The sequence below is a fragment of the Hoeflea sp. BAL378 genome (genome assembly GCF_000759435.1).
Classification (GTDB): domain Bacteria; phylum Pseudomonadota; class Alphaproteobacteria; order Rhizobiales; family Rhizobiaceae; genus Hoeflea.
This window is the reverse complement of sequence record NZ_JRJG01000008.1, coordinates 57,672-104,872: the sequence shown is the minus strand read 5'-3', so window position 1 is coordinate 104,872 and position 47,201 is coordinate 57,672. Positions and strand designations below refer to the sequence as shown.

Below are 47,201 nucleotides of genomic sequence, written 5' to 3'. Positions count from 1 at the left end.
CCGGCCGTTCTGTTTCGGATCCGTGAGGATCGGCGCCGTCAGTTCGACGCCGAAGCCATGCCCTCGACGGTGAAGAACAGCGTCTCGCCGGAGCTGTCGTCCACGCCGTCATTGTCGGTGGCGACATAGGCGGTGCCGTCGGCGTCGATGGCGAGGCCCTCGACCTTGTCGACGACATAGCCGTTGAGCGCCTTGAGATCAGGCAGCAGGTCGCGAACTTCTTCCTTGGCGACCAGCGGCAGTTCGCCGCCGAGCGGCGCCGGAACCAACTCGCTCAGCGCCACGCGGTAGATCTTCTTGACCGCGGCCTTGTCGCCGATCTGGTTGTCGCGCTCGACGATGTAGGCGTAGTCGCCATGGATGGCGATGTCGGACAGGCCGACCCAGGCCCCCTCGGCGGCCGCATCCAGCGGATAGCGCACCGCGCCCCATTCCTCGCTCTCGAGATTGTAGGCGACGAGCTTGACCTCGGTCTTGGCGTCGTCCTTCCACGGGCGCTGCACCGGCATCCACAAGACGTCGCCTGCGCGGGCGATGCCCTCGAAGCCGAAGCGGATCTCCTGGGAGAGCAGTTCGGCCGGAAGGGCGATTTCCTTCTTGATCACGCCCTTGGCGTTGACGTTGTAGAGGGCGTGCGGAACGAGCTTGTCGGTATTGCCTTCCGAGGCGAGCCAGAAGCCGCCCTTGCCGTCGAGCGTCACGCCTTCGATGTCGAGCTTCTGGGCGGGCGCGCCGGCGCGGGTGATGTCCAGCGCCTTGGTGATGCGCGCCGGGGTCTGGGTGGCGTCGATGGTGAAGATCCGCGGTTGGAAGCCGTAGAAGCTGTCATTGATGGCGTAGAGCGTGCCCTTGGCCTCCGGATCAGCCGCCAGTCCCGAAAGCGCGCCCCAGCCGATCAGGCTGTCGGCGCCTGCGGAGGTGATCTGCGGATAGGCGGCGGGAGCTTCCGACTGCTCATAGACCATCACGTGGCTGCGCACGCCGCCATCCTCGATCAGGTCGGCTTCATTGGCCGAGACCATGAGGTTGCGCGAGGGGATCGCCACGATGCCTTCCGGCGCGATGCCCGAGGGCAGGATCTGCTTGAGCACCGGTTCCGCCGGGTTGCTCACGTCATAGACGCCGATGACCGAGGCGCGTTCGGCGCCTACGAAGACGTAAGGCACGCCGTTGAAGGTGCCGGTCTCGATCGATTCCGGCTCGACGCCCTTGGCGTCCGAGCGCTTGTCGGGATAGTGGCCGATTTCGATGACGGCCTGTTCGAACGAAGTGCCCGAATCATAGACCACGGTTCCGTCCTTGTTGAAGATGGTCCAGCCGCGCGAGCCGCCTTCATAATCGCCCTCGTTGGCGATGGCGAAATGATCGTCGTCGATCCACTTCACCGCATCGGGCTCGCGCTTGCGGTCGGCCTGGGTCTCGGTGAAGTTGAGCGCGCCGCGCTCGTCGGTCAGGTCGACATTCTCGAGCGTGACCATGCCGGCGGAGAAATGCGAGAGGACCTTGCCGTCGCGATCGAGCACCACGATGTGGTTGTTCTCCTGGAGCGTGACCACGGTCTCGCCAAGTCCGTTGACGTCGACGAATTCCGGCTCCGGATCTTCCGGCGCGATCTCGGCAAGACCCGTGACATCGGCGAAGCGCAGGCTGGCGCAATCGGCCGTGCCGTCCTTGACGTCGATCAGGGCGACCTGGCCTGCCGGCATCTGCGGCAACTGGCCGTCATTGAGTTCCTCGTCGCGCTCGTTCTCGATGGCGATCACCAGGAACGACCCGTCCTTGGCCTTGGCGATGGAGTCGGGCTGGCCGCCGAGATCGCATTCGGAGGCGATCGACTTGGCGTCGAGGTCGACCGTCACCAGCTTGCCGCCGACGGCGACATAGTTCTCGGAGGTGTTGACGGCGACGAAGGCGGTTTTGCCGATGATCGTTGCCGAGGTCGGCTCGCCGCCCATCTCGATATTGCCCAGCGGCTTGGGCGCCTTGGCGTCAGTGATGTCGATCATGCCGACCACGCCCAGCGGGCTGTCGGTGTAGAGAAGGCGCATGCCGTCTTCCGTGGCGGTGATGATCTCGGCGGAGGTGGTGCGGGCCTGGTCCTCGCCGGCCGCCATGTTGAGCGGCGTGGCGAAGGAGGCGACACGGTTGAAATTCATGTCCGCGGCGTGCGCGGAGCCGGCAATCAATGCAAGAACTGAAGTGAAGCAAAGCAGACGTGACATAGGGCAATCTCCCGGGTTTGATCCCGGGTGATGTGCCACGGCCATGATTGCAGCTTCATGACATTGACATGACGGATTTGTGAAAGCCGCCCGCCATCGGCGCCGAGGGCGGCGCCGATCCTCCGCACCGGGTCGGGACCGCTATGCCGCGGTCTGGCCGGAGAGAGGCTCCGTCGTCGCGAACCCGTGCTGCAGGGCCTGGCGGGACGCCGCGTTCTCCAGGAATTCGGGCTTGCCGAAGAGATAGCCCTGGAAGCCATGGCAGCCGGCGGCGATGGCGCGCAGCCTGTCATCCTCGGTTTCGATGCCTTCCGCGACCACCACCTTGCCGGACCTGCGCGCGATCTCGACCACGGCGTTGACGAACACGTCGGTCACCACATCGGTGCCGAGCGCGCGGATATAGCTCTTGTCGATCTTGATGACGTCGAAGGGCAGCGCCCGCAACTGGTTGAACTCGGAATAGCCCATGCCGAAATCGTCCAGCGCGATGCGGAAGCCGCGGTTCTGCAGCGCCTTGAGATGCGCGGCATTGGTCGCATTGGCGGCGAGCGAGGCGCTTTCGGTGATTTCGATGACGATGCGCTGCGGATCGGTGCCGGTTTCCTCGAGAATCTCGAGCATCCGGTCAAGCAGGTCGGGCGAAGCGATCTGGTTCGCCGACAGATTGACGTTGATGTGCACCGAGGGCAGCTTCGGCATGTCGCGGCAGACCTGGCGCAGCACGTAATAGCCGATCTCGGCGATCATGGAGGAGCGTTCGGCCACCGGAATGAACACGTCCGGCGGAATGACACCCCTGAGCGCATGATGCCAGCGAAGCAGCGCCTCGTAGGCGACCAGTTCGCCCTTGCCGTTGACGATCGGCTGGTAGGCGACATTGAGATGCTTGAGCAGGATCGCCGCCCGCAGCTCGCGCACCAGCGCCCGTTCATTGCGGACATCGCTCATCATGTCCTCTTCGAAGATGGTCGAGCAGGCGCGGCCGCGCTTCTTCGAGGCGTAGAGCGCCATGTCGGCATTGGCGAACAGCGAGCTCCAGGTCTTGCCGTGGGAGGGCGCCAGGGCGATGCCGATCGAGGCCGAGACCGACAGGCGGCTGGATCCGAAGCCGACGCCCTGCCTGAGCCCTTCGACCACCTGCGCACACAGGCCGTGGGCATAGGCCGTCGTGATCGGATCGCTGTGCTCGATCAGCACGCCGAACTCGTCGCCGCCGAGGCGGCCGACCAGCGCATCGCTGAAATGCAGGCGCAACTGCCTTGCGCAGAACATCAGCACCTCGTCGCCGGCCGGGTGGCCATGGGTGTCGTTGACCTGCTTGAAATGGTCGATGTCGACCAGGAACAGGGCGGCATAGTTGCGCGGCGCGCGCGAGCTCAGGGCCTTCTGGGCGTCGGCCAGGAAGGTTTCCCGGTTCCTCACCCCGGTCAGGGCATCGCGTTCGAACTGCGCCAGCACCAGCCCGTGCTTCTTCTTCAGGGCCAGGATCTGGCTGCGCAGGGCCAGGACCGAGGTCACGAGGATGGCAAGGACAGGAACCGTCAGGGCGACCAGGACCATGCCGGCGAAGGCGGTGCGCGCGTCGCCGTCCGGACTGACCAGGCTGCCAACGTAGTTCAGCAGAACCAGAAGGGTGGCAAGGCCCAGAACGATGGCCGTGAACTTGAGCTCGACGCCGGCGCCAGGCAAAGGTCTTTGGATATCTTTCCGCATCGTCAATTCCGTTGCTTGCTAATCATCAGTCCGACAACAATTTCGTGGGGGCGCGGCTCTGGCCGGCCTAAAGACAGGTTCGAAAAAGTCCGCCCTCGACAGGCGGTTGAAAAAAGTCGCCGGAATGCGGGATCAGGGGTCATTTCCCGCAGGGTTTGATCGCATCATGCTGCGGTGCAGAATGCCCGGATCATGTTAATGTTGAATGAATAAGTCTTTGCAATCGCTCAAGAACTCTTGCGCCGGCGCACTTTTCCGGGCGGCCTGCCCGGCGCCGCGCGGCGCAAGCGCCGGATGGAAAGGCTTTCAGCGCGAGCGCCCTGGGCCGGCCACGCCGTAGCTCGCATGGATCGCCTCCATGAACTGGACCGCGCAGGCCTGCCAGGAGAACTCGAGCGCGCGGGCGCGGGCCCTTTCCCGGGGCACGTCGAGACAGGCGAGCGCCGCCTTGCGCAGATCGGAATCGAGGACGCCCGCGCCGCTGTCCCCGAGGATGTCCCTGGGCCCGGTGACGGGATAGGCGGCGATCGGCACGCCCGAGGCGAGAGCCTCGAGCAGCACCAGCCCGAACGTGTCCGTGAGCGAGGGAAACACGAAGACATCCCCCATGGCGTAGAGGGCTGCCAGCTCCGCCCCGGATTTGGCGCCGGTGAAGGTCACCTCCGGATAGCGCGCCCGGAACTCCTCGAGCTTCGGTCCGCCGCCGACCACCAGCTTGGCTCCGGGCAGGTCCATGGCCAGGAACGTCTCGACGTTCTTCTCCACCGCCATCCGCCCGACATGCAGGAACACCGGCCGGGGAAGATCGAACGGCGCGGGGCGATCAGGACGAAACAGCTCCGTGTCGACGCCGCGCGACCAGATGTGCAGGTTGCGGAAGCCCTTTGAGGCAAGCTCCTCCCGCAGGCTCTGGGTGGCGACCAGGCAGCCAAGTCCGGCGTTGTGAAACCAGCGCATGAAGACATAGAGCCAGCTTTCGGGCACCGGATAGCGGGCCGAGACATATTCGGGAAAGCGGGTGTGGTAGCTCGTGGTGAAGCCGTTGCGCCTGAGCGCGGCGCGGCGCGCCAGCAGCCCCAGCGGGCCTTCGGTGGCGATCTGGATGAAATCCGGATTGGAGCGGGCGATGCGGCGCGCCACGCCCCAGGGCGTGGCCAGCGCCAGCCTTATTTCCGGATAGCCCGGCAAGGGCACGGTGCGGTACTCCGCCGGCGAAAGGATGTCGACCTCGACGCCGAGCGGCCCGAGCTCGCGCACCAGGTTCTCGATCGACCGCACCACGCCGTTGATCTGCGGGTGCCAGGCGTCGGTGACAATGAGCAGTTTGGGCATGCACCGGTCCGCCTTCGGCGATTGGGCCTGGTTCCGTCTCGCCTCACCTGATAGCCGCGCGGCGCGACGGGATCAACTGCGCTGTTCGCCGCCCTGCCGCAAAGGCCCTTGCGCGCACAGGCTGCCGCCGGGACCTGCCGCTCAGAGCGCCAGGAGCAGCCTCGCCCCCGCCGCGCGCGAACAGCAGGCCATCATCCGCTTGCCCTCGGCCCTTTCCGCTGACGAGAGGACCTTGTCGCGATGGTCGATGGCGCCCTCGAGCACGCCCACCTCGCAGGAGCCACACAGCCCCTCCTCGCAGTCGCTCGGCACGTCGATGCCCGCGGCGCGGACCGTCTCCAGCAGCGTTCGCCCGGCGGGAACCGTCAGCGTCAGGTCCGAATCCTCGAGCTCCACCTCGAACTCCGCGTCATCTTCATGGGCGCCGCCCTCCAGCCCGGTGCTGAAGGCCTCGCATTTGAATGTGCCGTCGGGCAGGTGCCGGCACAGGGCTTCGAGTTCCTCGAGCAGGCCCTGCGGCCCGCAGGCATGGATCCGCGTGCCGGCGCTCACCCCCTCAAGGAGGGACGCCAGGCTGGCGCGGCTGCCCTCCGCCGAGACATGCAGCACCGTGTTGGCGCCGTGGTCGGCGATCAGCCGGTCGGCGAAGGCCATCGCCGCGCGCGTCCTTCCGCAATAATGGACCTCATAGTCGCGGCCCAGCGCCTTGAGCCGGTCCGCCATGGCGATGATCGGCGTGATGCCGATCCCGCCGGCGACGAGCAGGTGGCGCTCGGCCTCGTCCTCTAGCCGGAAATAGTTCTTCGGTCCCCGCATGCGCAGCATCATGCCCGGCGCCAGATGCTCGTGGACGAAGCGCGAGCCGCCGCGGCCCTGGTCCTCGCGCAGCACCGCGATGGTGTAGCCGGGATCGGCGGGATCGCCGCACAGCGAATATTTGCGCGAGAACTCGCCGAGGATGAGGTCGATATGGGCGCCGGGCGTCCAGGCAGGAAGCTCCATGCCGTCCGGATCCTCGAGCCGGACGAGCTTGATTCCGGTGGCGGCGTCGCTGATGCCGGCGACCCGGACGCTGCGGGCAATCTCCTTGCTCGACGGCGCCCCGACCGGAAACGAGACCGCGCGCCCGGCGATCGAGGGATCGGAGCGTTCCGGGTTCTGCGCCGGTTCCCATTCGACCAGCAGCCGCTCGGGACCGCGAAACGCCAGGTTCGGCAGATAGGTGAACTCCTGATCGGCGACGAGGCGCATGTGCGGCAGCCGCCGGGTCAGTTCCTCAATGAAGATCCGCATCTCCAGCCGGGCGAAATTCTTTCCCATGCACTGGTGGCTGCCATAACCGAAAGTGAGGTGCTCGACCGCGCTGTCGCGGTAGATGTCGAGAAAATCGCCATTCTCGAAATGGCGCGGATCGTGATTGGCCGAGGCGCTGACGATCAAGAGCTTGGCGTCCTTGGGGATCGCCACACCGGCAATCTCGGTGGCGCGCGTCGCCTGCCGCCGCCAGGCGACGACGGAGCCTTCGAGCCGCAGGCATTCTTCCACCGCATTGGGGATGAGCGCCGGGTCCTTGCAGATCCGCGCCCAGACCAGCGGGTTGGACAGCAGCAGCTTGAGCGCGTTGGTGCTGGCGAGCGCCGTGGTTTCATGTCCGGCGACGATGATCGCCATCATCATCGAATGCAGATAGGAGTCCGTGACGATCTCGGGCACCTCGGCGTTCTTGCGGATGGCATGGTGCATCCAGCCGGCACCGTCGGGCTCGGTTCGCATCTTGTCGAGCACCTTTCCGGCATATTGCCAGAACCGCCCGACCGAATCGGCGACCTTGAGTTGCTGCTCCGGCGTCGGCCTGCCCCAGGTGTTGACCGTGTGCGCGACCGAGAATTCCCTGAGCGCGTCCATGTCCTCCTTCGGCACGCCGAGAAAATGCAGCGCCACGGTGAGCGGGATTTCCCACAGCATCGCCTTGACCAGGTCCACCCGCCCGCGGTCGATGAAGGCATCGACCTTCTCGCGGGTGAGCCTGCGGATCATCTCTTCCTTCTCGATGAGGTTCTCCGGCAGGAAATGATCCATCAGCGCCCGCCGCCGCTCCATGTGGGCCGGCTCGTCCTCGTTCACCAGCGTGCGGTTCATGGCGTAGTTGTAGCGCTTGAGCGTCTCAACCGCTTCGGCGCTTGGTGGCACCACGCGCTCGAGCGCGATCGACGGCGAGAAGGTGACATTGTCGCGGAACACCGCCTTGACGTCGTCATAGCGGGTGACGACCCAGTAGCCGAGTTCGGGGCTGTAGAACACCGGCTCCTGCTCGCGCGACCACCGGAGCGCTTCGGCCGGATTGGCGAGATAGCTCGCGGCGAAGGGATCGAACGCGGCGGCCTGCGGCGAAACCGGACAGCCGCCCGCCCCGGCCTGCGCCGAGCACCCCATGGTCTTTTCCTCCGTCATGGCCGCCTCTCCCGTTTCGATCATTTACTAATAGCGCACAATGTGTTCTATATTTGTAATATCGAAGTAGGAGGCCGTCAATCCACGGCGATCCGGGACCATGTCATGAGCACGTTGCAAACACTCTCGCGCGGCCTTCAGGTGCTGGAGCTCGTCGCCCGGTCCGGCTCGGGCCTCGCCATCGCCGAGATCGCCCAGGCGCTCGGCGTTCACCGGGCGATCGCCTACCGGCTGGTGGCGACGCTCGAGGAGCATCTGCTGGTGGTCCGGGACGGCGACGGCCGCATTCGCCTTGGCGGCGGCATAGTCGCGCTAGGCGAAAAATATCAGCCGCAACTGCGCGCCGCCGCCCTGCCCGTCCTGCGCGCGCTGGCCGAGGACAGCGTCGCGACCGCGTTCCTCTGCGTTGCCCAAGGCGACGAGTGCGTCGCCATCGAGGTCGCCGAGCCGGAACTGCCGATGCTGAAGGTCTCCTACCGGGTGGGCACCCGGCATCCCGTGGCCAGCGGAGCCGCGGGCCTGGCCATCGCCATGCAGAGGCCGCCAATGGGCGGGGAACCCGCCGAGCTCGAGCGCGCCCGGCGCGACGGCTACGCCGTGACCCGCGGCCAGTTGCAGGAAGGGGCGATCGGCGTCGCAGCACCGCTGGCCCGGCCCGGCCGGTCCGGATCCGGTCCCGAAGCCTGCATTGGCGTTGTCGCCATGCATGCGCTAGACACCGAAAAGGCGGCCGCCGCGGTTGTCCGCCACCGCGACCGGCTGCTCGCCGCCATCGGCTGACAGGCGCCCGGGACCCACGCGCCCGGAGCCGGCGATGTCCACCGCCTAGGCCCGATTCCTGCCGCCGAGGATGGCTTCGGCCTCGCGCTCGGCCGCCTCCATTCCGCCGCGGACGATGTCCTCCAAGGGGGCGTCCCCGTCTCCCGCCTGCGACAGATCGATCAGGTCGCCCACGGCGATGGCGACGCGGGAGAACGGCAGCGGCACCACCTGCCTGTCCCAGCGCGATGTCAGCGCCAGCGCGTGCGAACTCGCAACCCCGATGGGCGCGATCCTGACGCCATGCAGGGCGCTCAGCTTGAGCGCGCCCGAGCGGATCCGGTGAAACGGGCCGGCGGGACCGTCAAGCGCCAGCGCGATCAGGCGGGCATTGCTCTCCACCTGCTGCACCAGCGCCGGAAACCCCCGTGTCCTCACCTCCGCCGGCAGCAGCACCGGCCGGTATCCGAACCACCGGCTGATCCTGCCGATCACCTGCCCGCGAAAGGAATCCACCGTGATGACCACCGCCTGCCGCCCGCTGGCGAGCGGAAACAGCGGCGTGTACTTGCCGTGCCAGAACACCGCCAGCACCTGGTGCCCCTCGGCGATGGCGCGGTCGAGCCTTTCGAGCTCATGCGTCTGCTTGCGCAGCGTCGCGCTCCAGCACCACAGGATCGCGATCATGAGGCCCGCCACGAGGCGCACGCCCAGGCGGGCGGCGATGCGTCGCAAGGGCTCAGCCATGCCGGACCGCTTCCCTGGCGCAGCCCGGCCGGAAAGCCGCCGGTGCGACGTGGGCGAGAAATATCGAGATGCTTGTCTCCCTGGTGTTGGAGAGCCGGTGGCGTCCCTGCCGGACCTCCGGTCCCGACGCACCCCGCCCTGCCCGCGGAAGGACTCGCGCGGGCATCAGCCACAATCATAGGCACAAATGCGGCTTGGGTTTGGCGGCGCTCGCGGCCCGGTGCACCGGCGCCGTCGGTACGCCCCTCACCTCTCCGCTTTGGGCTTGACGCCGATCTCCTGCTCGAGCGCCAGATGATGCATCAGGTCCGACAGCGAGATCACGCCCACGAGCCGCTTTCCCTGCGCCACCAGCAGCTTGCGGCGGGGCGTGGCCGTCAGGCATTTGAACACGTCGTCGAGCGGCGTCTGCGGCACGACCGTGTTGCCGGCGTCGCTGCGCACCATGATCTCCGAGACCGGCCGCACCGCCCACTCCTGCCGGTCGAGCGAGCGCACGCCGGCGGTGTCGGCATAGCCGAGCAGCACGTCTCCCGCCACCACCGGCACGAAGCTCACGCCATGGCGCAGCATCACATCGTCAACCAGCTCGGCGATCGAGGCACCGGGACCAATGGTGTGGATGCTCCCGCTCATCAGGCGGTTGGCGGTCTTGCCGCGCAGCGCCGTCTTGACGAGCAGGCTCTGGTAGCTGCCATTGGAGGCGTTGAGGATGAAGAAGCCGATCAGGATCTGCCAGAAGCCGCCCACGCCCTGGCCGCTGAACACTGCCAGCGCGCCCGTGAGCATCAGGAACACGCCGAAGGCGGCGCCGATGCGGCTCGAGATCCGTGTGGATTTCAGCAGATCCCCTGTCCAGCCCCAGATCGCCGCCCGGAGCACCCGCCCGCCATCGAGCGGAAACGCCGGGATGAGGTTGAACACCGCCAGCACCAGGTTGATCAGCGCCAGGTAGCCGAACACCGCGCCGGAGAGGTTCACGCCCTCTGCGCCCGCCGTGAGACTTCCGATAGCATAGAACACGCCCGCCAGCAGGACGCTCATCAGCGGACCGGCGATGGCGATCTGGAATTCGGATTTCGGGTCGTGCGGCTCTTCCTCGAGTTCGGCGACGCCGCCGAAGATGAACAGCGTGATGCCGCCGACCTTGAGCCCGTAGGACCGCGCCACCAGCGAATGCGCGAGCTCGTGCAGGATCAGCGAGGCGAACATGCCGAGCATCGCCACGATCCCGAGCGTCGTGTAGAGCGTGCTGGTCCGCCCGGGCAGCGCCTCGGGAAAATAGGCCGTCGACAGGCTCCAGACGATCAGCGCGGCGATCAGCAGCCAGCTGGGATCGACCTTGAGCTTGAAGCCGAAGATCTCGAAGAGTTGGACCGCATTCTTGAACATGACGCCTCCTGCCGCAGGACCTTGCCGGTCCATCATGCCCCATGCGCATGACAAGGGTATTGATCGATGTCATGTCGCCGCGTGCGCCCCGCCGCAGGCGCCGGCGGGCGCGCTATTCCAGCCGGGCGGGAAAGCCGGGCGCGCGCAGGTCGGTGCCCAGCCGGTCCTCGAGCAGCTTGGCGATCATCGGCGACTGGGCCTGTCCGCCATAGGCGGCCTTGGCCTCGACATAGGTCTGTTCCGTCATCGACGCCAGATCCAGCGGCACGCCGAACTCCCGGCCGAATTCCATGGCGAATCCCAGATCCTTGAGCGCCAGGTCGATGTTGAAGGCAATGTCGTAGGAGCCGTTCAGGATCAGCGCGCCCTCGGTCTCATGCACGAAGGAATTGCCCGACGACGCCTTGATCGCCGCCCAGGCCTGGCCGAGATCGAGCCCGCCGCGCTTGGCGAGCATCAGGGCCTCGCCGCAGGCCTTCAAATGGATGAAGGCCAGCATGTTGGTGATCACCTTGATGATCGAGGAATTGCCAAGCGGCCCCATGTGGAAGATCTGGTTTCCCATGGCCTCAAGCGCCGGCAGGTGCAGGTCGAAAAGGTCCCTGTCGCCACCCGCCAGCATGGTGATCTTTCCTTGCGCCGCCAGATGCACGCCGCCGGTCACCGGCAGCTCCATGGTGCGCACACCCTTTTCCCCGGCGATCGCCCCGAGCCGCAGGATCTCGTCCCGGCCGAGCGTCGACATCTCGATCCAGGTGGCGCCGGATCTGGCCGTCGTCAGCACCTCCCTCAAAACCTTTTCCGACACCGCCGGCGACGGCAGGCAGGTGACGACGGCGTCGCATTCGCGCGCAAGCTCCGCCGGTGTCGCGGCCCACACGCCGCCGATGTCGACATGGCGCTTGCCGAGCGAGGAATCGAGGTCGTTGACGGTGACCTCGAAGCCCGCCTTGAGCAGGCTTGCAGCCAGATGGCCGCCGAGATTGCCGAGACCGATGAAACCGTAGCGCATGATGATCTGTCCGGAAGTGAGCGTTGAACGGGTGGCGCAGACGGATCAGCCGTGGCCGATCAGCGCCTTGGTCTCGAGATAGTCGCGCATGCCCCAGTCGGCATATTCGCGGCCATTGCCCGACTGCTTGTAGCCGCCGAAGGGCGCGAACAGGTCCCAGTCGGGATAGTTGATGTGCACCTGGCCGGCGCGCATCCGCCGGGCAATCGCCCTGGCATGGTCGAGATCGCCCGACTGCACATAGGCCGCGAGCCCGTAGACCGTGTCGTTGCCGATCCGCACCGCGTCCTCTTCCGTGTCGTAGGGCATGATCGACAGCACCGGCCCGAAGATCTCCTCCTGGGCGATGCGCATGTCGGGGGTGACGCCGCCGAACACCGTCGGCCGAACGAAGTAGCCGCGCGTCAGCCCCTCGGGCCGGTCGCGCCCGCCGGTGACCAGGATCGCCCCGTCCTGGATGCCCGACGCGATCAGGCCCTGGATCTTGTCGTACTGCGCCTGGCTGATCACCGGACCCAAATTGGTGGCGGGATCGCGCGGGTCGCCGGTCACCATCGCCTCGGCCGCGCGCCTGGCGATCTCGAGCGCCTCGTCGTGGCGGTCGCGCGGCACCAGCATGCGCGTCGGCGCGTCGCAGGACTGGCCGGAATTGCCGAAGCAGCCCTGGACGCCGCTGGTCACCGCGGCGTCGAGATCGGCGTCGGCGAGGATGATGTTGGGCGATTTGCCGCCCAGTTCCTGGGCGACGCGCTTGACCGTGTCGGCGGCGGACTTGGCGACCAGCACGCCCGCGCGGGTCGAACCGGTGAACGAGACGACGTCGATCTCGGGATGGCTCGACAGCACCTGACCCACGCCCGGCCCGTCGCCATTGACGAGGTTGAACACGCCCTTGGGCACGCCGGCCTCGTGAATGATCTCGGCGAAGACGATGCCGCTCAACGGCGCGATTTCGCTCGGCTTCAGCACCATGGTGCAGCCCGCGGCGATCGCCGGCGCCACCTTCGAGGCGATCTGGTTCAGGGGCCAGTTCCACGGCGTGATCAGGCCCGCCACGCCGATGGCCTCGTGCACGATCAGCGTCGTGCCGCGCTTTTCCTCGAAGACGAAATCCTCGAGCGCCTTCATCGTCGCTTCGATGTGGCCGAGCCCGGAGCCGGCCTGGTCCGACAGCGCGAAGCCGTCGGGCGCGCCCATCTCAGTGGTCACCGCCTCGGCGATGTCTGCCATCCGCGACTTGTAGACATCGCGGATGCGGGTCAGCAGTGCCAGCCTCTCGTCAGCGCTCCAGGCGCTGAAACCGGCAAAGGCCGCGCGTGCGGCGGCGATGGCCTTCTCGGCATCCTCCCGGGTTCCGATCGCCACCTGGGCGACGCTCTCCTCGGTGGCGGGATTGATCACATCGATAAGCGTGGCGCCGCCCGAAGGCGCCACCCATTCGCCGTTGATGTAGAACTTTCCGAGATTGCCGTAATCGGCCATGAACGTCTCCCTAGAAGTAGATATTGAAGGCCTTGCGGATCGCAGCGTCTGTGGCCGGATCGACCAGCGGCCTTGTCGACTGGGCCAGGATGCGGTTCTTCCGCTCGATCGCCTTCTGCACCAGGTCCGGCTTGCCGATCTCGGCCCATTCCTTGGGGCTCGTCCGGTCGGCGACTGCCGGATAGACATATTCGGTCTGCATCACGCTCAGCGTCTGCGGATGACCGAGATAGTGGCCGGGGCCGTCCAGGCACACTTCCCGCATCGCGTCGAGGCTAACACTGTCCTCGGTCACGTCAATCCCGCGCACGCACCTGAGCACCTGGCCGAGAAGATCGTCGCCGAGAACCAGCGATTCCATACAGAAGCCCAGCAGCGAGGCATGCATGCCGACCGCCTCGTAGACCATGTTGAGGCCGGACAGCCCCGCCATGGTGTTGGAGATTGCCTGTTCCCAGCCGGCCTGCATGTCGGGCAGCTTGGAATCGGCGATGCCGGCGGCGGCGCCGCCCGGCAGGCCGTAGAAGCGATGCATCTGCGCGCAGCCCGCCGTCAAGAGCGCCTGCTCGCCCGATCCGCCCGACATCGCGCCCGAGCGCAAATCCGAGACGAAGGGCCAGGTGCCGAAGATCGCCGGATGGCCCGGCGCCATGGCGTTGACATAGACGACGCCCGCCAGGCATTCGGCCACGGCCTGGACGATGGCTGTTGCGAGCGGCGCCGGCGCGGTGGCGCCCGCCTGCCCGGCCGAGAGCAGCAACACCGGCATGCCGGCGCGGACGCATTTCTCCATGGTGATGCAGCTCTCCTCGGCGAACTTCATCGGCGGAACCACGAAGCAGTTCGAGTTCGACACGAAGGGACGCGCGCGCCAGGCGGCCTCGCCGCCGGCGATCATGTGGATGAGATCCATGCAGCCCTCGAAATGCGCTGGCTCGGAGAAGCTGGTGCCGACATGCTTGGTGGTGCCGGCGCAGCAGGCATAGATGGTGTTGATGTCCATGTCGAAATTGTCGGTGACATCGCGGCAGACCATGGCGCGCTGGAAGAAATGCACATTGTCGAGCGCGTGCGTGATCCGCGCCGCGTCATAGAGATCCTGCGCGGTGGATTCCCGGTAGGTCCGGTTTTCGACGTCGACCACATGCACCGCGGCGCCCGCCGTGCCGTAATGGACGCGCGTGCCCGAGAGATCGAGATCGAATTTCGGGTCGCGGGCGCAGAGCGTGATGTCCTTGGCGGCGACCGCCAGCATGTCCTCGACCAGCGCGCGCGGAAAGCGAATGCGCCCGTCATCGCCGAGGATCGCCCCGGCGCCGGTCAGGATCTCGACGCCCGAGGCGGGCGCCTGCGACAGGCCGATGGTCTCGAGCGCATCGAGCGCCGCCTCGTGGATGCGCAGCACATTGGCCTGGGTCAGCGGCGAATACTGCCCGCCGCTCATGCCGGGCCGGATCGGCCTCAGGTTCTCGGCCAGCGGCGCGGTGCGGACCGCGACGCGGTTGGCGCGGCCGCCGGAACGGCGGTTCTGCTTTTCCATGACCGGCAGCACGGCGGCCGGATCGAGGGTGGGGTCGAGTGCGGGTTCAGCGGCGATTTCCATCATGGTCTCCATGGGTCCGAAGCAAATTCAATTCACATCCGGACGCGGAGCGCGCCGGGGTCGTAAAGCGGTTTGAGCGAGGCCGTCGCCGGATGGCGCTGGCCTGCGATTTCGATGTGGTAGGTCGAGGCGAGAACGTGTTCGGTGCTCTCGCCGGCGCAGGGCACGTAGCCGAGCCCGATGGCGCCGCCGAGGTGATGGCCGTAATTGCCCGAGGTGACGATCGAGACGATCTCGCCGTCGCGCACCACCGCCTCGTTGTGGAACATGAGCGGCTCGGGATCGGTGAGCTGGAACTGCACCAGCCGGCGGGAGAGCCCCGCTTCGCGCTTGGCGAGCACCGCGTCGCGGCCGAGAAAATCGCCCTTGCCCGTCTTCACCGCGAAGCCGAGGCCGGCTTCGAGCACATGATCCTCGTCGGTGATGTCGTGGCCGAAATGGCGGAAGGCCTTCTCGATCCGGCAGGAATCGAGCGTGTGCAGGCCGCAGAGCCTGAGCCCGTGGTCGGCGCCCGCGTCCATCAGCGCCTCGAACACATGGGCGGTCTGGTCGGTGGAGACATAGAGCTCCCAGCCGAGCTCGCCCACATAGGTGACGCGGTGGGCACGGGCGAGCCCCATGCCGATCTCGATCTCGCGCGCCGTGCCGAAGGGATGCGCGTCGTTGGAGAAATCATTGGGGCTCACCACCTGCATCAGCGATCGCGCATTGGGACCCATGACGCAGAGCACCGATTCCGCGGCCGTCACGTCGGTGATGACCACGAACTCGTCGCCCAGATGCCGCCGGAGCCAGGCGAGGTCGCGCTGCAGCGTGGCGCCGGGCACGACGAGCAGGAAGGCGGTCTCCGACAGCCGGGTGACCGTCAGGTCGCACTCGATGCCGCCGCGGGCATTCAGCATCTGCGTGTAGACGATGCGGCCCGGCTCGACGTCCATGTCGTTGGCGCAGAGCCGCTGCAGATAGGAGAGCGCATCGCGGCCCTCGACCCGGATCTTGCCGAACGAGGTCATGTCGAACAGCCCGACCTTTTCGCGCACCGCCAAATGCTCGCGCTTCTGGTTGTCGAACCAGTTCTGCCGCTTCCAGGAATAGTGGTACTCGCGCTCTTGCCCGTCCTCAGCAAACCAGTTGGCCCGCTCCCAGCCCGCCACCTCGCCGAACACCGCGCCCCGCGCCTTGAGATGTTCGTGGATCGGCGAGCGGCGGATGCCGCGCGCGGTCGCCATCTGCCGGTAAGGGAAGTGGTCGGCATAGAGCAGCCCCAGCGTCTCGGTGACGCGGTTCTTGAGATAATGCCGGTTCTTCTGGAACGGCTGCGCCCGTCTTATGTCGACTTCCCAGAGGTCGAACGGCGGCTCGCCGTCATGGATCCATTGCGCCAGCGCGAAGCCCGCCCCGCCCGACGAGACGATGCCGATCGAATTGTAGCCGGCGGCGACCCAGTAGCCTTTGATCTCGGGGGCTTCGCCGAGATAGTAGCGGTCATCGGGGGTGAAGCTTTCCGGCCCGTTGAAGAAGGTATGGATTCCGGCAGTGCCCAGCAGCGGCAGCCGGTTGACCGCCTTCTCGAGGATCGGCTCGAAATGGTCGAAATCCTCGGGCAGCTGGTCGAAGCAGAAATCCTCGGGGATGCCGCCCATGCCCCAGGGCTTGGCCACCGGCTCGAAGGCGCCGAGCAGCATCTTGCCGGCGTCTTCCTTGTAGTAGGCGCATTCGTCGGGCACGCGCAGCACCGGCAGCCGCTTCAGGCCCTCGATCGCCTCGGTGACGATGTAGAAATGCTCGCAGGCATGCAACGGCAGCGTCACGCCGGACTGCGCCGCGAGATCGCGCCCCCACATGCCGCCGCAATTGATGACGATGTCGGCGGCGATCGAGCCGCTCTCGCCGTTCCTCTCCCAGTCGACGCCGGTGACCTTCCCGTTTGCGCTGGTGATGGCCGTCACCTTGACGCCCTCGATGATGGTCGCCCCGTTCTGCCGCGCGCCCTTGGCGAGCGCCATGGCGATGTTGGCCGGATCGCACTGGCCGTCGAGCGGCAGGTGCACGGCGGCCGTGACGTCGCTCACATTGAGATGGGGATACATGGCCCTCACCTCGTCGGGGCCGATCTCCTGCACATCGATGTCGAAGGCGCGCGCCGTCGAGGCCTGGCGGAAGATCTCCTCCTTGCGCTCTTCCGTGAGCGCCACGGTGATCGAGCCGCACTGGCGCATGCCGGTAGCCACCCCGGTCTCGGCCTCGAGCTTGACGTAGAGATCGGCCGAATATTTGGCGAGCCGCGTCATGTTGGCCGAGCCGCGCAACTGCCCGATCAGGCCCGCGGCATGCCAGGTGGTGCCCGAGGTCAGCTGCTTGCGCTCGAGCAGCACGATGTCGCGCCAGCCGAGCTTGGCCAGGTGATAGGCGACCGAGCAGCCGGAGACCCCGCCGCCGACGATGACGGCGCGGGCATGGGTCGGAACGGATTTGCCTTGCGCCATCACTTCAGCGTGCCTTTCAATGTATGACCGGCCTGCAACAGCCGCTGTGCAAGATGGGCGATATGGGCGGGGCCGACCTCGCAGCAGCCGCCGACGATCGTGGCGCCGGCGTCGATCCAGCGCATCGCGTGATCGGCATAGGCTTCCGGACCCAGATCGGTGCGGGTCTTGAGACCGCTGACGGTGCCGCCGATCTCGAGCGTATCGGCCTTGGTGAAGCCGTTGGCATAGCCGCCATGGGCCAGTCCCGTGCGCTTGAGCACCGCCTGGCCCTGCGTCACCGCCTCTGGCCAGGAACAGTTGATCAGCACCGCCTCCGCCCCCGCCTCGGCAGCCGCAGCGGCCGCGCGCTCGAGATCCTCGCCGGAGCGGAGCTTCGTGCCGTCGGTGTCGTTGACCGACATGCCGCACCAGACCGGCTTGCCCGATTCCACGGCGGCCTGCACCGCTGCCCGGACCTCCTTGACCGAGGACAGCGTCTCGCACAGGAACACGTCGACCGCGCCCTGCTGTTCGGCGACGATCCGGCGGTAGGTCGCAAGGCACTCCTCGAAGGACGGCGCCCATTCCGGATGGTAGCTGCCATAAAGCGGCGAGAGGCAGCCGGCGATGGTGATCTCGCGGTCGCCGCGCGCGGCCTGGGCGATGGCGATGGCCTTGGCCTGCAACGGCTTGAACAGGTCCTCGCTCGCGTCGCGCGCCAGCCGCTCGGGCGTCGCCGAATAGCTGTTGAGCGTGAGCACCAGGGCGCCGGCATCGATATATTCCCGATGCACCGCCTCGACGATCTCGGGTTCATCCATCATCACCTTGGCCGACCAGAGCGGCGACGGCGGCTGCGACGAGCGGTGGATCAGCTCCTGCCCCATGCCACCATCGAGAAGAACGATAGACAGGCTCATGACCTTACCTCCGGCGGGACCAGCACAAGCTTGCCCGGATAGCGTTTTGATTGGAAATCGGCCTGGGCCCGGGCGATCTCGACCAGCGGATAGCTGGCCGACACCATCGGGCGGATCAGGCCCTGGTTGATCAGCGCGACAAGGCGGGCGAAGACGGCGGGCGGCTGGAAGGTGCAGCCGAAAATCGTCAGATCGTTGAGATAGAGGGTGCGCAGGTCGGCCTCGACCATCGGTCCGGCGATGGCGCCGGACACCGCGTAGCGCCCGCCCGGCCGCAGCGCGTCGATGACCGCGCCCCAGCCGGGGCCGCCGACGACGTCGATCACCACGTCGAAGCTGCGCGGCGCAGGGGCTTCATCACGGTCGAGGATGCTGGCCGCACCGGCGTCGCGCACCGCCTGGGCCTTGGACGCCGCGCACTGGCCGGTGACCGTCGCGCCGCGCAATGTCGCCAGTTGCACGGCGGCAAGGCCGACGCCGCCCGACGCGCCGGTGACGAGGACCCGGTCGCCTTCGCCGACGCCGGCGCGCTGCAGCAGGTTCTCCGCGGTTCCGAAGGCGCAGGGCATGGCGGCGATCTCGGCATCCGACAGCGGCGAGGCGGTCACGTCGTAAAGATGGCGCGCCGGGACGCGGCAGAATTGGGCAAAGGCCCCGTCATAGTCCGATCCGAGCGCCACATAGGCGGTCGGCGCGTCCACGGTCGGCTCGGGCTGGTTGGTCGGGCAGATCACGCGCTGTCCGACCGACCAGCCGGATACGTCGGGGCCGATGGTGGCGATCCGGCCGCAGAACTCCGCGCCCTGGATGCGCGGAAAGGCGATGGCGCCGGCGAACCCGCCGTCTTCATGCACATCGCCTTCCGACGTGGCGCCCTTTGCCGCCTTCGCGTACCAGCCGAGCCGCGTGTTGATGTCGGTGTTGTTGACGCCCGCCGCCAGAACCTGGACCAGCACCTCGCCGCTTCGCGGCATGGGCGTGGCCACGTCCTCGCGCCAGTGCAACACCTCCGGCCCTCCATGGGCGGTCAGGACGACTGCGCTCATCCGCTCCGGCACGCTCATGCACGCAGCCGTTCGTTTGCCGGATCCCACAGGGGCTGGTCGGGCTGCACCGTGGCCGCAAACCGCTCGCCGAAGATCTCGACCTCGAGCTTCGTGCCGGGCTCGGTGAGGTCCGAGCGCAGCATGCCGAGCGCGATCGACTTGCCGATGCGGTGGCCGTAGCCGCCCGACGTAGTCTCGCCCACCACCTTGCCGCCGTGCCAGAGCGTCGACATGTAGGGCGCATCGCATTCGCCCGCTTCCACCACGAGCGTGACGAAGCGTTTTGACACGCCCCGCTGGCGCTCGGCCAGCAGCGCCTGCCTGCCCTTGAACGCCGGCTTGTCCCATTTGACGAAGCGCTCGAGCCCGCCCTGCAGCACCGTGTAGTCGGTCGACAGGTCGCCCTTCCAGGCGCGGTAGCCCTTCTCGAGCCGGAGCGAATTGAGCGCGAACATGCCGAAGGGCCTGAGCCCATGTGGCTTGCCCGCCGCCATCACCGCGTCGAACACCGCCGCGGTGTCGGCGACCTTGGTGTGGATCTCCCAGCCGAGTTCGCCGGCGAACGACACCCGCACCAGCTGGCACCATGTGCCCGAAACCTGCGCGGACTGATGCGTGAGCCACGGCTTGCTCAAATCCGCATCCGTCACCGACGCGAGGATCTCGCGCGACTTCGGCCCGGACAGGATCTGGCAGCAGAACTCCTCGGTGACGTCGCGGATGCTGATCGCGGAGCCCTCCGGCAGGTGCTTCACCAGCCATTCGTAATCATGCCACTGCGCCGTGGCTGCCGTGATCAGAAAGAAGAAATCCTCGGCGAGCGCCATGATCGACATCTCGGTGACGATGCGGCCCTTGTCGTCGGCGAAATAGCCAAGGCCGATGCGCCCGGGCTTGGGGACGGCGCCGGTGGTGAGAGACAGAAGCCACTCGCGCGCGCCAGGTCCTTCGACCCGGTAGCGCGAGAAGCCGGGCAGATCGAGAATGCCCGCCGCGTCGCGCACCGCCAGGCACTCCTCGCGCACCGCCGCGAACCAGGCGCCTTCGCGCGCCCAGGTCTGGGTCGCCTCCTCGCTCGTGTCGTCGCCAGGACGCGCATACCAGTTGGCCCGCTCCCAGCCATTGTAGGCGCCGAACTGTCCGCCCAAAGCTTCGATCCGGTCATGCACCGGCGAGAGCTTCTTGTTGCGGCCCGCCGGCCAGGCATGGTGCGGGAAGTGGATCGCGTATTCGTGGCCATAGACTTCCATGCCCTTGGCCACCGTGTAGTCCGGATCGCAAAACGCGGTGAAGCGGCGCGGGTCGCACGACCACATGTCCCATTCGGTCTCGCCCTCCATCACCCATTCGGCCAGCACCTTGCCCGCCCCGCCGCCCTGGCAGATGCCGAAGGTGAAGACGCAGGCCTCGAACGCATTGGGCACGCCCGGCATCGGCCCGATCAGCGGATTGCCGTCGGGGGTGTAGGGAATGGGACCGTTGATGTTCTTGGTCAGCCCCGCGGTTCCGAGCAGCGGCACGCGGGCGCAGGCGTCGTTGATGTACCATTCGAGCCGCTCGAGATCGTCCGGGAACAGCTGGAACGAGAAATCCTCCGGCATCGGATCGTCGGGCGTCGCCCAATGCGCCTTGCAGTTGCGCTCGTAGGGGCCGAGGTTGAAGCCGTTCTTTTCCTGCCTGAGATAGTAGGAACTGTCGACATCGCGCATCAGCGGCAGCTTGTGGCCGACTTCGCGGGTCCAGGCCGCCACCTCCGGCACCTCGTCGAACAGCATGTACTGGTGGCTCATCACCATCATCGGCATGTCGCGGCCGAACCATTTTCCGACCTCGCGGGCGTAGTAGCCTGCGGCGTTGACCACATATTCGCAGCGGATATCGCCCTTCTCGGTCGAGATCACCCATTCGTCACCCTCCCGCCGCGCGCCGGTGGCCGGGCAGAAGCGGTAGATCTTCGCACCCAGGTCGCGCGCGCCCTTGGCAAGCGCCTGGGTCAGCTGCGCCGGATCGATATCGCCGTCATAGGGATCATAGAGCGCGCCGGAAAGCTCGTGCGTCTCGGCGAAGGGATAGCGCGACTTGATCTCGTCGGGCGACAGGATATCGAGATCCATGCCCTGGTAGCGGCCCATACCGACCACCCGCTGGAACTCCTGCAGCCGCTCCTTCGAATGGCCCAGCCGGATCGATCCGGTGACGTGGTAGTTCATCGGATAATCGACCGCCGCGGCGAGCCCGCGATAGAGCTCGGCCGAGTAGCGCTGCATGTTCATGATCGACCAGGACGACGAGAAAGTCGGCACATTGCCCGCCGCATGCCAGGTGGACCCGGCCGTCAGCTCGTTCTTCTCGAGCAGCACGCAATCGGTCCAGCCGGCCTTCGCCAGATGATACAGCGCCGAAACGCCGACCACGCCGCCCCCGATGATGACAACCCGTGCATGCCCTGCGATCTCGCCCACACGTCTCTCCCGCGATCCCGAATTTCGGGCGAGTATCCGGGGGCCGCGATCAATCCGCAATTCCGTCAAAATGCCTTTATTAATCGGAAAATCCGATTAGGTTGCAACCAGGCATTTTTGAGGGAAACGGCATGCAGATCGAGCTTCTCGAAACCTTTCTCGACCTCATGGAAACCAGGAGTTTCAACCGCACCGCCGAACGGCTGGATCTCACCCAGTCGACCGTGTCGGCGCGGGTCAGCACGCTCGAGGCCATGCTGGGGCGCAAGCTGTTCACCCGCAGCCGCGCCGGCACCCAGCCGACGCCGGCAGGCTTCCGGCTGCTCGACCATGCGCGCAGCCTGCGCCACCAGTGGAACGAGGCGCGGCGTTCGGTGCAGACCACCGGCAATTTCGCCCAGTCGATGCGCATCGGCATGCAGCATGACCTGGCCTCCAGCCACATCGCCGACTGGGTGACCGGCTTCCGCAAGGTGCTCCCCGACGCGGCCTTCTACATCGAGCTCGATTTCTCCAACCAGATGAGCATCGACCTGCAGGCCGGCGAAATCGATCTCGCGATCCTGTTCACGCCCAAGAACCTGCCCGACCTGCATTACGAGCATATCGGCGAACTCGCCTACCGGATGATCAGTTCAAGCGCCGACCATCTGAACGACATCGACCCGCAGAGCTACATCTTCACCAATTATTCCCCCGCCTTCGACAAGGCGCACCGGCAGGTGGTGGCGAACCTGGCCGAAGCGCCGCTGTCGAGCGGCCAGAACGTCACCGTCTGCGGCCTGCTCGCGAACCTGGGCGGTACCGCCTACGTGCTGGAGGAATCGGCGCAAGCCTTCGTGGCGGCGGGGACCTTCCGCTATGTCCGCGGCGCGCCGCGCATCCCCCAGACGGTCTATTTCGCCGTCCATCTGCGCAACCGCCACTCCCACATCCACCGCCGCCTGCTCGACAGCGTCCGCAAGCAATTGTCGGGGGCGTGACCTGCAAGCTGGATTGTGCCCGGACGTGATCCCCTGACGCGCTTCAGCCGCGGTCGAGCGCCTCGACGCAAAGCACGGTGGGCAGGTGCCGGGCGATCTCCTGCCAGGTCTCGCCTTCGTCGAGGCTAGCGAACACCGACCCGGAATTGGTGCCGAAATAGATCCCGGCCGGATCGCGCCCGTCGCCGGCCATGGCCTGGCGCAGCACGGTGAAGTAGCAGTTCTGCTGCGGCAGCCCTTGGCGGAGCGCCTCCCAGTGAAGCCCGCCGTCCCGCGACCGCCACACCGCCGCCGCCGCATCGGGCGGGAAGCGGCCGGCCGTGTCGCCGTTGAGCGGCAGCGTCCAGATCGTCTGCGCGTCGCGCGGATGCACCCGGATCGGGAATCCGAAGGTGGACGGCAGGCCCTCGGTGCGGTTGTCCCAGCTCCTGCCGCCATCGGCGGAGCGCCAGACGCCGTGGTGATTCTGCTGGTAGAGCACGTCGCCGTCGCCGGGCGCGCGCATCATGTTGTGCACGCAGTGGCCGATCTCGCCTTCGCGGGGTCCTGCGGGATGGTCGTGCGCGGCGCATTCTTCGGCATTGGACAGCCGGTTGCGCCGCTCCCAGGTCTCGCCGCCGTCCTCGGTGGCGAAGACACCGGCGGCCGAGATGCCGATCCAGAGCTTGTCCTTGTTTTCGGGATGGGCCACGATCGTGTGCAGCACCAGGCCTGCGGCGCCGGGCTGCCAACTGTCGGCCGAGGGATGGTTGTCCAGCCCCGCGTTGCGGTCGAAACTCTTGCCTCCGTCCTCGCTCACCAGCAGGCCCGCGGGCTTGGCCCCGGCATAGAGCCTGTCATGGGCGTAGCCGAGCGACCAGACCTGCGAGAACTGGTCGGCGAAAGGCAGCGGCTCGGCGCTCCAGCCGATCATCGCCGCCACCTCCGGATCGCTTGCCGCCCAGTCGTCCATCTGGCCCTTGGTGAGCCGCACCCGGCTCCAGCTTTCGCCCATGTCGTCGGACGTCCAGATCGCGGCCCCGCTCCAGTCGCCGCCGCCGCCGGCCCAGATCCGGCCGCTCTCCGGATCGCCGATCATGTGGTTGACCGGCCAGCCGTCGCAGAGCGGACCCTTGACGGTCCAGCCGCTGCGGTCGCCGCCGCCGGAGATCAGAAAGGCACCCTTGGTGGTGCCAACGAGAAGGGTCACGCCATCAGGGCTCATGAGATCACCGCTCCGCCAAACGCGCCGAAATTACCACGGGACGCGCAGGCTGGAAAGCAAATCGGCCTTCCATATGTGCGCGGCGCCCGGGCTCAGGCGACCACCACGCCTATTCCGGCGTCGGAGCCTTGCGCCTGCCCCGCTTGATGCCTGCCTGCATAGGACAGGCCGGCGATGACGCCGCGCAGTTCGGCGAGACCGCGCAGCCGGCCGACCAGCGGATAGCCCGGATGGGTGTTGCGCGCCGCGTCGTCGAGAAGCTCATGGCCATGGTCCGGGCGGAACGGGATGTCCCAGTCATCCTCGCCCGCCTCACGGCGTCTCGCCTCTTCCTGCAGGAGTGCCGCGACAAGGTCGACCATGTCGGTATCGCCGTCCAGATGCGCGGCCTCCTCGAAGGACCCGTCGGCCTCCTTGCGCACGTTGCGCAGATGCGCGAAGCGGATCTTGCCGGCAAAACGGCGGGCGATCGCCGGCACATCGTTCTTCGGATTGGCGCCGAGCGAGCCCGCGCAGAGCGTGAGCCCATTGGCCGGGCTGTCGGCGGCATTCAGGATCCAGCCGATGTCGTCGGCGTCCGAGACGATGCGCGGCAAGCCGAGAATGTCGCGCGGCGGATCGTCGGGATGGACGCAGAACCGCATGCCGAGATCCTCGGCGGCCGGCATGATCTCGTCGAGAAACCGCTTGTAATGGCCGCGCAGTGCCGCCCGGTCCATGCCGTCATAGAGCTTGAGCGCCGCCTTGAGACCAGTGGCGTCGTAGCGCTCATAGGCGCCCGGAAGGCCCGCCATCACCGACCGCATCAGCAGGCCGCGATCGTCATCGGAGGACGCCTGGAACCAGCGTTCGGCGGCCGCGACGACCTCCGAGGGATAGTCGTCGCGCGCCTGGTCGCGGCCGACGAGAAACAGCTCCAGCGCGGCCATCTTGGGGGCGGAGAACCGGAGGCAGGTGCCGCCGCGGCCGACGGGGGCCGCGAGATCGGTGCGGGTCCAGTCCAGAAGCGGCATGAAATTGTAGCAGATCGTGTGGATGCCCTCGGCCGCCAGATTGGCCATGGACTGCCGGTAGTTGGCGAACAGGTCCGTGAGATCCCCCTCGCCGCGCTTGATGCGCTCGTGGATCGGCAGGCTTTCGACCACCACCCAGTCGAAGCCCGCGGCGGCAATCGCAGCCTTGCGCTCGGCGATCGCCTGGCGCGGCCACACCTCGCCATAGGGGATCTCGTGCAGCGCGGTCACGATCCCGCTCGCGCCCGTCTGCGCGATCTCGCCGAGCGAGATCCTGTCCAGCGGGCCATACCAGCGCCAGCTTTCCTTCACGTGAGATCCTCCACGGCGCGCCGCGCGCCGACCCGGCACAGAAGCTCATAGGCGCGACCCGCCGGTTCAGACAGTTGCGCCGCCAGCTCCGGGCTGAAGATGTCGCGCACCGACAACAGCGCCCCAACCTTTTCCGTGGGCGTCACCGCCCCGTCGGAAAGCGCCCGCAGTCGGCTTGCCAGCGGATCCCTGACCTCAATCGGCCGGCCGCGCTCATCTGTGCCGCCGACATAGCGCATCCAGGCCGCCACCGCGAGGATCAGGCCCGGGCTCGGGCGCATGGCGGTCAGATTGTCGGCGATGGCGCCGAGGATGCGCTGCGGCAGTTTCTGGCTGCCATCCATGGCGATCTGCCAGGTCCGGTGCCTGATCGCCGGGTTGGAATAGCGCTCCAACAGCGCCGCGGCGTAATCCTCGAGATCGACGCCCTCCGGCGCGGCGAAGGACGGCATGATCTCCTTGCGCCACAACCGCCTGACAAAGGCCGCGAAAGCCGGATCGGCGACGGTGTCGGCGATGGTCTCGTGGCCGGCGAGATAGCCGAGATAGGCGAGCGAGGAATGGGTGCCGTTGAGCATGCGGAGCTTCATCTGCTCGTAGGGCGTGACGTCCGCGACCAGCTCGACGCCCGCCGCCGCAAGATCGGGCCGCCCGCCGGCGCCATAGGCGGGGACGAAATCCTCCTCCACCACCCATTGCCGGAACGGCTCGCACAGCACCGGCGCGGCATCGAAAATGCCGGTCTTGTGCGCCAGCCGCTCGATGTCCCCGGGCTTGGTCGCGGGCGTGATCCGGTCGACCATGGTGGCGGGGAACCGGCCCTCGGCTTCGATCCAGGCGCCGAGAGCGGGATCGATCCGGCGGGCGAGATCCAGCACCACGCCGCGCACCAGCCGGCCGTTCTCGGGAAGATTGTCGCAGGTGAGCACCGTGAACGGCGGATGCCCGGCTGCGCGCCGGCGCGCGAGCGCGCGGACCAGGAACCCGGGCGCGGATCGCGGCAGCGGATTGTGCAGATCGTGGACGATGTCGGGATGGTCCGGGTTGAGCTTTCCGGTCGCGGGGTCGTGGCAATAGCCCTTTTCCGTGACCGTCAGCGTGACGATGCGGATCGCCGGATCGGCCATCCGGGCGAGCACCGCTTCCGGATCCTCCGGCGCCACCAGGACGTCAGCCAGGATCTCGACCTTGCGGATGGTCTCGGCTCCATCGGCGGCCTGCGACACGGTGGTGTAGACGAAGTCCTGCGGCGCCAGCCGGTCGCGCGTCCCCGCGCTCTTGAGGCTCACGCCGACAATGCCCCAGTCGCCGCCCGACAGCCGCACCGCGTCCTCGACATAGACCGCGCCGAAAGCCCGGAAGAAGGCGCCCAGCCCGAGATGCACGATCCCGGCCCTGGGCCGTGCGCCGCCGCTCCTGCGAAGCCGTGGCAGCTCAGCGGGCAAGCCAGCCTCCATCGACATTGAGGATCGCGCCATGGATGTAGCGCGCCGCGGGCGAGGCCAGGAACACCGCGGCCTCGGCGATGTCTCCGGCCTCGCCCCACCGGCCCGCCGGTATCCGGTCAAGGATGGCGCGGGCGCGCGCGGGATCGTTGCGCAGCGCCTCGGTGTTGCTGGTGGCGATGTAGCCGGGCGCGATCGCGTTCACGTTGATGCCCTTCGCCGCCCATTCATTGGCGAGGATCCGGGTGATGCCGGCCACGGCATGCTTGGCCGCGGTATAGGAGGCGATCCTTATGCCGCCTTGAAAGGACAGGAGCGAGGCGATGTTGACGATGCCGCCGGTCCCGCCGCGCGCGAACACCGCGCGGGCGAAGGCCTGGCAGGTGAAGAACACCGCCTTCTGGTTGACGTCGATGACGTCGTCCCAGTCGGCCTCGCTGAAATCCACCGCGTCGCCGCGCCTTATGATGCCGGCATTGTTGACCAGAATGTCGACCGGTTCGCCCGAAAACACGTCCCGCGCGGCCATCGGATCGGAGAGGTCGAGCGTGATCTCGCGGCCGTCGTCGAGCTGGCGCACGGTATCTGCGCAGGACCGCCGTCCGGCGCAGATCACCCTGGCGCCGGCGCGGCCCATGGACAGTGCCACGGCCTGGCCGATGCCGGTGTTCGCCCCGGTCACCAGCGCGGTCCTGCCTTCGAGCGAGAACGGGTTCACCGCAGCTCCCCCATCGCCACCATGTCCATGTCGGTGAAATCGACATTGTCGCCGGCCATCGCCCAGCAGAAGGTGTAGGCGCCTGTCCCTGCCCCGCAGTGGATCGACCAGGGCGGCGAGATCACCGCGTCCTCGTTGGCCATGAGGATGTGCCGTGTCTCGTCCGGCCGGCCCATGATGTGGAACACCCGCTGTTCCGGCCCGAGACCGAAATAGAGATAGGCCTCCGTGCGTCGGTCATGCAGATGCGCGGGCATGGTGTTCCACACCGAGCCCTCGGCGAACTGGGTGTAGCCCATCAGCAACTGGCAGCTCTCGGCCACTTCGGGATGCAGGAACTGCAGGATGACGCGCTTGTTGGAGGTCTCGGCCGCGCCCATCTCCACCCGGCGCGCGTCCTCCTTCCTGATCAGCCGGCTGGGGCACGCCCGGTGCGCCGGCGCGGACAGCACATAGAACCGCCCGTCGCCCGAAAAGGTGACCGGGCCCGAGCCCATGCCGAGATAGAGCACCTCGCCCTTGCGCACGGCATGATCGGTACCCGCGGCGGACACCGTGCCCGTCTCGCCGATGTTGAGGATCCCCATCTCGCGCCGGTCGAGGATCGAGGCCGTGCCGCATTCGGCGACATGGTCGAGCGTCAGCGAGCCGCCGGCCGGCACCGCGGCGCCCATGATCAGCCGGTCGTAATGGGTGTAGATGAGCCGGATCTCGCCCTCGGCGAACAGACCGCCAGCATGAAAATGCGCGCGCAGGCCGCTCGTGTCGAGGCCCTTGGCGGTGGTCGGGTCGATGGCGTGACGGGTTTCCACACTCAGCATGAAACGTCTCCCTTCAGGAGGTTGGCGTCAGAAATTCATCGCGCCGCGGCGCGAAGCTGTCGATCAGGGTCCCGGGCTCGAGGCAGCGGCAGCCATGGACGACGTTGGAGGGAGTGACGAAGCTCTGCCCCGCCGCGACCTCGAAGCTCTCGTCGCCCACGGTGAATTCGAAGCGTCCGGATTCGACATAGGTCGCCTGCACATGCGGATGGCTGTGCAGCCTGCCCTCGGCGCCTTCGGCCCGGAAGCGGAAAGCCACCACCATCAGCGCCTCGCTGTCGCTCAGCACCTGGCGGGTGACGCCGGGATCGGCCGGCACTTCGGGATAGGTTTTCAACAGCATGTCATCCTCCTCAATGAAACAGCGAGGGCAGCCAGAGCGACAGGAACGGCAGGTACGTCACAAGCATCAGGGTGAAGACGGCGGCGCCGTAGAAGGGCCAGATCGTCCGGATCGCCTGCCAGACGGAGATGCGCCCCACCGCGCAGCCGACGAACAGCACCGTGCCGACCGGCGGCGTGCACAGGCCGATGCCGAGGTTCAGCACCAGTATGACGCCGAAATGCACCGGATCGACGCCGAAGGCGACCGCCACCGGCAGGAAGATCGGCGTGGTGATGACGATCAGCGGCGACATGTCCATGAAGGTGCCGAGCAGCAGGAGAACCAGGTTGATCATCAGAAGGATGATGATCGGATTGTCGGACACGGCCTTGAGCATGGACACGAGCGCGGCCGGGATCTGCAGGAAGGCCAGCAGCCAGCCGAAGGCCCCGGCGCAGCCGATCACCAGCAGCACCATGGCCGTGGTCCGCACCGCGGCCTTCGTCGCCTCGACGAAGCCGGTCCAGCTCATGGTCCGGTAGGCGATGGTCGTCACCAAGAGCGCGTAGACCGCCGCGATGCAGGAGCTTTCAGAGGCGGTGAAGATGCCCGAGCGGACGCCGCCGAAGATGATGACGATCAGCAGGATGCCGGGGATGGCGTTGAGGAAGAGCTGGCCGAACACCAGCCAGCCGGGGAATGTCTCGGTGGGATAGCCGGCCTTGCGGGCGACGAACCAGGCCGTGACCATCAGCGACACCGCGAGCAGCAGGCCCGGCAGGATGCCCGCGGTGAACAGGTCGGCGATCGACAGCCGGCCGCCGGCGGAAATCGAATAGATGATCATGTTGTGCGACGGCGGCAGCATCAGCGCGATGATCGAGGACACGACGGTGACGTTGACCGCATAGTCGACGCTGTAGCCCTTCTCCTTCATCTGCGGGATCATCAGCCCGCCGATGGCGGTGGCGTCCGCCGCGGCCGACCCGGAAATGCCGCCGAACAGGACGGAGGCGGCGATATTGACCTGCCCCAGACCGCCGCGCATGTGGCCGACCACGGCGCCGGCGAGCGCCACCAGCCTGCGGGCGATGTCGCCGCGCACCATGAGCTCGCCGGCGAAGATGAAGAACGGGATGGCCATCAGCGCGAAGATCGAGACGCCGGAATTGAGCTGCTGGAACACCACCACCGGCGGCAGGCCGAGATAGAGCACGGTCGCAAACGAGGCGACGCCGAGGCAGAACGCCACCGGCGTGCCGATCAGCAGCAGAAACACGAATGTTCCGAAAAGAACCCAGACTTCCATGATCAATCTTCCAGGGGGTCGGTTTCGCCGAAACGGGCGGTGGGCATGCCGGCGGCGCGACGGGCGAGACGTTCCATCGAGAACAGAACCATCAGCACGCCGCCGCCGACGATCGGCAGGAAGTCGAAGGCCCCGGATATCCCGAGCGAGGGAAGTTTGACGTCCCAGGCCGACAGGGCGAGCTGCGAGCCGTACCAGACCATGCCGGCCCCGAAGCCCAGCACCACCAGGTCGGACACGCTGTAGAGCCAGAGCCTGGCGGACTGCGGCAGGAAATAGAGCAGCACGTCGAAGCTCAGGTGATAGCCTTCCCTGATGCCGACGGCCGCACCCAGGAAGATGAACCAGCCCATCAGGATGACGGCCGCCGGTTCGCTCCAGACGAGCGAATCGTTGAACACGTAGCGGGCGATCACCTGGCCGGTGATGAAGACGGTCATGAGAATGAGCCCGGCGGCGGCCAGCCACAGCGCCAGGCGCGCGACATGGCGCATGGCCCACGCGACGGATGTCATGGTTTCCTGCACTTGAACCCCCGGAGGAAGGGACCATGGCGGAGGAGCCGCCATGGTCTTTGAGGAAACGATCAGTCGGTGGCCTTGATGCGGGCGACCAGATCCTTGAGCTTGTCGGACGTCACGTGCTTCTCGTAGACGCTGTCCATGGCGGCCATGAAGGGCGCCTTGTCGATGTCGGTGATGACCTCGACGCCAGCGGCGCGGACCTTCTCCTCGGACGCCTTTTCGCGCGCGCTCCAGAGTTCACGCATCACCGGAACGGAATCCTTGGCGGCCTGGCGGACGGCGGCCTGGTCCTCGGCCGACAGCTTGTCCCAGGACGCCTTCGACATCACCAGCACTTCCGGCACGATCAGGTGTTCATTCAGCGTGTAGTAGCCGGCGACCTCGAAATGGCCCGAGGACTCGTAGGACGGCCAGTTGTTCTCGGCGCCGTCGATGACACCGGTCTGGATCGCCGAATAGACCTCGCCATAGGGCATTGGCGTGGCGTTGGCGCCGAGCGCGGTCATCATGTCGACGAAGATGTCGGACTGCATGACCCGGACCTTCATGCCCTTCATGTCCTCGACCGACTTGATCGGCTTGACCTTGTTGTAGAAGCTGCGCGAGCCGCCGTCGTAGAAGGCGAGACCGACATAGCCATGTGGTTCGAAGGCCTTGAGGATCTCCTCGCCGATCGGGCCGTCCATGACATGGTGCATGTGCTCGACGCCCTTGAAGACGAAGGGCAGCGAGACGACCTTGGTTTCCTCGACCAGGTTGTTGAACGGCCCCATCGAGACGCGGTTCAGGTCGATCACGCCGAACTTGGTCTGTTCGATCGTGTCCTTCTCCTGGCCGAGCTGCGCGGAATGGAACACCTCGACGCAGAGGCGGCCATTGGTGCGCTCCTCCAGAAGCTTGCCCATGTGCTTGACGGCCTCCACCGTCGGATAGCCGTCCGGATGGGTGTCGGATGATTTGAGCGTCACCTCGCAGGCAGTGGCGGTCATCGCCATGGCCGCGGTAGCCAGCAGCATGCCGGTCAGTGTCTTCATCAGTTTCATGGTCATTTTCCTCCCAGAAATGGCTCTCAGAGCCGGTAAGCTTGCTTGGCAAGCCGATAGGCAAGGTCATTGGCGACCTCGTAGGCCTCCTCCTCGTCCAGCCGCCCGGTGGCGACCAGCGTGGCGAGAAAGCCGCAATCCACCCGCCGGGCCACGTCGTGGCGCGCCGGAATGGAACAGAAGGCGCGGGTGTCGTCGTTGAAGCCCACGGTGTTGTAGAAGCCCGCGGTTTCGGTCGTCATTTCGCGGAACCGGCGCATGCCCTCGGGGCTGTCATGGAACCACCAGGCGGGCCCGAGCCTGAGCGCCGGATAGGCGCCGGCGAGCGGCGCCAGCTCCCGCGCATAGCTGCTCTCGTCAAGCGTGAAGACGATGATGGTAAGACCGGGCTCGAGGCCGACCGCATCGAGCATCGGCTTCAGCGCCCGGACGTAATCGGTGCGGGTGGGGATGTCGAAGCCCTTGTCGCGGCCGAAGGCGGCCATCACCGGACCCGAATGGTTGCGGTGGCTGCCCGGATGGATCTGCAGCACGAGCCCGTCCTCGAGGCTCATGCGCGCCATCTCGGTGAGCATATGGCCGCGGAACGCATCGGCTTCTTCCGCCGAACACGCCCCTCTCAGCGCCTTGGTGAACAGCGACGCGGCCTGGTCCTGGGCGAGATCCTCCGTGCGCGCGGTCGGATGGCCGTGATCGGTGGAGGTGGCGCCGAACTGCTTGAAATAGGTCCGGCGGACGCGGTGCGCCCGCAGATAGCCCTCCCAGGTCGACGCGTCTTCGCCGGTGAGATCGCCAAGCTGCTCGACATTGCCGGCAAAGCCCGGAAACTCCGGATCCACCACACTGTCGGGCCGGTAGGCGGTCACCACCTTGCCCTTCCAGCCGCTGTCGCGGATCATCCGGTGCCAGCGGAGATCGTCGAGCGGGCTCTCGGTCGTGGCGATCGCCTCGATGTTGAAGCGCTCGTAAAGCGCCCGCGGCCGGAACTCAGGCCTCGCCAGGCAGTCGGCGATATGGTCATAGGCCGCATCCGCCGTCTCTGCCGACAGCCGCGTGGTCAGGCCGAACAGGTCCTCGAAGGCATGGTCGATCCAGAGCCGCGACGGGGTGCCGCGGAAGACATGATAGTTCTCGGCGAACAGCCGCCAGATCTTGCGGCCGTCGGTCTCGGTCGGGCCGCCGTCGGCGCGCGGCACGCCGAGGCTCTCGAGGCTGATCCCCTGCGAGAACAGCATCCGGAATACATAGTGGTCGGGGGTGATGAAGAGCTGCGCCGGATCGGAAAACGGCTGGTTCTCCGCGTACCAGCGCGGATCAGTGTGGCCATGCGGGCTGATGATCGGCTTGTCGGCCACTGTCTGATACAGTTCGCGGGCGATTCCACGGGTGTGCGGATCAACCGGAAACAATCTGTCAGGGGCCAAAATTGCCAACCTAATCCTCCCGCGAAGCCTGCGCCATCAGGCCTTCCAATCAGTCTAGTAAAGTAATATGCTAGTATGCATATTGAGTCAACGGAGCGACCGCATGTCCGTCACGTCCCCTTTGAGGACCCTGGAACCACTCAACCGCCCCTCGGTGGCCGACACGGTGTTTGACGAATTGAACCGTCAGATCCTGTCGCTGGAGCTGCCGCCGGGTACCAAGATGTCGGAGGTCGAGGTGGCCAAGGCGCTGGGCGTCTCGCGCCAGCCGGTCCGGGACGCCTTCTACCGGCTCTCCAAATTGGGCTTCCTGTCGATCCGGCCGCAGCGGGCGACGCTGGTGTCGCAGATTTCCGAAACCGCCGTGCTGCAGGCCCGCTTCATCCGCAACGCCATCGAGGCAGAAACCGTGCGGACCGCCTGCCGGGTGCTGACCGAGGCGGACCACGCCGCCCTCGACCGGCTGATCGAGCGGCAGCGGCAGGCGGTGGAAGCGAAGGATCCCCTGAGTTTCCACACGCTCGACGACCAGTTCCACAAGGAGATCTGCGAACGCTCCGGGCTCGGCTTCGCCTGGGACATCATCCGCGAGAACAAGGCGCACATGGACCGGGTGCGTTTCCTGTCTCTGTCGTTTGCCTCGCAGGACGCCTTCGACGACCATCTGCGGGTGATGGAGGCGATAAGGGCGCGCGACGAGGAGCGGGCCATGCATCACATGCGGCTGCACCTTGCCCGCATCAAGGAACAGATCGTCCGGATCAGGGCCGACAACATGCGCTATTTCGCCGACGAGGCCGACACATGAGGCGGGCGTTCGTCTCGATCGGCGAATGCATGGTCGAAATGGCGCCCTCCGGCGACGGCACCTACAAGCTGGGCTTTGCCGGCGACACGCTCAACACCGCCTGGTACGCGAAGCGGGCCCTGGGCCGCGACTGGGACGTCGCCTATGTCACCGCCGTGGGCGAGGACGAGATCTCCCGCCGCATGACCGATTTCATCGCCGAGGCCGGCATTGGCACCCGCTTCATCCGGGCGGTTCCCGGCAAGACCGTCGGCCTCTATCTGATCCAGTTGAAGGACGGCGAGCGCAGCTTCGCCTATTGGCGGTCGGACTCCGCCGCCCGCCGTCTGGCCGGCGATCCGGCGCTGCTCGCCGCGGCGCTGACCGCCGCAAGCCTCGTCTATTTCTCCGGGATCACGCTGGCGATCCTGCCGCCGGAAGACCGGATGACGCTGCTGGGCGAAATCGCGAAAGCCCGTGAGCACGGCGCCACCGTGGCGTTCGATCCCAACCTGCGCCCGCGCCTGTGGGAGGGAGCCGAGACGATGCGGCGCGCGGTGATGGACGCCGCCGCGGTGAGCGACATCATCCTGCCCTCGCACGAGGACGAGGCGCACGCCTTCGGCGACGCGACGCCGGCCGCGACCGCCGCGCGCTACGGCGATGCCGGCGCCTCCGTGGTCATCGTCAAGAACGGCCCCGGCGAAATCGTCAGCCTCGACGGCGGCGCCATCGGCCGGCACCAGCCGGTGCGGGTCGACAGCGTCGTCGACACCACGGCGGCGGGCGACAGTTTCAACGCGGGCTTCCTCGCCGCCTATCTGGAGCGCGGCGAGCTGGCGCATGCGATCCGGGCCGGCGCGGAGCTGGCCGCAAGGGTGGTGTCAAAGCGCGGCGCGCTCGTGGAATAGTCTGTGGGCGCCCGGGCTTCGGCGCCGCCTCAGCCCAGCTTCTTGGTGATCCGGTCGAAGCCTTCGTGGATCACCAGTTCCATGGCGGAGGCGGCGGCGTCGCCGTCCCTGCGCTCGATCGCCTCGACGATCATCCGGTGCCGGTTGGCGGTGGCGACATGCCGGCCGGGCTCGCCATAGGGCGAGCTCATCTTGAAGCTCGTCACCAGCGCCGCCTCGATCAGGTTTCCGACCGAGAGCATGAACGGATTGCCCGAGGCGCCGTGCAGCGCCAGGTGAAACTTGAGATCGGCGAGCGCGAAGTTCTCGTCCGAATCCGCCCGGCTCATCGCGTCGGCGCAGGCGTAGAGACCGGCGATCTCCTCCTGGCTCGCGCGCTCGGCCGCAAGCCGCGCGGCAAAAGGCTCGATGGCGAAGCGCATGTCGGTGAGGTGCTTGAGAAAGGTCGCGTCGACCCCCGCCTCGATGTGCCAGACCAGCACGTCGGCGTCGAACAGGTTCCAGTTCGACCGGTCGGTGACGCGGGTGCCGATCCGCGCCTTGGGCACGATCATCCCCTTGGCCGTCAGCGTCTTCATCGCCTCGCGCAGCACCGTGCGCGACACGCCGAACCGTTCCGCCAGGTCCACGTCGCCGGGCAGCAGCGTGCCGCTGGCATAGGCGCCGCTGACAATCTCCTCGCCCAACTCGTTGACGACGAAGGAATGCTGACTGCGATTTGCGCGTCCGGAAAAGGTGGCGTTGAGCAAGCGTGTTCTCCCTGGCCGGTTACCCCCCGGCGATGCGTCTTTTGGCTGTCGTCCAGACAAGGCCCTTCTGTAGCACGATGAATGCAAAAAGCAGCATACCAATGAGGATCTTGGTCCACCAGCTCGACAGCGCTCCATCGAAGATGATGTAGGTCTGGATGAGCCCCATGATCAGCACGCCGATCAGCGTTCCCGCCACGAATCCGCTGCCGCCGGTGAGCAGGGTGCCGCCGATCACGACCGCGGCGATCGCATCGAGCTCGACGCCGACGGTGGCGAGCGAATAGCCGGCGGAGGTATAGATCGAGAACACGATTCCCGCCAGACCCGCCAGCAGGCCGGACAGCGCGTAGATCGCGATGGTGGTGCGCCCGAGCGGAACCCCCATCAGCGCGGCGGTCTGGGCGCCGCCGCCGATGGCGTAGACATTCATGCCGAAGCGGGTGCGGTGGGCGAGGATCCCGCCCATGATGAACACCAGGAGCATCAGCCCGCCGATCAGCGTGAGCCTGCCCTTGCCCGGCATCAGCCAGTACAGATCCTGCATCTGGTCGTAGAATTCATGGGTGATCGGCACCGCGTCGATGGAGAGCACATAGGCCATGCCGCGCGCCAGGAACATGCCCGCCAGGGTGACGATGAAGGGCGGCATCTCGAGGAAATGGATGGTCGCTCCCATCGCCGCGCCGAACAGCGTGGCAAGGACCAGCAGAAGCGCGAACACCGCCAGCGGATGCAGGCCCGTGTCGCGCAGCAGGACTGCGATGAACACGCCGGCAAAGGCGATCACCGAGCCCACCGACAGGTCGATGCCGCCGGAAATGATGACGAAGGTCATGCCCACCGCGACGATGCCGAGGAAGGCGTTGTCGGTGAGGAGGTTGCCGATCACCCGCGTCGACAGCATCGCCGGATACTGCGCGTAGCAGACCGCATAGGCGGCGAGGAAGATCACCAGCGTTGCCGCGAGCGGGAGGAGCCGTGCGTTCATGGGGCCACCGTCTCTTTCTGTTTCTCACTGTCGATGCCGGCCGCCTTGTCGCTTGAAAAGAACACCAGCACGGTCCGCATCGTCGGCGACTGCAGCACCAGGATGATCAAGATGATGACCGCCTTGATGATCAGGTTGAACTCCGGCGGGAAGCCCGACAGCAGGATGCCGGTATTGACCGCCTGGATGATCAGCGCCCCGATCAGCGAGGCGATCAGCGAGAAGCGGCCGCCGAGCAGCGAGGTGCCGCCGACAACCACCGCCAGGATGGCGTCGAGCTCGAGCCAGAGCCCGGCATTGTTGGCGTCGGCGCCGCGGATGTCGGCGGCGGCGATGATGCCGGCGAGTGCGGCACAGAAGCCCGAGGTCATGTAGACCGCAATCAGCAGCACCCGCGTGTTGACGCCGGCCAGAGTGCTGGCGCGCAGGTTGATGCCGATCGCCTCGATCAGCATGCCGAGCGCGGAGCGCCGCACGATCAGCGTCACGATCGCCCCCGTGAGCACACCGATGATCACGGGCGTCGGGATCGCCCACACCGACCCCGACCCGAAGAAAATTAGTCCCTCATGGTTGAAGGTGAGGATGGCCCCTTCGGTGATCAACTGCGCGATGCCCCGCCCCGCCACCATCAGGATCAGCGTCGCCACGATCGGCTGGATGCCGAGCAAGGCCACCAGCACCCCGTTCCACAGCCCGCAGGCAAGCCCCGCCGAGAGCGCCATCGCCAGGGTCGGAAAAAGCCCGTAGCCTTCGGTGATGCCCCAGGCCGAGACCGCGCCGCAGATCGCCATCACCGCGCCGACCGACAGGTCGATGCCGCGCGTGGCGATCACCAGCGTCATGCCGATCGCCAGCAGCGCCACCGGCGCGCCGCGGTTGAGAATGTCGATCGGGCTGCCGTAGAGCCGGCCATTGGCGATGGAAATGTCGAAGAAGCCGGGAAACATCACCGAGATCAGGCCGACGATCACCGCGAGCGTGAGCAGCTGCGGCCAGATCCGGCGGGAAAACAAAACCAGCCCGTTCACGCGACGGCCTCCTTCTCGGGCGCGGCGATGGCGCGGACCATGTTGTCGGTGGTGATCTCGCCGCCGCTCAGTTCGGCGACGTGGCGCCGGTCGCGCACGACGAGGACGCGGTGGCTGTAGGCCACCAGCTCGTCGAGCTCCGACGAGATCACCAGCAGCGACATTCCCTGGGCGCAGAGCTCCTCGATCAGCCGGATGATCTCGGCATGGGCCCCGACATCAATGCCGCGCGTCGGCTCGTCGAGAATGAGGAAGGACGGGTTGGTCACCAGCCACCGCGCCAGCATCACCTTCTGCTGGTTTCCGCCAGACAGCAGCCCCACCGGCTTTTCGGCATCGGGCGTACGGATGTCGAGCTTGCGGATATAGTCGTTGGCCATCGCCTTCTGCTCGCGGTCGGGGATGCGGCGCATCCAGCCGATGCGCGCCTGCAGCGCCAGCGCGATGTTCTCGCGCACGGTGAGGTCGGCAATCACGCCGTCGGTCTTGCGGTCCTCGGGACAGAAGCCGAAGCCGGCCGCGATCGCCTCGCGCGGCGACGTGAGCCGCAGGACGGTTCCGTCGCCGCGCCGCGCCTCTCCGCTGTCGTGAGCGGCGACGCCGAACAGCACCTCGGCGGTCTCGGTCCGCCCCGATCCCAGGAGACCGGCGACGCCCACTACCTCGCCCGCCTGGATGGTCAGGTCGAACGGTTCGATGCGGCCCTTGCGGCCGAAACCGGTGAAAGCGAGGCGGGCCTCGCCGGGGCCGGCATGGGTCTTGCCGTGCGAGCGCACCTCCTGTTCGAGTTCGCGCCCCAGCATCATGTTGACCAGCGCCACCCGGTCGATGTCGCGCGTGGCTTCGGTGCCCACCAGGCGGCCATTGCGCAGCACGGTGATCCGGTCGGATATGGTGAAGATCTGGTCGAGGAAGTGGGAGATGAAGACGATGCCGAGGCCGCGCTGCTTGAGCGAGCGGATCACGTCGAACAGCATCTCGACCTCGTGGCTGTCGAGGCTCGCCGTCGGTTCGTCGAGGATCAGCACCTTGCCCGACAGGGTGACCGCGCGGGCGATGGCGATCACCTGCTGCACCGCGACCGAATAGCTCGAGAGCGACCGGCCGACATCGATGTCGAGCCCGTACTGCGAAAGCACCTCGCGGGCGCGGGCGTTCATCGCGCGGGTCGAGATCATGCCGAAGCGGGTTGGCTGGTGGCCGAGGGAAAGGTTTTCCGCCACCGTCAGGTTCGGCAGCAGGTTGACCTCCTGGTAGACGGTGCCGATCCCGTAGCCCTGGGCGTCGATCGTGCCCTTGGGATCGATAATTTCGCCGTTGAGCAGGATGTCGCCGTCATCGCGCCGGTAGGCGCCGGTGAGGCATTTGATCAGTGTCGACTTGCCGGCGCCGTTCTCGCCCAGCAGCGCGTGCACCTCGCCCGCCCGCAGCGAGAAATCGACCCCGTCCAGCGCAACGGTTCCCGGAAATACCTTGCGCACGCCCCGGGCGCGAAGGAGCGGCTGGCTGGCCTCGCTTTGCGGCATCTGGGCCTCCCCCCAAATTTTTCTGAATGGCCGTCGGCGGCTGATGGTCCACTATGACACATCAGCCCTGTGGCGCCAGACGGCGGCCGGGGATGAACCAGCCGCCGTCCGCCACATCTCAGTATCCGAGGTCTTTTTTCTGCTCGTACACGGCCTGCGGATCGTCGGCCTGGGTATAGAGCTTGGACTCGGTCTGGATGAACTTGGGCGGCATGGTGCCGTCCTTCATATAGGCCGCCAGCGCGTCGAAGGCGGGGCCGGCCATGTTCGGCGTCAGCTCCACGGTCGCATTGGCTTCGCCCGCGGCCATCGCCTGGAAGATGTCCGGCACGGCGTCGATCGAGACGACCAGAATGTCCTCGCCCGGCTTCAGGCCGGCTTCCTTGATCGCCTGGATGGCGCCCACGGCCATGTCGTCATTGTGGGCGTAGAGCGCGCAGATGTTCTTGCCGCCGTCCTCGGCCTTGAGGAAGCTTTCCATGACTTCCTTGCCCTTGGTGCGGGTGAAGTCGCCGGTCTGGCTGCGGATCAGCTTGATGTTGGCATGGCCGGCGATGGCCTCTTCGAAGCCCTTCTTGCGGTCAATGGCCGGCGACGAGCCGGTAGTGCCCTGCAGCTCGACCACGTTGCAGTCCTTGCCGGCGAGTTCGTCGACCAGCCACTTGCCGGCGACGCTGCCTTCATGCACGAGGTCGGAGCCAACGGCGGTGAGATAGAGGTCGTCGGACGAATCGACCATGCGGTCGAGCAGGATCACCGGGATCTCGGCTTCCTTGGCTTCTTCCAGAACCGAATCCCAGCCTGTGGCGACCACCGGTGCGAGCAGGATGGCGTCCACGCCCTGGGCGATGAATGACTTCAGCGCCTTGATCTGGTTTTCCTGCTTCTGCTGCGCATCGGCGAATTTGAGATCGATGCCGCGTTCCTTGGCCTGCTGCTGGGTCAGCGTGGTTTCCGCCGCGCGCCAGCCGGATTCGGATCCGATCTGCGAGAACCCGACCGTCTGCGCCAGAACGCTCGACGACATCATAAGCATGGACGCGAGTATGCCCGCCCCAAGAATGGCTTTGCTAGACTTCATGATTTCCTCCCGAAATGAAGGGCTCCTGCCCGGGAGTTAAAAAATCATACTATATTATTTTTGTAAACAGCCATGATGGATCTCTCTCCAAGGCCCGGCCGGCTGGCCGGCACAAGGCAGGTGCGAGCAGCCGGGCCGCGACCGCCGGAGGTCACAAAAACGTTGGACTCAGAGAGACTTGCAAGTGCCCGTAGGTGACCTCGTCGGCGAATTTTGGGGGACGCAGGTCCGCCGAGCCGCATGCCGGCATCATGTCTGACGAGTGGAGATTGCGCCTTCAAGCGTCAGCCCGGCATTCGGCCTCAGTCGGCTTGGTCGCGGGCCTCGCCCGCCCAGGCCTGCGCAACAGGGGCGCCGAGGCGCAGGAGATCGACGGCCCGTGCGGCGATCTGCTCGACCATCTGCTCCATCGACTTCGGGCGCAGGTAGAAGGCCGGCACCGGCGGCATGACGATGCCGCCCATTTCCGTCACCGCCGTCATGTTGCGCAGATGCGCGAGCGTCAGCGGCGCCTCGCGCGCCAGCAGCACCAGCCTGCGGCGCTCCTTGAGCTGAACCCCGGCCGCGCGGGTGAGCAGGTTGTCGTCGAGGCCGAGCGCGATCGCGGCGAGGCTGCGCATCGAGCACGGCGCCACCAGCATACCCGCCACCGGCGCGGAGCCCGAGGCGATGACGGCGCCCACATCCTCGGGAGCGTGGCAATGGTTGCACAGCGCGGCCAGTTCGCTGAGCGCTTCCGGGCCGCATTCCGCCGAAAGCGTGCGCTCCGCGGCCGGGCTGACGACGAGATCGATGCTGGCGCCGAGCGCGCGCAGGTGCCGTGCCGCGGCAAGCGACAGGGCCGCGCCCGAAGCGCCGGAAACCCCCAGGATCACCCTCATTTCGCCCCTCCCAGTCCGGCGATCAGCCGGTCGGCGAAAGCTTCGTTCTCGGCCGACATTGCGATGACCTCGCCCCATTGCCGCGCGGTCTCGGTGCCGATCTTGGTGGTGGCGTCGATCCCCATCTTGCCGGCCAGCCCCTCGATCGGCGAGGCGAAATCGAGATAGTCCATCGGCGTGCGGTCGAGCATCAGCACATCCCGGCCCGGATCCATCCGCGTCGCCATCACCCAGGCGATGTCGTCCCAGTTGCGCACGTCGATGCCGGCGTCGACCACGATGATCATCTTGGTGTAGGAAAACTGCGGCAGCATGCCCCACAGCGCCATCATCACCCGGCGCGCCTGGCCCGGATAGCGCTTGTCGATGGCGACCACGGCGATGCGGTAGGAGCACGCCGCCGGCGGCAGCCAGAGATCGGTGACCTCGGGGATCTGCTGGCGGATCACCGGCAGCACCAGTTCGTTGAACACTTCGGCGATGACCGACGGCTCGTCCGGCGGACGCCCGGTCGAGGTGGACAGATAGAGCGGATTGCGGCGGTGGGTCAGCGCCGTCACCTGCATCACCGGGAACGGCTCGACCGCGTTGTAGTAGCCAGTGTGGTCGCCGAAAGGTCCCTCGGGCGCGGTCTCGGTCGGCGAGACCCAGCCTTCGAGCACCATTTCGGCATGGGCAGGCACCAGGAGCGGCACGGTGCGGGCGGGCACCAGCTCGGTGCGCTCGCCGCGCAGCACGCCCGAAAAGGCGAGTTCCGACACGGTCTCGGGCAGCGGCAGCGTGGCGGCCAGCAGCGTCGCCGGGTCCGCCCCGAGCACGATCGCCACCGGCATCTTCTCGCCCGCCCGCGCCCAGCCGCGATGATGCGCCGCACCGCCGCGGTGCGCCAGCCAGCGCAGGATCAGCCGGTCGCGGCCCATGACCTGCGCGCGATAGACGCCCGCATTGTAGCGCGCCACATCCTGCGCCTCGCTGCCGTGCGGACGGGTGAGCACCACCGGCCAGGTGACGAGCGGCCCGCCGTCGCCGGGCCAGCAGGTCTGCACCGGCAGGCTGTCCAGATCCGGCGCGGTGTCGACCACCTCCTGCACCGGGGCCTTGCGCAACACCTTGGGCCTTGTGCTGAGCGCCGCCTTCAGCATCGGCCAGCGCGACAGAGCGTCGCGCATGCCATCGACCGGGGCGGGCGTGCGCAGGTCCGCCAGAAACTGTCCGAAATCGGCGACCTGTTCGGGCAGAAGGCCCAGGCCCGCGGCAACGCGGCGGCGGGTGCCGAACAGATTGGTGATCACCGGCATCTTCGACATGCGGCCGTCAGCCAGCACCGGCTGGTCGAATCTCAGCACCGGTCCGCCGGCGGCGAGCACCTTCATCTGCACCGCGGTGATCTCATGGCGCGTCGCCACAGGCTGGGCGACCCGCACCAGGTCGCCGCCCGCCTCGGCCCAGTCGAGAAAGGCGCGCAGGGTCGAAAAGACCGGCAGATGGCGGTGGATCGCGTCCAAGATGGCTCCCGTGGCTTGCAGCGCCGCCTCTCGCCTCGGGGGCGCTTCGGCCGCTGCACGAATTTGGGTCAATGCTGGCCGCGCGCGGCAACGAAAGCCGGTTGGCGCGACAGGCATTGGGTCCTGAGGTGTTAGCAGCGCCGTTCGCGCATTGAGTTGACTTAAATCAACCCGACCGCCCCGCCGCCGGATTAGACTCAAGATACGCTCCGGAGTTCACCTTGAGGCCTAAGTGTCCGATATCCATACGCCATTCCCGACCGTTCCGTCGCTGTTGGCAAAGCCCTTGAGCTTTGTACCGCTGGCGCCGATTGCCCAGGCGCTGACGGTGCTGGCGCGGCGGCTGGTCACCCGTCACCCGGGTCTGATCAGCCGCCTCGGCCCCTATGTCGATTCCAGCTTCGCCATCGCGCCGACCGACCTGCCGGTCACGCTGCTGCTGCGCCCGCATCCGACCGCGATGCGCATCACCCTGCACCGCGACCCGCCCAGGGCCGACGCCCGCATCGCCGGGCCGCTGTCCGCCCTGCTCGGCCTGGTGCACGGCACCTGGGACGGCGACGCGCTGTTTTTCTCCCGCGACCTGGTGATCGACGGCGACACCTCCGCGGCGCTGGCGCTCAGGAACGCCATCGACGATTGCGAACTGGATCTCGGCGCCGAAATCGCCGGCCTGTCGGGACCCTTCGGCCGCCTCCTGATGCCCTTCATCGACCTGGCCGAACGCCGGACCGGCATGCCGCTGCGCCGGGCGGAGGCGCGGCCATGATGGAGCTTGTCTGCCCCGCCGGCACGCCTGCGGCCTTGCGCGCCGCTGTCGACGCCGGCGCCCACACCATCTATTGCGGCTTCGCCGACGAGACCAATGCGCGCAACTTCCCCGGCCTCAATTTCAGCCGCGAGGAACTGGCCCAGGGCGTGGACTATGCGCACCGCCGCGGCGCCAAGGTGCTGGTGGCGATCAACACCTTTCCCCGCGCCGGCGCCGAAGGGCTCTGGCACCGCGCGGTGGCGGATGCCGAGACCGCGGATGTCGATGCGGTGATCCTGGCGGATCTGGGCCTGCTCGCGCACGCGGCCGAGCACCATCCGGACCTCAGGCGCCATCTTTCGGTGCAGGCGGCCGCCGCCAATCCGGACGCGATCAACTTCTACGCCACCGCCTTCGGCGTGCGCCGCGTGGTGCTGCCGCGCGTTCTCACCGTGGCCGAGATCACCGCCATCAACCGCGAGATCGACGTGGAGACCGAGGTCTTCGTCTTCGGCGGGCTCTGCGTGATGGCAGAGGGGCGCTGCTCGCTCTCCTCCTACATCACCGGCAAGTCCCCCAACATGAACGGCGTCTGTTCGCCGCCCTCCCATGTCCAGTATGTCGAGACGAAGGGCGCGCTCGACGCCAGGCTGGGCGGATACACCATCCAGCGCAACGCCAAGGACGAGCCGGCGCCCTACCCGACGCTGTGCAAGGGCTGCTTCCAGAGCGGCGACATGACCGGCCATGTGTTCGAGGACCCGAGCAGCCTTGATGCCAAGGACCTGATCCCGGCGCTCGCCAAGGCCGGCGTCACTGCGCTCAAGATCGAGGGGCGGCAGCGCTCGCGCGCCTATGTCGCCCAGGTGGTGCGCAGCTTCCGCACCGCGGTGGAGGCCGTGGCGGCCGGCAGGCCGGTGCCGCCGGGCACGCTCGCAAGCCTCACCGAAGGCCAGGCCGCCACCACCGGCGCCTATCGCAAGACGTGGAGATAGACCGGTCTTAGGAAACCCCCGCGCGTGTTTCCAGGGACCGAGAAACCAAGGACCGCGAAAGAGGATACGAGGCACATGCAACTCACAGTCGGGCCCAACCAGTTCTTCTGGGACGCCGCCATCTGGCGCGATTTCTACCTGCGCCTCGCCGACGAGGCCCCGGTCGACACCGTGGTGCTGGGCGAACTCGTGTGCTCCAAGCGCCTGCCGTTCTACCAGACCCGGTTTCCCGAGGTGATCGAGCGGCTGCAGGCCGCGGGCAAGCGCGTGGTCATGACCAGCCTGGCGCTGATCACGCTCAAGCGCGAACGCAAGCTCACCGAGGACCTCGTCGACATGGGCCTCGAGATCGAGGTCAACGACCTCTCGGCGCTGCCGCACCTGCCCGCCGGCGCGGCCTTCTCCGTGGGCCCGCTGGTCAATGTCTACAATGAAAGCACGGTGCGCTGGCTGCAGGCGCGCGGCGCCCGCAGCATCTGCCTGCCGCCGGAATTGCCGCTCGCCTCCGTCGCCATCCTGGCAGGGGCGGCGCCCGTCGCCATCGAGGCCTGGGCCTGGGGGCGCCTGCCGCTGGCGATCTCGGCGCGCTGCTACCACGCCCGCCTGCACGACCGGGCCAAGGACAATTGCCAGTTCATCTGCAACGCCGATCCCGACGGCCGCGCCGTCGACACGCTCGACGGGGAGAAATTCCTCGCGGTCAACGGCGTCCAGACGCTGTCGGCGACCTGCGCCAACGCCGCCAATCAACTGCCGGGCCTTGCGGCGGCCGGCGTCGCGGCGCTGCGCCTGTCGCCCCAGGCCGAGGGCTTCCTCGACGTCTGCACGCTGTTCCGCGACCTGATCGACGGACGTATCGACGCCGAGGCGCTGTCCGCCGCCGCCCTGCCCCGGGCCCCGGGCGGCCAATATGCCGACGGCTTCCTCACCGGCCGCGCCGGCGTCGACTGGTCGGGCGCGGCGCAACGGCTCGCAGCTAGCAGCTAGAGTTCACTGCCGCGACAAGACAAGCGAGCGGGATCGTGCCGGCGGCGCTCCCCGACGTGACGGACGACGCAATGACGGTTGTTGACCAAAGTGTCTTGATCACTGCGGATCTTATTTGAGGTTGGATCAGCGTCTCATCGCCACGTTCCTTGCAACCGCAAGGACGCGGAAAATGTTCCCGGAAAAATCGAAACCCGGCGGACCATCCGGCCGAAGCGGGGTGCAAGGGTTCAGCGAACGCCGCGCAAGGCGGCGGAGGGTGGGGCGCGGGTGACCCGCCAGGCCGGATAGAGCGCGGCGAGCGGCCCGATCAGCATGACCCAGGTCAGCGCTTCCGCGACGATGGCGACCGACAGATAGGGCTCCAGCAGGCCGGCCGAGATCCTGAGCCAGGAGACCAGATGCATCGCCGCCACGCCGAGGCCGATGCCGAACAGGCTGCCGAGCACGCACAGCATCACCCCCTCGACCACCACGAGCAGGCGGATGCGCGCCGGCGTCCAGCCGATCGCGGCTAGAATGCCGAATTCCTGCACCCGCTCCGACACCGACATCAGCAGCGTGTTCGCCACCAGGATCGACGAGGCGAGGATCATCACCAGCGAGACCGCCGAGGTGATCGCATCGACCGTCTTGACGAAATCCATGTTCTGGGCGAACTCGGCGCTGTCGCTCACCTCGATCACCGGCGACACCGAGGCGAGCGCCGCCTTGACGCCGGCCGCCTGGCGGGCGTCGACCGGACGGGCCAGCCGCACCTGCACCAGCGACACGCTGGCGGGCCGCCCGAACAGTTCCTGCAGGCCGGGCAGCCGGGCGACGGCAACATTCTGGTTGAACACCGAATCGGGCACCGAAATGCCGGCGACGCGGAACGGCTCGTACTGGATAAGGATCTCGTCGCCGACCGTCTTGCCGAGCGCCTCGGCAACAGCGCGGCCGAGCACCACCTCGCGGTCGCCGACGGGCGCCACCCCCTGCTCCAGGACCAGCGACCGCCACAGGAAGCTGCCGTCGGGCCAGCCGGCGACGAAGATGTTGGCCTCGTCGTCGACCTCCGCGATCGACAGGATGATGCCGGCTGCTTCCTCGACGCCGGGGACCGCATCCAGCCTCTCCACCAGCTCCTCGGAAATCGAGCTGCTGACCAGGCTGTAGGTGCCGCGCTGGGCGACGACAAAATCGCCGCCGACGTCGCCGACGCCCTGGGCATAGCCGTCCTGCAGGCCGCGCGTCAGCCCGGTCAGCGCGATGAAGCTGCCGACGGCGACGGCGATGCCCAGCACGGTGAGCGCCGAGCGCATCCTCTGGGACAGGAGATTGCGGGCCGGCAGGGTTAGCAGATTCATGGATGCGCCTCCGGCACGGGCTCACGCGCGCTGTCGAATGCGATCCGGCCGTCGACCAGCTCGACGCGCCGGGCGCAGCGCTCGGCGATCGACCGGTCGTGCGTGACGAGGACGATGGTGATCGCGGCCGTGCGCCGCAGATCCTCGAGCAGGTTGATGATGTCGGCGCCCGAGCGGCTGTCGAGGCTGCCGGTGGGTTCGTCGGCGACGATCAGCTCCGGCCGGTTGGCAAGCGCCCGCGCGACCGCCACGCGCTGGCGCTCGCCGCCGGACAGTTGCATCGGATGCTGCGCGCGGCGATCGCCGAGGCCGAGCCGGTCGAGCAGCTCGGTCACGCGGCTCGCGCGTCCCCGCGCCGGGAGGCCCTGCCACAGCATGGCGATCTCGATGTTCTCGGCCACCGTCAGCGCCGGAATGAGGTGGAAGGACTGGAACACGAAGCCGATCCGCGCCGCGCGAAGCCGCGCCCAGGCCGTCCTGCCCCGCACCGGACGCCCGTCATACAGCACCTCGCCGGCGCTGGGCTCCTCGAGCCCGCAGAGGATGTCGAGCAGCGTCGACTTGCCGCTGCCGCTCGGACCGGTGATGGCGATGAAATCGCCGCGCGCCACCGTGAACGAGACGTCGTCGAGGGCGACGATGCGGCCGTTGTCATAGTCGCGACGGCAATTTCGGAGTTCCACCAGGTGCGGCATGCGGCGGCCTCAGGTCCGGCCGTCGATTTCGGCCCGCAATTGGCGCGTCAGCGCGGCAAGCGATCCGTCGAGCGCGCGCAGCCGCGCGGCATAATTGTCCCGGCGGGCAAGGGTCAGCGACGCCCCGTTGCCGATGAGATCATACAGGCAGTAGCCGGCCCCGCACGGGCGCATCTTCCAGTCGATCCGCCGGGTGCTGCCGTCGGCGCGTATCTGCGAGGACAGAACC

General features: G+C 67.1%; 40 protein-coding genes (1 of these 40 only partly in view). 7 read left to right on the top strand and 33 right to left on the bottom strand.

From position 1 onward, the window contains the following. Positions 1-38: 38 nt before the first annotated feature. From LL06_RS02960 to LL06_RS02945, 4 genes are all read right to left on the bottom strand, one after another. Positions 39-2,222 (bottom strand): esterase-like activity of phytase family protein, encoded by a 2,184-nt coding sequence (locus LL06_RS02960; protein ID WP_035521916.1) that lies wholly within the window; start codon positions 2,220-2,222, stop codon positions 39-41. A gap of 141 nt (positions 2,223-2,363) precedes the next feature. Continuing rightward, positions 2,364-3,938 carry an EAL domain-containing protein gene (locus LL06_RS02955; protein WP_081963611.1) on the bottom strand — a complete coding sequence of 525 codons (1,575 nt, stop codon included), beginning with the start codon at positions 3,936-3,938 and terminating at the stop codon, positions 2,364-2,366. A gap of 306 nt (positions 3,939-4,244) precedes the next feature. Then, positions 4,245-5,270, bottom strand: a complete 1,026-nt coding sequence (locus LL06_RS02950) for a glycosyltransferase family 1 protein (protein ID WP_035521914.1) — start codon at positions 5,268-5,270, stop codon at positions 4,245-4,247. Between the two features lie 141 nt (positions 5,271-5,411). Next, positions 5,412-7,721 carry a cytochrome P450/oxidoreductase gene (locus tag LL06_RS02945; protein WP_201772301.1) on the bottom strand — a complete coding sequence of 770 codons (2,310 nt, stop codon included), beginning with the start codon at positions 7,719-7,721 and terminating at the stop codon, positions 5,412-5,414. A gap of 105 nt (positions 7,722-7,826) precedes the next feature. On the opposite strand from LL06_RS02945, the gene LL06_RS02940 reads away from it, so the two are divergent. Beyond that, complete coding sequence (locus LL06_RS02940; protein WP_035521913.1) at positions 7,827-8,501, top strand: helix-turn-helix domain-containing protein; 675 nt, start codon at positions 7,827-7,829, stop codon at positions 8,499-8,501. 45 nt (positions 8,502-8,546) lie between these two features. Here LL06_RS02940 and LL06_RS02935 read toward each other — a convergent pair whose 3' ends face one another. From LL06_RS02935 to LL06_RS02895, 9 genes are all read right to left on the bottom strand, one after another. Continuing rightward, positions 8,547-9,227 (bottom strand): hypothetical protein, encoded by a 681-nt coding sequence (locus tag LL06_RS02935; protein ID WP_035521911.1) that lies wholly within the window; start codon positions 9,225-9,227, stop codon positions 8,547-8,549. Positions 9,228-9,473: 246 nt separating this feature from the next. Then, complete coding sequence (locus tag LL06_RS02930) at positions 9,474-10,619, bottom strand: site-2 protease family protein (protein ID WP_035521909.1); 1,146 nt, start codon at positions 10,617-10,619, stop codon at positions 9,474-9,476. A 112-nt stretch (positions 10,620-10,731) separates the two neighbouring features. After that, a complete protein-coding gene (locus tag LL06_RS02925; RefSeq protein ID WP_201772304.1) occupies positions 10,732-11,637 on the bottom strand; it encodes an NAD(P)-dependent oxidoreductase in 906 nt (301 codons plus the stop codon). Positions 11,638-11,676: 39 nt separating this feature from the next. After that, positions 11,677-13,113: an aldehyde dehydrogenase family protein gene (locus LL06_RS02920; RefSeq protein ID WP_035521905.1), complete on the bottom strand. Its 1,437-nt coding sequence runs from the start codon at positions 13,111-13,113 to the stop codon at positions 11,677-11,679. 10 nt (positions 13,114-13,123) lie between these two features. Next, on the bottom strand, positions 13,124-14,653 hold the full coding sequence (locus LL06_RS02915) for a trimethylamine methyltransferase family protein (protein WP_035521970.1): 1,530 nt from the start codon (positions 14,651-14,653) through the stop codon (positions 13,124-13,126). A gap of 95 nt (positions 14,654-14,748) precedes the next feature. After that, positions 14,749-17,202: an FAD-dependent oxidoreductase gene (locus LL06_RS02910; protein WP_035521903.1), complete on the bottom strand. Its 2,454-nt coding sequence runs from the start codon at positions 17,200-17,202 to the stop codon at positions 14,749-14,751. Further along, positions 17,202-18,104, bottom strand: a complete 903-nt coding sequence (locus tag LL06_RS02905; RefSeq protein WP_035521901.1) for a homocysteine S-methyltransferase family protein — start codon at positions 18,102-18,104, stop codon at positions 17,202-17,204. The genes LL06_RS02910 and LL06_RS02905 overlap by 1 nt, the downstream gene beginning before the upstream one ends. Then, on the bottom strand, positions 18,101-19,150 hold the full coding sequence (locus LL06_RS02900) for an alcohol dehydrogenase family protein (RefSeq protein ID WP_244447031.1): 1,050 nt from the start codon (positions 19,148-19,150) through the stop codon (positions 18,101-18,103). Before LL06_RS02900 ends, LL06_RS02905 begins: the two co-directional genes overlap by 4 nt. Positions 19,151-19,164: 14 nt before the next feature. Then, positions 19,165-21,612, bottom strand: a complete 2,448-nt coding sequence (locus tag LL06_RS02895; RefSeq protein WP_035521897.1) for an FAD-dependent oxidoreductase — start codon at positions 21,610-21,612, stop codon at positions 19,165-19,167. 131 nt (positions 21,613-21,743) lie between these two features. Between LL06_RS02895 and LL06_RS02890 the strand changes: the two genes are divergently transcribed. Continuing rightward, the gene (locus tag LL06_RS02890) at positions 21,744-22,595 is read left to right on the top strand and encodes a LysR family transcriptional regulator (protein ID WP_035521895.1); all 852 of its coding nucleotides are present in this window, start codon (positions 21,744-21,746) and stop codon (positions 22,593-22,595) included. A gap of 43 nt (positions 22,596-22,638) precedes the next feature. On the opposite strand, the gene LL06_RS02885 is transcribed toward LL06_RS02890, so the two are convergent. The 10 genes from LL06_RS02885 to uxaC form a co-directional block, all read right to left on the bottom strand. Further along, positions 22,639-23,784: a sialidase family protein gene (locus LL06_RS02885; RefSeq protein ID WP_244447030.1), complete on the bottom strand. Its 1,146-nt coding sequence runs from the start codon at positions 23,782-23,784 to the stop codon at positions 22,639-22,641. 107 nt (positions 23,785-23,891) lie between these two features. Further along, positions 23,892-25,124, bottom strand: a complete 1,233-nt coding sequence (uxuA, locus tag LL06_RS02880; protein WP_035521892.1) for a mannonate dehydratase — start codon at positions 25,122-25,124, stop codon at positions 23,892-23,894. Then, positions 25,121-26,569, bottom strand: coding sequence for a mannitol dehydrogenase family protein (locus LL06_RS02875; protein WP_244447029.1), 1,449 nt, complete (start codon positions 26,567-26,569; stop codon positions 25,121-25,123). The genes uxuA and LL06_RS02875 overlap by 4 nt, the downstream gene beginning before the upstream one ends. Then, entirely contained in the window at positions 26,559-27,287 is a 729-nt protein-coding gene (kduD, locus tag LL06_RS02870) for a 2-dehydro-3-deoxy-D-gluconate 5-dehydrogenase KduD (protein WP_035521890.1), read from the bottom strand. The genes LL06_RS02875 and kduD overlap by 11 nt, the downstream gene beginning before the upstream one ends. Continuing rightward, positions 27,284-28,108, bottom strand: coding sequence for a 5-dehydro-4-deoxy-D-glucuronate isomerase (gene kduI, locus LL06_RS02865; protein WP_035521888.1), 825 nt, complete (start codon positions 28,106-28,108; stop codon positions 27,284-27,286). Before kduI ends, kduD begins: the two co-directional genes overlap by 4 nt. Positions 28,109-28,121: 13 nt before the next feature. After that, positions 28,122-28,451: a cupin domain-containing protein gene (locus LL06_RS02860; RefSeq protein WP_052161145.1), complete on the bottom strand. Its 330-nt coding sequence runs from the start codon at positions 28,449-28,451 to the stop codon at positions 28,122-28,124. A 10-nt stretch (positions 28,452-28,461) separates the two neighbouring features. Beyond that, positions 28,462-29,742: a TRAP transporter large permease gene (locus LL06_RS02855; RefSeq protein ID WP_035521886.1), complete on the bottom strand. Its 1,281-nt coding sequence runs from the start codon at positions 29,740-29,742 to the stop codon at positions 28,462-28,464. 2 nt (positions 29,743-29,744) lie between these two features. Then, positions 29,745-30,257, bottom strand: coding sequence for a TRAP transporter small permease (locus LL06_RS02850; protein ID WP_201772300.1), 513 nt, complete (start codon positions 30,255-30,257; stop codon positions 29,745-29,747). Between the two features lie 71 nt (positions 30,258-30,328). After that, positions 30,329-31,309, bottom strand: coding sequence for a TRAP transporter substrate-binding protein (locus tag LL06_RS02845; RefSeq protein ID WP_081963608.1), 981 nt, complete (start codon positions 31,307-31,309; stop codon positions 30,329-30,331). A gap of 26 nt (positions 31,310-31,335) precedes the next feature. Beyond that, complete coding sequence (gene uxaC, locus LL06_RS02840) at positions 31,336-32,742, bottom strand: glucuronate isomerase (RefSeq protein WP_035521881.1); 1,407 nt, start codon at positions 32,740-32,742, stop codon at positions 31,336-31,338. 94 nt (positions 32,743-32,836) lie between these two features. On the opposite strand from uxaC, the gene LL06_RS02835 reads away from it, so the two are divergent. Continuing rightward, positions 32,837-33,541, top strand: coding sequence for a GntR family transcriptional regulator (locus LL06_RS02835; RefSeq protein ID WP_035521879.1), 705 nt, complete (start codon positions 32,837-32,839; stop codon positions 33,539-33,541). Further along, positions 33,538-34,431, top strand: coding sequence for a sugar kinase (locus tag LL06_RS02830; RefSeq protein ID WP_035521877.1), 894 nt, complete (start codon positions 33,538-33,540; stop codon positions 34,429-34,431). Before LL06_RS02835 ends, LL06_RS02830 begins: the two co-directional genes overlap by 4 nt. Positions 34,432-34,460: 29 nt before the next feature. On the opposite strand, the gene LL06_RS02825 is transcribed toward LL06_RS02830, so the two are convergent. From LL06_RS02825 to LL06_RS02795, 7 genes are all read right to left on the bottom strand, one after another. Beyond that, positions 34,461-35,180 carry a FadR/GntR family transcriptional regulator gene (locus LL06_RS02825; RefSeq protein ID WP_035521875.1) on the bottom strand — a complete coding sequence of 240 codons (720 nt, stop codon included), beginning with the start codon at positions 35,178-35,180 and terminating at the stop codon, positions 34,461-34,463. A gap of 19 nt (positions 35,181-35,199) precedes the next feature. Then, on the bottom strand, positions 35,200-36,171 hold the full coding sequence (gene yjfF / locus LL06_RS02820; RefSeq protein WP_035521873.1) for a galactofuranose ABC transporter, permease protein YjfF: 972 nt from the start codon (positions 36,169-36,171) through the stop codon (positions 35,200-35,202). Then, the gene (locus tag LL06_RS02815) at positions 36,168-37,202 is read right to left on the bottom strand and encodes an ABC transporter permease (RefSeq protein ID WP_035521871.1); all 1,035 of its coding nucleotides are present in this window, start codon (positions 37,200-37,202) and stop codon (positions 36,168-36,170) included. Before LL06_RS02815 ends, yjfF begins: the two co-directional genes overlap by 4 nt. Beyond that, positions 37,199-38,728, bottom strand: coding sequence for a sugar ABC transporter ATP-binding protein (locus LL06_RS02810; protein WP_035521869.1), 1,530 nt, complete (start codon positions 38,726-38,728; stop codon positions 37,199-37,201). Before LL06_RS02810 ends, LL06_RS02815 begins: the two co-directional genes overlap by 4 nt. A 118-nt stretch (positions 38,729-38,846) precedes the next feature. Further along, on the bottom strand, positions 38,847-39,809 hold the full coding sequence (gene ytfQ, locus LL06_RS02805; RefSeq protein WP_035521867.1) for a galactofuranose ABC transporter, galactofuranose-binding protein YtfQ: 963 nt from the start codon (positions 39,807-39,809) through the stop codon (positions 38,847-38,849). 302 nt (positions 39,810-40,111) lie between these two features. Beyond that, positions 40,112-40,690 (bottom strand): UbiX family flavin prenyltransferase, encoded by a 579-nt coding sequence (locus LL06_RS02800; protein WP_035521865.1) that lies wholly within the window; start codon positions 40,688-40,690, stop codon positions 40,112-40,114. Then, the gene (locus LL06_RS02795) at positions 40,687-42,195 is read right to left on the bottom strand and encodes a UbiD family decarboxylase (protein WP_244447028.1); all 1,509 of its coding nucleotides are present in this window, start codon (positions 42,193-42,195) and stop codon (positions 40,687-40,689) included. Before LL06_RS02795 ends, LL06_RS02800 begins: the two co-directional genes overlap by 4 nt. A 286-nt stretch (positions 42,196-42,481) precedes the next feature. Here LL06_RS02795 and LL06_RS02790 point away from each other — a divergent pair, with 286 nt between their 5' ends. The 3 genes from LL06_RS02790 (at position 42,482) to LL06_RS02780 (ending at position 44,928) form a co-directional block, all read left to right on the top strand. Then, a complete protein-coding gene (locus LL06_RS02790) occupies positions 42,482-42,964 on the top strand; it encodes an SCP2 sterol-binding domain-containing protein (RefSeq protein ID WP_201772299.1) in 483 nt (160 codons plus the stop codon). Beyond that, positions 42,964-43,941 carry a peptidase U32 family protein gene (locus LL06_RS02785; protein WP_035521958.1) on the top strand — a complete coding sequence of 326 codons (978 nt, stop codon included), beginning with the start codon at positions 42,964-42,966 and terminating at the stop codon, positions 43,939-43,941. The genes LL06_RS02790 and LL06_RS02785 overlap by 1 nt, the downstream gene beginning before the upstream one ends. Before the next feature lie 75 nt (positions 43,942-44,016). After that, positions 44,017-44,928: a U32 family peptidase gene (locus tag LL06_RS02780; protein ID WP_035521864.1), complete on the top strand. Its 912-nt coding sequence runs from the start codon at positions 44,017-44,019 to the stop codon at positions 44,926-44,928. A gap of 230 nt (positions 44,929-45,158) precedes the next feature. On the opposite strand, the gene LL06_RS02775 is transcribed toward LL06_RS02780, so the two are convergent. The 3 genes in view from LL06_RS02775 to LL06_RS27600 are tightly spaced (at most 9 nt apart) and all read right to left on the bottom strand, a layout consistent with a single transcriptional unit that may run on beyond the window. Continuing rightward, entirely contained in the window at positions 45,159-46,277 is a 1,119-nt protein-coding gene (locus LL06_RS02775; protein WP_035521862.1) for an ABC transporter permease, read from the bottom strand. Next, positions 46,274-46,972, bottom strand: a complete 699-nt coding sequence (locus LL06_RS02770; RefSeq protein ID WP_035521860.1) for an ABC transporter ATP-binding protein — start codon at positions 46,970-46,972, stop codon at positions 46,274-46,276. Before LL06_RS02770 ends, LL06_RS02775 begins: the two co-directional genes overlap by 4 nt. Positions 46,973-46,981: 9 nt before the next feature. Continuing rightward, on the bottom strand, positions 46,982-47,201 hold the final stretch of the coding sequence (locus tag LL06_RS27600; RefSeq protein WP_161784922.1) for an ABC transporter substrate-binding protein. Its footprint extends 341 nt past the window's final position; 220 of the gene's 561 nt are visible here — the last part of the coding sequence; its start codon lies beyond the right edge, outside the window; its stop codon occupies positions 46,982-46,984.

Bases quoted from the DNA above. Each gene is read 5' to 3' on its own strand.
- yjfF (WP_035521873.1), bottom strand. From the start codon at position 36,171: ATGAACGCACGGCTCCTCCCGCTCGCGGCAACGCTGGTGATCTTCCTC.
- LL06_RS02780 (WP_035521864.1), top strand. From the start codon at position 44,017: ATGCAACTCACAGTCGGGCCCAACCAGTTCTTCTGGGACGCCGCCATC.
- LL06_RS02810 (WP_035521869.1), bottom strand. From the start codon at position 38,728: ATGCCGCAAAGCGAGGCCAGCCAGCCGCTCCTTCGCGCCCGGGGCGTG.
- LL06_RS02860 (WP_052161145.1), bottom strand. From the start codon at position 28,451: ATGCTGTTGAAAACCTATCCCGAAGTGCCGGCCGATCCCGGCGTCACC.
- LL06_RS02935 (WP_035521911.1), bottom strand. From the start codon at position 9,227: ATGGCTGAGCCCTTGCGACGCATCGCCGCCCGCCTGGGCGTGCGCCTC.
- LL06_RS02905 (WP_035521901.1), bottom strand. From the start codon at position 18,104: ATGAGCCTGTCTATCGTTCTTCTCGATGGTGGCATGGGGCAGGAGCTG.
- LL06_RS02890 (WP_035521895.1), top strand. From the start codon at position 21,744: ATGCAGATCGAGCTTCTCGAAACCTTTCTCGACCTCATGGAAACCAGG.
- LL06_RS02930 (WP_035521909.1), bottom strand. From the start codon at position 10,619: ATGTTCAAGAATGCGGTCCAACTCTTCGAGATCTTCGGCTTCAAGCTC.
- LL06_RS02785 (WP_035521958.1), top strand. From the start codon at position 42,964: ATGGAGCTTGTCTGCCCCGCCGGCACGCCTGCGGCCTTGCGCGCCGCT.
- kduI (WP_035521888.1), bottom strand. From the start codon at position 28,108: ATGCTGAGTGTGGAAACCCGTCACGCCATCGACCCGACCACCGCCAAG.
- LL06_RS02910 (WP_035521903.1), bottom strand. From the start codon at position 17,202: ATGGCGCAAGGCAAATCCGTTCCGACCCATGCCCGCGCCGTCATCGTC.
- LL06_RS02955 (WP_081963611.1), bottom strand. From the start codon at position 3,938: ATGCGGAAAGATATCCAAAGACCTTTGCCTGGCGCCGGCGTCGAGCTC.
- LL06_RS02775 (WP_035521862.1), bottom strand. From the start codon at position 46,277: ATGAATCTGCTAACCCTGCCGGCCCGCAATCTCCTGTCCCAGAGGATG.
- LL06_RS02945 (WP_201772301.1), bottom strand. From the start codon at position 7,721: ATGACGGAGGAAAAGACCATGGGGTGCTCGGCGCAGGCCGGGGCGGGC.
- LL06_RS02950 (WP_035521914.1), bottom strand. From the start codon at position 5,270: ATGCCCAAACTGCTCATTGTCACCGACGCCTGGCACCCGCAGATCAAC.
- LL06_RS02800 (WP_035521865.1), bottom strand. From the start codon at position 40,690: ATGAGGGTGATCCTGGGGGTTTCCGGCGCTTCGGGCGCGGCCCTGTCG.
- LL06_RS02915 (WP_035521970.1), bottom strand. From the start codon at position 14,653: ATGGAAAAGCAGAACCGCCGTTCCGGCGGCCGCGCCAACCGCGTCGCG.
- LL06_RS02850 (WP_201772300.1), bottom strand. From the start codon at position 30,257: ATGACATCCGTCGCGTGGGCCATGCGCCATGTCGCGCGCCTGGCGCTG.
- LL06_RS02770 (WP_035521860.1), bottom strand. From the start codon at position 46,972: ATGCCGCACCTGGTGGAACTCCGAAATTGCCGTCGCGACTATGACAAC.
- LL06_RS02940 (WP_035521913.1), top strand. From the start codon at position 7,827: ATGAGCACGTTGCAAACACTCTCGCGCGGCCTTCAGGTGCTGGAGCTC.
- LL06_RS02960 (WP_035521916.1), bottom strand. From the start codon at position 2,222: ATGTCACGTCTGCTTTGCTTCACTTCAGTTCTTGCATTGATTGCCGGC.
- LL06_RS02855 (WP_035521886.1), bottom strand. From the start codon at position 29,742: ATGGAAGTCTGGGTTCTTTTCGGAACATTCGTGTTTCTGCTGCTGATC.
- LL06_RS02835 (WP_035521879.1), top strand. From the start codon at position 32,837: ATGTCCGTCACGTCCCCTTTGAGGACCCTGGAACCACTCAACCGCCCC.
- ytfQ (WP_035521867.1), bottom strand. From the start codon at position 39,809: ATGAAGTCTAGCAAAGCCATTCTTGGGGCGGGCATACTCGCGTCCATG.
- LL06_RS02900 (WP_244447031.1), bottom strand. From the start codon at position 19,150: ATGAGCGCAGTCGTCCTGACCGCCCATGGAGGGCCGGAGGTGTTGCAC.
- LL06_RS02830 (WP_035521877.1), top strand. From the start codon at position 33,538: ATGAGGCGGGCGTTCGTCTCGATCGGCGAATGCATGGTCGAAATGGCG.
- LL06_RS02920 (WP_035521905.1), bottom strand. From the start codon at position 13,113: ATGGCCGATTACGGCAATCTCGGAAAGTTCTACATCAACGGCGAATGG.
- LL06_RS02845 (WP_081963608.1), bottom strand. From the start codon at position 31,309: ATGAAACTGATGAAGACACTGACCGGCATGCTGCTGGCTACCGCGGCC.